This is a genomic window from Acinetobacter sp. ANC_7655, from assembly GCF_056784015.1.
Map to the genome: position 1 here is coordinate 115,344 of NZ_JBWYJB010000005.1, position 53,493 is coordinate 168,836.

The following is a 53,493-nucleotide window of genomic DNA, read 5'->3' on the forward strand; positions in this document are numbered from 1 at the left end:
GACTATCATTATTTAAGAATTGGCTTGCATCTTCAGATGACCAACTGATGCTCGCCTGCCCCGGTGCAGAATTAGCATGATTAATTAATTCTGCAAAGCTCAATGAGCTCATAGAGAGTAGTACTGATGTAGTCAGCACATGCATTAGCGTTAATTTCTGTTTTTTCACGATAACTTACTCATCTTACGGAGGCATTTTGCATCATTGCTAATCACCTCAAATATGACTTACATTTAGGTACAAACGTGATTAATATTAAACCACGTGATTATGCACAGTATTTTAGTAAAGATTAGGAATAGCATTGCTATTTTTGTTAGTCCAATGCAAGCAATTTTTGCATCATGTAACAAAAAAGTAAGAATAGATTTCAGAGGAGGTGTTTGTGATCACGGTATTAGTGGTAGATGACCATGAGTTAGTTCGTACAGGTATTTGTCGTATGCTTGAAGATCAAGCAGATATTCAAGTCATTGGTCAAGCAGAGTCCGGTGAAGAAGCCATTAGTCTTGTTCGTCAATACCACCCTAATGTCGTCTTGCTCGATGTGAACATGCCTGGTATCGGTGGCGTAGAAACCACTCGCCGTTTATTACAAACAGCGCCTGACACCAAAGTTCTCGCCGTCAGTGGTCTAGCGGAAGAACCCTATCCATCACTACTGTTAAAAGCCGGGGCTCGTGGTTATATCACGAAGGGAGCTCCGATCACAGAAATGGTGCGTGCAATTAATAAAGTCATGCAAGGTGGTAAATACTTCAGTGCAGATATTGCTGAACAGCTTGCGAGTTCTTATTTATCTGATACACAAACCTCTCCTTTTGATGCACTTTCTGAACGTGAAATGCAAGTCGCGATGATGGTTGTGAATTGTATTAGTGCCCAAGAAATTTCAGACAAACTTTTTGTTAGCGTAAAAACAGTGAATACTTATCGCTATCGTATATTTGAAAAATTAGGAATCGATAGTGATGTCAAACTGACGCATTTGGCAATTCGTTATGGTTTGATTAAGCCTTAATTTGATCTGAGTATTCCAATGACGTCTGCTGCTTCAATTTCTATTTATCAAACGATCTACCGTCTTGGAACACTATATTCAAGTTATCGTGTCATTATCGCCTTAAGCTTAACACTCATATTCCTACTGACGATTGATTCTGAACGTTATTTTTATCAATATGAATCAATCTATTTTTACGCTTTACTCCTTTATGTTGCAAGTAGCATCGTACAAACGATCGTTTTAAAATACTTACCACAAGCTATTTCTAAACAAATTATCACCTTATTTGCAGTTGACCTGCTCTTTCTAAATACCCTTACTTTTGCACTCGGTGGTCCCAATATCGCAATTGGGTTATTGTTTGTCATTTCCGTCTTTGCAGCAAACTTTTTACTCAGTAAAAACCAAGCCTTATTCATCACATTAGTCGCGGTGATTGGGGTCGTATATCAGCAGTTTTTTGGCAGTTTATTCTCCATTGAAAGTCTAAATAATATTGGTGACAGTGCCTTTCTTGCTTTTTTATTTTTTGTGGTTCATGGCATTGGTCAAGTATCGATACAACGGTTTCAAGTACTCGAATCCGTCAATACACATCAAGCCAATGAACTCTTTAAACTACAAAATATTAATCGCTATATTCTTGAGCAAATCGAAGTCGGTTATCTGGTCTTAGATGATCACTGTAAAATTATCGTCTGCAATCCTGCTGCATATTCCTTACTTGGTATTTCGCCCCTGTACGCTCATGAACAATATAATCTTGCCAACTTCCAACCAGATCTCTATGAAATTCTAAAAAACACATTGGTTGCTCATGGAGAGCGCTTTCAGTTTGAATCTCATCAATCATCCTATACAGTTGATATTCGTGTTCAAAAACTGGTTACGCCTCAACAAGCGCTCACGCTATTAATTTTGGAAGATGCGCAAAAACTTAATCAGAAAGTTCAACAAATGAAATTAGCTTCTCTTGGTCAATTATCAGCCAGTATTGCACATGAAATACGTAATCCTTTAGCAGCAATCGTACAAGCCAATGAACTTAATGATGATTCGGATGAAGAACAAAAACGTATGCTCAATCAAATGATTGCTAAGCAAGCAAAACGTATTGATAAAATCATCAAAGACACATTGGATATGGCAAAGAATAAAAAAACTGCCGGTGTACTGATTCATTTTGAGCAGTTTATGCATGATCTTATTCAACAAGATTTAGCAGATATCAGTTCTCATATCCAATTACAGCTTGAAGCCAATATTGAAGTTTATTTTGATGAAATCCAACTGCGACAAGTTCTGATTAATTTAATTCGCAATGCTATTCGTCATAATGATCCGACCGCAGAGTACATTTTTGTCAGAAGCAGTTGTTCAGAAAATCAAATTTTTATTGATGTTATCGATTTTGGCAAAGGCATCCAACAACATGATTTATCTCAATTATTTCAACCATTTTTTAGTACTGAAACCAATGGAACTGGTTTAGGATTATATTTATCACAAAGTATTTGTGAAGCTAACCAAGCAAAATTGAGTTATATCGAACAAGAACAGCAAGGTGCATGTTTTCGTATTACATGCCATAAGACAGACGTTTAGATGGATAAGATCAGGTTATGGTAAAGCAACAACCTTTAGTACTTTTAGTCGATGATGAACCTGATTTATGTATGTTGATGCAAATGACCCTTTCTCGGATGGGCATTAAAACGCATATGGCACATCATTTGAAACAAGCGCTACATTTTCTAAGCGAATATAAATACGATGCGTGTATCACCGATTTCAATTTACCAGATGGCAATGGCATCGATTTAGTTAAATACGTCACCCAGCACTATCCGAAGACGCCCATCGCGGTACTGACCGCCTATGCCAATATGGAGTTGGCAATCTCCGCTTTAAAAGCAGGCGCTTTCGATTTCGTCAGTAAGCCCATTAATCAACAACATTTGCATCAATTGCTTAAGAAAGCATTACATACCCCTGCAGTGGATGATGATCTCAATCAGCTTCCACTTGAGGAACAACTGCTGATTGGTGTCTCAGAACAAACTCAACAGCTTCGTACAGCAATCAAAAAAATAGCTCGATCACAAGCACCTGTCTTTATTACAGGTGAATCAGGGACTGGTAAAGAAATCGTTGCAAATCTTATTCATCAACTCAGTAATCGTCATGATCATGCCTTTGTCGCGATCAATTGTGGTGCGATGAATGAAGACCTGATGGAAAGTGAATTATTTGGTCATATCAAAGGCAGTTTTGTGGGTGCTGACCAAGACAAACAAGGGTTAATTCAAACTGCTGATGGTGGAACATTATTTTTAGATGAAATTGCAGAGCTTTCACTCGCCATGCAAGCTAAATTGCTACGAGCAGTTCAAGAAAAGAAAATACGTCCGATTGGCAGTGATAAAGAGCTTGATGTTGATTTTAGAATTGTCAGTGCAAGCCATCAAAATCTTGAGCAATTGGTTCAGCAAGGCAAATTTAGACAAGATCTATTTTTTAGAATTCATGTGATGGATTTACGTCTTACCCCACTCCGCGATAGACCCAAAGATATTCCCGTTCTAGCTCAACATTTTATTGATAAAATCAGTAGTGAATGGCGTATTGAAGCCCCTCAACTATCTCAAGACGCGATACAATTCCTTAAACAACAACCATTTACGGGGAATGTACGCGAACTTAAAAATATCATCGAGCGTGCACTTACACTTTGCGATGATAAGCTCATAGCCGTCGAGCATGTTAAAAGCCCTTCATTAGGCTTAACATCCCAACCTTTAGCACAACAACCAAATAGTCAAATTGAAGCAACTACTGATTTAACGTCTCAAATACCCAAAGGTTTGCCCGAAGAGGGATTAGAACAATACCTTGAGAAAGTAGAAAAAGAAGTTTTAATTAATGCGTTAAACTCAACGCATTGGAACAGAACCCTAGCCGCCAAAAAATTAGGAATGACATTCCGCTCATTACGATATCGTTTAAAAAAATTTGGTTTAGATACTGAAGATGAATAACTTAGCATCACCCCGATATTGATGATATTTAACGGCTTCTTAACAACAAATCGGCTGCGTGTTGGAGGTAAACCTCCTCCTTCATATCCTGCGGCCAAGGATATTCGATATTAGGGGCTATGCCTTGCCCATCAATCTCGACACCATTCGGTGTTAAGTAATGAGATACTGTCATTTGTAGTGCCGCACCATTTTCAAGTGGAAAGAGTTTTTGCACAACACCTTTACCATAACTCTTTTCACCAATGATTACGGCGCGTTGATGATCTTTCATTGCTGCCGTAAATACTTCTGCTGCAGAAGCCGAACGTTGATTAATCAATACTCCGACTTTAAGCCCTGTAAATTCATGTCCAGGTAAAGCTTGGAATTGTTGATCACCTTCTGAACGGCTACGTGTAGATACAATCAAACCCTGATTTAAAAATAAATCTGCCGTTTCCACAGCAGAAGATAATAATCCACCCGGATTATTTCTTAGATCTATTAAAACAGCTTTGAGTTGTTGGCTATGATGCTCATCGATATAACGTTTTATTTCATTCGCAGTATCTTGCTGAAAAACTTTCACCTTTAATAGTAAAACTTGATTACTCAGCATATGTGCTTGTATATCGGCAACATCTAGTTTTTGATTTCTCACTAAAATAATTGGAGATGAGTTCGGTGATCTTTGTAAACTGATGGTTGATCCAATCGAGCCACTGAGCAAGTCTTTGACTTGATCTTGGTTTAACAATCTAAGCTCTTGTCCATCAATTTTGTAAAGTGTAACGCCGTTGGCCAATCCTAATTTTGCCGAGTCACTATCGGGATCTAAATTTTCGATCTGCCATAAACCTCGTGAGGTATCAAAGCTAAGATCAAAATCGATACTCGCTAAATCCTCCTCGGTATATTTGAGGAGTTGGCGATAATCTTCTGGAGATAAATAGCGAGAGTAACGATCTAGCCCACTCACCAAACCTTGGATCGCTTGTAAAAATAACTGATCGTCAGTGACTTCAGTGACATAGTTTTCTTTTACTGTACCGTAAATCTGAACAAACTGCTGTATAGATTCAATCGGAACTTCTGAACTGTTTGATGACCAGTCTTCTTCTAATGGATCAACTGCTGGACCCTTAGATCCAGCAGCGAAAGCATGAACCCCATTCAAACTTAAAGCTAGACCTAACATGAGTTTGAATAACAATGGATTCATACTGAATTCCTTCTTATTTTTTAAACTAAAGTCACTAAATTGCGACCTTTCATTTCAGCAGGAACAGGCAACTGCATTAAATTCAATAATGTCGGTGCAACGTCTGCAAGCACCCCACCCTCTGCAATTTTTGCTTGAGTTGGACCTACATAAATAAATGGCACATGCTCAGTTGTATGTTGAGTATGGACTTGACCACTTTCATAGTCCTGCATTTGTTCAACATTACCGTGATCCGCAGTGATCAACATATGGCCTTTCTTCGCCATCACTGCATCATAGACACGACCTAAGCTGACATCCACTGCTTCTACTGCTTTAACGGCAGCATCGAATACCCCTGTATGTCCAACCATATCGCCGTTTGCATAGTTCACAACGAGTAAGTCAAATTCACCTGAATTAATTGCATTCACTAACTCATCAGTGACTTCATAAGCACTCATTTCTGGTTTTAAATCATAGGTTGCAACATTTGGTGATGGAATCAAAATACGTTTTTCACCTGGATACTCATCTTCACGACCACCACTGAAGAAGAAAGTCACATGGGCATATTTCTCAGTTTCCGCGATACGTAATTGAGTTTTACCTAAATTAGACAGGTATTCACCAATTGAATTGACCAACGGTTCTGGCATATATGCCACCGGCGCATCAATTGTCGCTTGATAGCGCGTTAACATGACAAATTTCGCAAGCTGAGGCACAACTTTACGCTCGAAACCATCGAAGCCTTGTTCAACAAATGCTTTTGTCAATTCGCGAGCACGATCTGCACGGAAATTCATAAAAACAACAGCATCACCATCTTGTACTGCGGCTACATCCCCAATACGTGTTGCTTTCACAAACTCATCTGACTCTTCAGCAGCATACGCTTGTTCGAGACCTTCCACAGCAGACTCAACTACGCGAACAGCCTCACCTTCTGTTAATAAACGATATGCTTGTTCGACACGATCCCAACGATTGTCACGATCCATTGCGAAATAACGACCGATCATCGTTGCAATTCGACCCTGACCTGGATATTGGGCAAATAATGCATCTAATTTTTCTAAAGATGGTTGTGCACTTTTTGGGGGAGTATCACGACCATCTAAGAAAGCATGTAAATAGACTTGAGCACCTCTTTTTAGTGCCAACTCTGCCATAGCAACAATATGGTCTTCATGAGAGTGAACACCACCTTCAGACAACAATCCAAAAATATGTACTGCTTTTTGATTTTCTTTTGCTTTTTCTACAGCATCAACCAATACTTCATGTTTATAGAAATCACCAGTACGGATATCTTTGGTAATACGAGTGAAATCTTGATACAACACGCGTCCAGCACCAAGATTCATATGACCAACTTCTGAATTCCCCATTTGGCCATCTGGAAGACCAACATCTTCACCTGAACCTGAAATCAGACCATGTGGATGATTCTGTTTCATTGCAGTTAAATTAGGTGTTTTCGCTGCAAGAAAAGCATTATCTTCGACCGCTTCACGATGACCCACACCATCCATAATGACTAAAACGTGAGGGATTTTGCCAGCAGTTGCATCCGTCATGATATACACTCTTTTCTGTTTACAAATTAATCAACGTATCTTAACGAATTTTTCATTAAGACTCTATCTGAACACGATGGCTTTGATTGATCTAGACCATCTATTTTTTAATTTAAAAATTCTCTAGCGCGCTCGATATAGCAAATAGCTACCTACCGCAAAGATAAGCACAATTGGCAGAAAAACAAACCAAGCTGGAGATGGTGAATACACCAAACTCGCGTACCCTAAGAAGTCTTGTAGGTAGTAAAAACCAAGCCCTACAAATAACGCAATCACTAAACGAAAACCCATAGACTGTTGCCGTAAAGGGCCAAAAATAAAAGAGCAAGCAATCAGTACGAGTGCCAACAATGCAAATGGCGAAGCCACTTTTTGCCAGAATGCAAGTAAATACGTTTTAGGAACTTGACTATATTCATCCATATAGCGCATAAAACTGATCAATTGGCTTGGAGCTAAATCTTCAGGATCAATCGTCACCATATGAACATATTTAGGTTGAAGCGCTAAAGCAACATCCTGCTGAGGAGTTTGAATCAGTCTCGAATAGCCTTCAGGAAAAATATCCATCTGACTGGCTTCAATTAAAGACCATTGTCCATTTTGTACAAATTGACCTTGATTCGCAGTCAAGACTGACTTCAGACGATAATCTTGATCAAAGTCCATCATCTCAACTTGACGTAACTGCCCTTGCGCATTTGCATAGTCAATATAAATAAATCGTTGACCTTCTCTAGTCCAATACCCTTTGACTTCGCCAAGCTCAGCAACAGAACGACGGTCTTTAATACTTTCCGCCCGCTCATTGGTGTAAGGAATAACATATTCACTGAGTAAAAATGAAAGCAATACCAAGAGCATTGCTGAGCGCATGACCCAACCCACAATACGCCACAGGCTAATCCCTGAAGCGCGCATGACAGTCAGCTCACTATTTGAAGCCATTGAACCCAAACCGAGCACTGCACCAATCAATGCTGAAATAGGTAAAATTTCATATAAATATTGCGGTGAAGCCCATAGAACATGAATAAGCGCTTGCCAAGCTCCATATCCTTCTTTCAGGCTGCCTAATTCACCCATATAGGTAAAAAGAATTTGAAGGGCTGATAAAATCGCTGTAGCACCCAACATCGCCAGCGCTGTGGTTTTCGTCACATGTTTTGCGACAATTCGACGTGCCAACATTATGATTTCACCTGCTCAATTCGTTTTTTTAACTTAGGTGCTAGTTTTTGTTTACGCGAGAAAATCGCTGCACCCACTGCATAAACAATCAAGATAGCGGGATAAGCCCAAATACCAATCTCATCTTTACTAATTCTGGTTTTAATCGCCATTAATGCCACAATCAAACTGGCAAAAATTAAGAGTGCAGGAAATAATTTTAAATATCGTCCTTGGCGTGGAGTAACCTCAGACAATGCCGTTGCTAACATCAATGCCACAATCAATGTAAATGGCACAAATATTCTCCAGCCCAATTCACTGGCTACTACAGGATCTTCACGAGTTTCAATTAACTTCGAAATTGGTAACGCTTCTACATCACCACTTTCAAATTTCGCCTCTTTATCACTTTCAAGACGCAAACGATATGAAGCAAATTCAGTATGACTATATTTCGGACTATCTTGATAAATTTCGTAACGGCGACCTTGGGTTAAATCAACAACACTCGCTGTTTCACCGACCATTTCAACACGTGTCGCTTCTTTCGCTAAAATCATGATGTCAGGTTTTTCAGGCTTATCTGCTCGCTGATAGAAGAAAATTTCTTTTAAGTTTTTACGATCTTCTGAAAGTGCACCAGCATAAATGGTATAAGGACCTGAGGAAATAAACTCTTTTGGACGTACCAAATCAAAGCCTGATCGAACCGCTTGGGTCGTCGTAAGCTTTTCAAATTCACGTATACCCCATGGAGACATCCATACCATTAATACTGTTTGAATGGCCAAATAAATGGCTGTGAGAGGTAACAATAAACGAGCCAATTGATTACGACTAACACCACTGCCATTGAGAACCGCCATTTCATGATCTACATACAGTCGGCCAAACACCAACATGAGACCAATGAAAAAACCTAAAGGTAAGATCAATGTCAAAAATTCTGGAAGACGGTAGCCAATGATGCTAAATAAAATACTCGCATCCATTCGACCCTGAGCTGCCACGCCAAAATACTTGATCAAACGCCCACCCAACATGATGAGTGTAAGCAATGAAATCACCACCACAGAGGTAGATACCACTTGTTTGACGAGGTAACGTCTTATAATCAAAGTAATCTTCCAAAATTAGGTTAAATCGGCTAGCGCTAGTTTACCCGAATGTTAAAAATATAAAACCTCATTGAAATTCTATCATTGGTAGTGTTTCAATGGTTTAATGATTTAAACGGTCTCAATAGGCACACAACAAGCATATGAAACTTTCAATTAATACATCATTGGCACAAATTTCAGAAAGCCAACATTTGGTTATTTTAGTCGACTCTGAAAACACCCATGCAGTTAAAAGCAACTATCAAATCAACAATTTAGACAGCCTAACTGAAGCAGCTCAATTCAAAGCAGGTTTCAATGAGTCTTTATCGTTATTGGGTCAAATTGATAATCAACCGAATAGCATTCTACTTGGCTTAGGTAATGCACAAGAAGTTAAAGCTGCAAAATTAGCAAAAATTGCACAAACTATTATCAAAGCTTCACAAAAAAAATTCAAACAAATCAGTGTTGATATTTCAGCTTTGCCGAATGAATTACACTACTTATTTGCACTTAAACTCACTCAATCTGCTTATGCTTTTGACGAGTTTAAGTCGAAAAAAAATGACTTTATACTCGAACAAGTTCATCTAATTGCATCAAACTCTACGCTAACGTCAAATCAACTCAACTTAATTCAAGCAATTGAAAGCGGTCAAAACGTTGCACGTGATTTAGCAAATCGTCCAGGAAATATTTGTTTTCCTGAATATTTAGCGGATCATGCAATTGCATTGGCAGCAGAATTCCCAGATTTATTGAAAGTAACCGTGCTAGATGAACAGCAAATTGCTGATCTTGGCATGAATGCATTTCTTGCAGTCAGCAAAGGTTCAGATCGCCCTGGACGTATCATTACTCTTGAATATCAAGGTCAACTTGAACAAGCTCCTATCGTCCTCGTGGGTAAAGGAATCACTTTCGATACGGGTGGTATTTCATTAAAACCAGGTTTAGGCATGGATGAAATGAAATACGATATGGGTGGTGCAGCTTCAGTTTTAGGAACCATGCGCTCACTCTGTGAAGCTCGCCTTCCGATTCATGTTGTAGGTGCAATTGCGGCGGCTGAGAACATGCCATCAGGTCATGCAACTCGACCAGGTGATATCGTCACCACGATGAGTGGTCAAACTGTTGAAATTCTAAATACAGATGCCGAAGGTCGCTTAGTCCTCTGTGACACGCTGACCTATGTCAAACGCTTTAACCCAGAACTTGTGATTGATATCGCAACATTAACAGGCGCTTGTGTTGTTGCTTTAGGCTCTGTTTTAACAGGTATGTTCACACCAGATGATGAACTGGCACATGAACTTTCTCAAGCTGGTGAACAATCCTTTGACCGTGTATGGCGTATGCCTGTCTATGATGACTACCAAGAACAGCTTGACTCTCCATTTGCTGATATTGCCAATATTGGTGGTCCAAAAGCTGGTGCTGTTACAGCTGCTTGTTTCTTGCAACGCTTCACACGTGAATATCGTTGGGCACATTTAGATGTTGCTGGTACAGCTTGGACATCTGGCGCAGCAAAAGGTGCAACTGGTCGCCCAGTTCCATTATTGGTTCAATTTCTCGCAAATCGCGTAAATTAATGTCTAGAATCAGCTTCTACTTATTTGAAAAGAGTCCAGAACGACAGGTCCAAAGTGCCTGTCGTTTATGTCGAAAAATTCTGCGTCACCCTGCAAAAATATGGATTCATTGTCCAGAATTGAGCATTCAAAACGAACTCGATGATTTACTTTGGAGTTTCGATCCGCAGAGTTTTTTGACACATGGCATTGATGATCAATCAGCAGCTATTTGTATTTCGTCTAAGCTCCCTGAAACTCAGGAATGGATCGTGTTTAATTTTCACATTCATGCACTTGAAGATCCTTCACGTTTCAGTCACATTATCGAAATTATTGAAAACAACGAAGCTGCCAAAGAAATTGGACGAGAGAAATATAAAACCTATCGAAAATTAGGTATCTCACCTCAAACACATAAACTTTAGCGCGTTGTCATTGGAAAAAGGAGAATCACGGTGGCCATTAATGTCGGTCAAGATTTTAAAAAACGTTGGTTGAAAGCGCCAGAAGCGGTTCGCCAAGCTTTTATCGACGACCTTAATCGCATCAGTGATTTACTCGAACCTCAAACTCAACCAGAGCAATGGCTAGACCATGATAATCGTGCCCAGCAAGTGGCTCAATTAAAGGTTGAACAGGCTTATGCGGATGAAAAAGCACGATTAATTGAAGAAGCTCGTATTCGTAAGCAATTGGCTTTAGAAAAATCATTAGCAGAAAAACGTGCACTGCAAGAGGCTTATAATCAAAAGCTTCTACAAGATGAATATCTTAAATTTCAACAACAAACCGATTCGCTCGTACAGTTACGACAAGTGATTGATGCAGAAATTGATGAATATACTGAAAAATACCAAAAAGTGACTACACCCCATCGGGACTTTTCAGGAAACTCTCCTGCGCATTTATCAATTCATCAAGATTTAGATACGATTCGTTTACGTCTCGAGCTTGAAGCTGAAACCATGATTGAAGATGCCGTACAAATCTTTAAATCAAAACTTCAAGCAGCAGCAAAAGAAGAGATCGAACTTATTTTAAAAAATACATCTCTACCTTCTTAGAGGCTCGAACGGTGGATGCTTAGTGTCATCAAAATGAAACATATTTGTCACACCATGAATGTAATTTAAATGCTCTCTGCGATTTGACAGACATGAGGAAAGTATCACCATGGATCTTTTAAACAACATCTCTGAACGAATCACTCATTTGAAATCTGGCGAACATGTCACGATCAGTGCTCAAGAACTATTGATTAGTCGAGCAGATTTTCAATCGGTTTTAGTGTATTTAAAACATGAGTCGAAAAGAGGCGACTTTTTAATTCAAGATGAAGAGTTGGTAGAGAATTGGTTTGATCGCACATCACTCACCATTAATAAAATTTAAAAGAGCCCACTGAGGGCTTTTTTTATCAGGTTTGAAGTATCAATTTAAGCAAAAAAATCTAAAACGGCTGAGAATATATTTCCCATGCCATACCCCATACCTAGTAAAAGTGCGATCCAAATCCAAGCACCAATAATATTGTAAAACATGAAACTGCTATAGCTCATATATCCAGAGCCAGCAGCGAATGGAGCAAAAGAACGTACAAAAGGGATAAAGCGCGCAATTAAAATGGTCTTACCACCATGTTTTTCGAAATAAGCATTCGTTTTGGCAATATACTCAGGTTTTAACCAACGTGAGTGGTCGCTAAAATATTTAATACCAAGCCATCGCCCTGTATAGAAATTGAGAATATAACCAAGGACTGAGGCGATAAATAATAACAATCCCATATAGTGCAAATGAATCAACTCAGTGGTCGAACATAAAGCACCGATGGCGATGAGCAAACTGTCCCCAGGTAAAAAAAACATGAAAACGGAACCATTTTCCGCAAATATCACTAAAAATAAAATTGCGTAAATCCATACGCCATATTGCTCTAATAAACTAGGTAAAAGCTGCTCTAAATGCAGTAAAAAATCAATCATTCTGAAGTTCTCTGAGCATGTTGCTTTCTCCTTTAGATAGATTGTATACCTAATTTATTTAAACAAAAAAACAGCCTAAAAATTTAGGCTGTTTTCTATTTTAATCATTTTTTAACGTAAAAAGCCATTCTGTGCTAAAAATTCCATGCTTAATTTAGACTCAGGTTTATGTTCAGCAGCCTTATCCCCAAGCAATAAACGTTCAATATATCGTGCAAGTACATCGACTTCTAAGTTTACTTTAGTCCCGACTTTCCACGTACTAATATTGGTCCGCTCTGCAGTATGAGGAATAAGATTTAAACTCAACACATTGCCACGTAGATGATTGATTGTAAGACTAATTCCATCAACTGTGATGGAACCTTTCTCCGCTAAATATTTTGCAATTTCAGGCGGGGCCGTTACCTCAAAATAGAGTGAACGTGCATCTTGACGTTGCACCGTAATTTCACCAACTACATCTACATGTCCACTAACAATATGACCACCAAAGCGAGTTGTTGGTAACATCGCTTTTTCTACATTGACGGTTTGCCCAACCTTCCAACTCGATAAAGTTGTACGATGAATACTTTCAAGTGACACATCTGCTTCGTACCATTGATTGCCCCATGCAATAACAGTTAAGCAGATGCCATTAGTCGCAATAGAATCACCCAAGTGAACATCAGACATATCAAGATCAGTCTGTATACGCAAGCGGATATCACCACCTACATTTTGTAAACTTTCGACTTTTCCTAAACTTTCTACAATGCCTGTAAACATAATGGGTACTCTTAAATTTGTTCTATTTTTACCATAAATCCAATTGTTCAGCGACGCCTGTAGTATCAACTCCACCCAATTCAGCATAGTGGTGTAACTGACCAAGTAACTGTCGAATTGGCGGTCCTGATTTTGCGTGCGTGTCGGTAATGACGATAAACTCAAGAACGCGCGCACGCTCAGACTGACGCTGCTTACTCACACGATATCTTGGAACATCTTGAGTCAAAATTGTGACTCGTCCACGCTCTAAATTCGCTTTAAGTAAATCGCCAGCCTCAATATTTCCATCCGTTGAATAGCTGGTCAAAATATAGCGTGCATTAATGGTTTGCAAAAGCTTTTCATACGCTTCTTTGGCATGTTTAGAAGAATTGTATGGGCTTGGTCGTTCTTTACGCCAAGCACGGTCGATTCCACTCTTGAAACCCTTAGTATCTGGACTTGGTAAATCTACCTGATCCCATAAAGTCAAAGCATTCAATACATGATAGTTGCTACTATACGCATGCTGATTATAGGGTGGATCCAAATATGCCACATCGACTTCGAAACCACTCATTTGGTTTGCTAAGTGTTGAGCATCCACACACCACATTTCAGCTGCTGGGCCTGTCAGATTTGAATTTTCACAAAAACGACTTGGGGTCAGCCATAGTAATGATTCAATTCGCTCTAAAGCCGTCTGAGTTTTACCGCCCCAGCCGTGATGGAAACTCTTAAATACGCCTGACGTATTACTCACAAAACTTGCTGAATACAATAAAGGTGCAAGTAAAGCGCTCATTTCCACATCATCAATTGCACCTTGAGCTTGCCAGGTTGCAATTTGTTGACGAATTGCATCAATGCGCATGCCATTTCGACGTTTGAAGAATAAACGGTCTCGTGAAGGATCATAGATCTCATCATTACGAGGACAAAGATTGTGTGTTACCCATCCTTTGACCTCAGGCAAGCGATTAAGATAATCAATTGCTTTCTGATATCCGCCTAATTCTTTAAAAGCAGGAGCTTCAGTACATGATAATATGGCATGATTGAGTGCGTGGCTGTAAGGCTCCCAATCATTAGCTATTACTCGGTAGCCATTTTGACGAGCCAAACGAGAAACCACACCACTCCCAGCAAAAAAGTCCGCAAAGATAGGCGCTCGACCTGAACTCGTATTCAAAGTTCCAGTGCTTTCTAATGCCTCAAGAATCAAATGTAATAAACGACGCTTGTTGCCTAAATAAGGCACAAGTTGATTAAACAAATACTCATCTGTCGTACGTGCTGCATGGCGACGTTTATGATAAACCGTTGACTCTGTACTCATAGCGACTCTTGATCAGGGATTAATTTTAAACGGATGTCATCACCTAACTGAGTTACATCTTGAAGTTTAAAACGGAGTTGTTCTGTCATTTGTTTAAATTCAGCATTAAACATTGGACGAGCTGATTGACCTAATAGTGTAGGCGCAATATAACTAATCAATTCGTCTACCAAATTTTCCTGCAAAAATGCAGTAGATAGGGTTGCACCAGCTTCCACCATCACATCATAGATTTGAAAATCTTTTAAGACTTTTAGCAACTCAACTAAGGGCTGAACTTCGAATTGAATCACGCCAAGTTGTGCAAGCTCTGCTCGAAATGGCCCCATGACCATGACAGTATCAGGATTCTCTAACACTTTAGCATCTAAAGGTAAGCGACCTTGACGATCTAAAATCACACGTTTAGGCTGCACAACTCGTTCTAATTGAATATTCGGTAGAGCTCTAACATTCAACTGACAATCATCAGCCAACACTGTTTCAATACCCGTGATCACTGCACCAGAAATTGCACGCCAATGTTGAACATCCTGACGTGCCAATTCACCTGTAATCCACTTCGACTCCCCTGAAGCCATTGCTGTACGACCATCGAGACTCGACGCGACCTTTAAACGTACATAAGGTAATCCCTTAGACATAGCTTTAAAGAAGCCTAAGTTCAAAGGACGCGCTTCCAACTCACAGATCCCGACTTCAACGTCTATACCTGCTTGTTGTAGGATAGCCACACCTTTACCAGCAACCAATGGATTAGGGTCTGAACAAGCCACTATCACTTTTGCAATGCCCGCTTCGACCAAACCTTTAGCACAAGGAGGAGTACGACCATAATGCGCACAAGGTTCTAATGTGACATACGCGGTTGCACCCTGTGCTTGCTCCCCTGCTTGACGAAGTGCAAACACTTCGGCATGTGGTTGCCCAGCTTGGGGGTGAAAGCCTTCACCAATAATCTGTCCGTCTTTGACAATGACACAACCTACATTAGGATTTGGTTTTGTCGAATATTGACCTTTCTTCGCCAATGCTATTGCACGACGCATCCACATTTGATCTTGATCGATCTTTTGTTGCGAGAACTCAGACATTCATAACCTTGAAGTTGAATTTGGGGCGAGATTAATGTTCTTGATCTCGGTGTTGCATTTGTTCGATTTGACGGCGGAACGCTTCTACATCTTGGAAATCTTGATATACAGATGCAAAACGTACGTATGCGACATGATCGAGTGCAAATAAAGCCTTCATTACAATTTCGCCTATAGTACGCGAACGCACATCACGTTCACCTAGTCGACGAATTTGAAGTTGAATATCACTGACCACCGCTTCAATTTGTTCTTGTGTCACAGGACGTTTTTGTAAAGCATGCATGAGTGAACGACGAAGTTTCGCTTCATCATAAGGTTCGTTTTTACCATCGGACTTGGTGACACGAGGCATCACCACTTCAAAACTTTCAAAAGTAGTAAAACGCTCATTACAACTAATACATTCACGACGACGACGAATTTGGCAGCCTTCAGCAGCTAAACGTGAATCAATCACCTTACTATCAGCGGCGTTGCAAAATGGACAATGCATAGCAGTTTAATTGAACAAATTCTATTTGCACCAAGTGTATCAAAAAATTCTGCTCATGTTGAGCTTTCATCAATATATAGAAAAAAAACAGCCCCAAAGGGCTGTTTCACACTATATATTGATTGTTGAGTTTAATCGTTATTCAACACGCTCACCATGTTGACTTAAATCCAGACCCATACGCTCATCGTCTGATTCAACACGAATACCGATGATTAAATCAATGACTTTTAAGATGATGAATGTCAGGATTGCTGAATAAGCGATTGTTGCAAGAACACCTTCAACTTGTACCCATAATTGGCTTAATACGTTTGTAGGTGCTGCATCGCCCATGATGAACTCACTTGCAAAGAATGCGGTTAGAATTGCGCCAACGATACCACCAACACCGTGAAGTCCAAAGGCATCTAATGAGTCATCCGCTTTCAATGCACGTTTTAATGCTGTAATACCCCAGAAGCATACGACACCACCAATTAAGCCCATCGCTAAAGCACCACCTACTGTCACGAATCCAGCAGCTGGCGTAATCACAACCAGGCCAGCTACCGCACCTGATGCGGCACCCAACACAGAAGCTTTGCCACGAACCACTTTTTCAGTGATTAACCATGAAATGGCAGCAGCGGCAGCAGCAACTTGAGTTACTACCAATGCATAACCTGCTGAACCATTTGCACCTAATGCAGAACCACCATTGAAGCCAAACCAGCCGACCCAAATTAAACTCGCACCAATGACAGTCAATGTAAGGTTATGTGGTGCCATTGATTCTTTGCCTAGCCCCATACGCTTACCAAGCATATACGCCGCAACTAAACCAGCAACACCTGAGTTAATATGAACAACAGTACCACCTGCAAAATCAAGTGCACCATCGTTACCTAACCAACCACCACCCCATACCCAATGTGTAATAGGAGCATAGACAACCACCACCCAAATTGCGATAAACGCAACAAAAGCACTGAATTTCATACGCTCAGCAATAGAACCACTGATAATGGCAACGGTAATGATTGCAAATGTCATCTGGAAGATGACAAATAAAATTTCTGGAATTGTTCCACTCAATGCTTCTGTAGTGATACCAGACAACATAAATTTATCTAGACTTCCAATAAAGGCATTACCTTCACCAAAAGCAAGTGTGTAGCCAACCACTACCCAAGCGATACTGACCACCGCAGCAGCGACAAAGCTGTGTGCCATGGTACTTAAGACATTTTTTTTACGTACCATACCGCCGTAGAACAGCGCTAAACCAGGAATGGTCATGAGTAAAACGAGTGCAGTTGAAACTAAAATCCAGGCAGTGTCACCCGTATCAAGAACTGCCGCTTCTTCAGCAGGAGCTTCTTCTGGAGCTGCTGGTAATGTTTCAACCAAATTAGAATCTGTAGATGAAGCCTCAGTTTCAACAACTGCAACTTCAGTAGAAGTTGGTTCTGACACTGCTTCTTCAGCCCATGCGACAGAACCACCTAAGAGTGCGCCAGACAAGCTCAGCGCCATTAGCATTTTTTTCATTCGTATCCCCCAACCTAGTTTTTGTGAGTTATTCGCTACTCAGCAAACTTCATGCCAAATTAAACTGCATCAGCACCAGTCTCACCAGTACGGATACGGATAACTTGTTCTAGATTCGTCACGAAAATTTTTCCGTCACCAATTTTGCCAGTACTAGCTACGCGTGTAATTGATTCAATCACTGAATCAACCATTTCGTCACTGATTGCGATTTCAATTTTTACTTTAGGTAAAAAATCAACCACATATTCAGCGCCACGATAAAGTTCAGTATGACCTTTTTGACGACCAAAACCTTTTACTTCAGTTACGGTGATCCCTTGAACGCCAATTTCAGAGAGTGCTTCACGCACGTCATCTAATTTGAATGGTTTTACAATTGCTGTTACGAGTTTCATGTTGTTTTCCTTCGGCTTTTTTCACCAGTAAGGTTTTATGTTCAAATTTCATGCCAAACTTCATAATGGTTGGGGATATTAATCAGCTAGCATGAACTTATTTATAACCTATTTTATACGCCTACACGGTCTTATGTTCTAAAAATATTGGGAATTTTGATGGATTTTTTTTATGTTGTTATTGGTTTAACCTATGAAATGTAGTTAACACTAGGGTCAATCCAAAACGAATGTTAAACTTCAATGTTGATGACTTATTATTCGGAAGAACTATGATTGAAACTTTATTACAGGCAATCTTAGAACAGGTTGACCAACCCAAAAAAGATTTAGAAAAAAATGTGAGAGCGTTGTTAAACGAAGCGATTAGTAAAATGGATTTGGTTTCTAAAGAAGAAATCGAGCGTCAGAAAACTGCACTAAACAATGCCAATTTGCGTTTAACAGAACTTCAAACGCAATTAAAATCATTAGAAAGCTTAATTTCCGATCAAAAATAAGCAACATTGCACTAATACAGTGCTTAAACACAAAGTTAGCGATTAAAAATAAAGCAATTCTAAAAATAATATAATAATGGTTCAGTTTTATGTCATTTGCCAAAATTTATACCCGAGGTCTTCTTGGTTTACATGCACCACTGATTGAAGTCGAGGTTCATGTCAGCCAAGGATTACCTTCACTCACCATTGTAGGTCTTCCAGAAGCTGCTGTTCGAGAAAGTAAGGATCGTGTCCGTTCTGCAATCATTAATAGCGGTTTTCAATTTCCAACCAAACGGCTGACGATCAATCTAGCCCCAGCTGATTTACCCAAAGATAGTTCAAGGCTTGATTTACCTATTGCTTTGGGGATTTTAATCGCTTCTGGGCAACTAGATGATCAAAATATTGACCGTTTTGAATTTATAGGTGAATTGGCACTCGATGGTCTGTTAAGACCTGTAACTGGAACTTTGACTATCGCAATGGCATGTCAAACCGCAGGTCATGAGTTAATGATTCCTGTGAGTAATTTGGATGATGCAGCCCTTCTTCCCAATTTTGAGGTGTATACAGCCAAGTCATTAAAAGATGTTTGCCAACACTTTGATCAATCGAGTCCAATTCAACCCATATTAGCGAATAAAACGATCCAACCTCAAATAAATCGATTTGATCTCGCTGATGTCAAAGGTCAATTACGTCCAAGACGCGCCTTAGAAATTGCAGCAGCTGGTGGACATTCGATTTTATTTAAAGGCCCACCAGGCACTGGTAAAACACTGCTTGCCTCAAGATTGTCTGGCATCTTGCCCCCATTAACCAATCAAGAACACTTAGAGGTCGCGAGTATTTACTCCATAGCAAATGCACCTTATCAATTTGGTCATCGCCCCTTTAGAGCACCACATCATACAGCATCCGCTGTGGCCTTGGTTGGTGGTGGATCACACCCTCGACCAGGTGAGATCACCTTAGCCCATTTAGGTGTACTTTTTCTCGATGAATTACCTGAGTTTGACCGAAAAGTCTTAGAAGTATTGAGGCAGCCTCTTGAGTCGAAAGAAATCATAATTTCAAGAGCATCAAGACAAATTACTTTTCCCGCTAATTTTCAATTTGTCGCTGCAATGAATCCATGTCCATGTGGATACGCCTTCAATCAAGATAGTCGTTGTCAATGTTCACCTGAATCAATTAAGCGCTATCAAAATCGAATTTCTGGCCCTCTACTAGATCGGATTGACTTACATATTGATGTGCCACCTTTACCTCCCCAAGACATGCAAAGCACTACACCGATGGAGAATTCTGAAACCGTCAGAAAACGGGTGATTCAGGCCTATGAGCTGCAAATTCAACGACAAGGTGTGACAAATCAAAATCTAAGCTCTCAACAGCTTGATCAAGTGGCTCAACTAGATGATTCTGCAAAAAAGATTATCGCTATGGCCCAACAACGTTTGAATTTATCAGCACGTTCTTACCACCGAATCTTACGTGTCGCTCGTACAATTGCTGACTTAGCGTGTTCTGAACACATACAAACAGCTCACTTAACTGAAGCACTCTCTTATCGTAAACAGGAATAAAAAAAAGCGACTCAATTGAGTCGCTTTTTTTTATTCAGTTGAGTTTAAAAGCTATAACCTAATGCTAGTACCATTTTATTCTTTAAATTGTTTCCATAACGATCATCACCGCCAATAATATAATTCATGCTTGCTGTGACACCTGTTTCCCCTAAAGCTTTACTTAGACCAATATCAAAGTGACGGAAATTAAAACTTTCTGACTCTGGTGTTTCTGCAACATACTTACCGTCTTTTTCATAAACATATAAACCCAAAGCTGTGTCCAAGCTAAAATCGTTTGGTAGAGGATAACTATATGTAGCTTTTAAATATGTGTCTCCAGCGTTCCCCCAACCTGTATCCTCCAACAAAGTTTGAGCAGTTACTCCGACATCTTTGTAATTCAGACCGAGTAATAATTCAAAGCCATCATAAACTGAGGTTTCAACGTCATAATAATAGTAATAAGTTGTACCTACAGTAAAACCAGTGTTTTCATTGATTGAACCGTTGTAACCCACATAAAAATTATTTTCCATTGGATTGTTAGTACCGTAAGCATCTGTACCTAACGTAGATGTCCACCACCCTGCGTACAATCCAGAACTATGGCTATAGTCTAATCCACCTTGTAATGTAGCTTCAGTATTTTCAGGAGCTGCCGTATTACCACGCAATATATAACTTGATAAAACACTGATATTACCTGATACAGAATGCGGTGAAGTTGGTACCTCAGCAAAACTAAATGTTGATGCAGATGCTACAACTGCTAGACCCAATGCTTGAATTGCTAATTTCATATTTATGTTCCCCCACATCATGATTAGATGCTTTTTCGGTTTATTTGTTGAACTCATATGTGAATTAGCAATAGCTATGCCAAAGTTAAAGGTGTTTAGATAAAAAAGGAATTTAAACAACGAGATAAAATAATTTAAATTAATGATTTTATTATTATATTTATTTAAATTTCTTATTTTCAAAAATATTCAAAGAAATTTTTTTTGACGATCCACTTGAGTTAAAGGCATATCTTTTTAGATTACACATTCATTTACAAGATGCATCATTTTAAGGCTATTTTTTAAACAAATTTAAAATTGGAGTATCAATTTAGTGCGGCATGAAAAGCCAATGATGTCTGAACCACATTAAAATTAAATGAAAATGAACTGAATAAATATCATTCTTATTTAAAATCCTTTATTCATCCTTATTTACTTCTGATGTTACAAAAAAAAACGTGCTAGATTGACTAAATTAAATAAAAAAAAGAATATCAGGTTAAAAATAAATATATGTTATTAATAGTTAAATTTAATTTTATAATACTTTTAATCTTTAATAATTCACAACTTAGTTCAATTTATATACTTTTTGCTTATGACTTTAGGTGCGAAATTGTGAATAATAGAGCCAATTTTGTTATACATTACGTATACAAATACTAAACATTAACCATAATCATTTTGTATGAGGCTCTCTCCCAATGCAAAAATTCCAAAAACTAAGCTTAGCAGTTCTTATTCAAACTGCTTTAATTTCTACTGCATTTGCGAGTGAGCAAAGTGAATCAAAGGGATTCGTAGAAGATGCTGAAGGATCAGTATTATTCCGTACAGGTTTCTTGCATCGTGATAAAAAGAACGGTGTCGAAGATACCAGCTCAGCAGCTCAAACAGCCATGGTTAAAATTGAGTCTGGTTTCACGAAAGGTATCGTTGGTTTCGGTGTTGGTGTTATTGGTGATGGGTCTTTCAAATTAGGTGATAATGCCCATTCCGGTAATGACATGATTCCAGTCGATAATAATGGTCATGCTTATGATCATTGGGCAAGAGGTGGTGCTTTCATCAAAGCTCGTATGTCGAACACCACAGCTACTTATGGGACTCAGATTTTAGATTTACCTGTTCTTGCAAGTAATACAGCTCGTTTGGTACCTGAATATTACACTGGCTTGTTAATCCAAAGTAATGAAATCGATAATTTGACTTTGGTTGCTGGTAAATTTACTGAAAACCAACGTTCTAGTCAAATCAATACCGATGGAAATGAATTAGATCGCGCGGTTGTTTGGGGCGCTAAATATAACTTTGGTGATGCTCTCAATGCGTCTTATTATGGTACAGACATTAAAGATCGTTTAGAACGTCACTATGTGAATGCCAACTATAGTTATGCCGTGGCTAAAGGTAAGTTGACTCACGATTTCAGTGCATATCGTACTGAATGGGATGCTGCACCAAATAATACGGCATATACTTATTCTCATACTTCAAATGATTTCAACAACTTAAGCAATAATATTTGGGCAATTTCAACAACTTACAATACTGGTCCACACAATGTAATGCTTGCTTACCAACAAAATACAGGTAATACAGGTTATGACTATGGTTTGGGCAAAGGTGTTGGTGATGGCCATCAAACGATTTATATGCCTAACTCGTATTTATCTGATTTTATTGGTAATGATGAAAAATCCCTACAGCTACAATATACCTATGATTTTGGTGCATTAAATGTTCCTGGCCTGTCATGGACTTCGGCATTTGTTTATGGATGGGATATTGATGTATCTGCAGGGGGTACTGACCGCTCAGTATTGCTAACAAATGATGCACAGGAACGTGAATTCTTTAATCAAGTGAAATATACAGTCCAATCTGGTTTTGCTAAAGATGCAAGCTTACGTGTTCGTCACTCTTACTACCGTGCAAGTGATGAATATCAAAGTGCTTATATCGGCGACACCAACGAATGGCGTATTTGGTTAGACATTCCCGTGAAATTATTCTAATTTTCAACTAAAAAGATCAATAAAAAAAACCTGCAAAAAGTGCAGGTTTTTTATAAAAGCTACAAGATCAAAGTTTGTAGCTTTATTTATACATCCGGCAAATTATTTGTTTGCTTCAGCATAAGCAGCAATTGAGCTTAACACTTCTTGTTTAGCAACATCTGCACCTTCCCAACCACTTAACTTGACCCACTTACCTGGCTCTAAGTCTTTGTAGTGTTGGAAGAAATGTTCAATTTGACTAATCAATAAAGGAGGAAGGTCAGTATATTCTTGAACATCTTTATAGATTGGCGTTAATTTATCGTGTGGTACAGCGACAAGTTTCGCATCAACACCACCATCATCTTCCATATTTAATTTACCCACTGGACGGCAACGGATAACCGAACCTGGTTCTACAGGATGTGGAGTAACAACTAATACGTCTAATGGATCGCCATCAAGAGATAATGTATTTGGTACATAACCGTAGTTTGCTGGGTAGAACATTGCAGTACCCATGAAACGATCTACGAAAAGTGCATCTGAATCTTTATCAATTTCATATTTAATTGGTGCTGCATTTGCAGGGATTTCGATAATTACATAGATATCGTTTGGTGCATCTTTACCTGCAGGGATATTACTGTAGCTCATAGCAAACTCTTTACTGTCAGTGTTCATTAAAATAGGGTTGATTATAACGCTTTATTCAGCAATCATCATTCGATTATACAAGCTGAAGATGTATTTTAGGTATGGTGTTAGTCTGTTTTTCTTAGAGCAATCGAATAATTAATAAAAGCAATAAGATCGGACAAAGCATTGATAAGAACCAAACAATTGATCTAAGGGTCGCCCAATTACATAAATAACAAATCCCATAGATGATTCGTAAGACGATATACGCCGAACCTAATAAAATCACCAATTGTTGTTGAACAACCATATACTCAGCCATCAAAACTGCCGCAATAAATAATGGCAAACTTTCAAAGCTATTTTGCTGAGCAGCATTCGCTCGAGCCGCTAAGCCTGTGGTTTTAGACATGAATTCACGCGGATTTTGATTATCCTGCCCTTTGAAACCACCTGCAATTTTAGCAATGACTGTAAATAAATAAGGGAGTAAACAAGCAATTAAAATAAGGTAAATAACACCTTCAATACCGTGCATGGATTTCAGTCCAATGATTTAAGCTGGTTTTATCTTAGCATGATGTTTGTGCGATAATTTTAGTTAAATTATTTTGTTTATTAAAATTCTGAGTAATGGCATGACCAATTCTGACCAAAAAAAGTTATTTGATGTTCTCGAGTTACAAAAGCAACATCAAAAACGTGTCGATCGTGTGCTTTATATCGTTCTTCCGATTATGGCTTTCTTGATCAGCGTAATTTGTGCCAATATGAATTGGCAATCGACTCTCGGCACATTGCTGGTTCTCATCATCGCCTTTATCGCGGTAGGGATTAAACGAGCAAATAAATGGATCTGGCTGAGCATTATTTCAGTATATAGCTTAGTTGATATTTACTTCAGTTATTCAGGACAGTTACCGAGTTCTGCTGTAGGACGTCATTTAGGTACAATGCTGACATTCACATTTATTATTGCAACAGCGCGACCTTATATCGACCGTTGGCTAATGAAAGAATAAAATAAAAAAAAGCGCCTTACGGCGCTTTTTTTATTTGAATTATTTGCGTAAATCTTTACGAAGGATTTTACCGACATTCGATTTTGGCAATTCATCCATGAATTCAACATAACGAGGACGCTTATATCCTGTTAAGTTTTCTTTCGCAAAAGCTAACACTTCTTCTGTTGTTAGTGATGGATCTTTCTTCACAACAAACAACTTAGGCACTTCACCTGATTTTTCATCAGCCACACCAATCGCTGCAACCTCGAGTACTTTAGGATGTGTTGCAATTACTTCCTCGATTTCAGATGGGTATACGTTAAAGCCTGATACCAAGATCATATCTTTCTTACGATCAACAATCTTGAAGTAACCACGAGCATCCATGATACCGATATCACCAGTACGGAAGAAACCATCTGCGGTCATCACCTTAGCTGTTTCATCTGGTCGGTTCCAATAGCCTTTCATGACTTGAGGACCACGAATTGAAATCTCACCTTGCTCACCTTGTGGAACTTCATTGCCATCGTCATCCAATACAGCGACATCCGTTAAAGGTAATGGGATACCAATCGTACCGCTAAACTCTTCAGATGCCGGTGGGTTTGCCGTTGCAATAGGTGAAGTTTCAGAAAGACCATAGCCTTCAATAATATTTGTACCTGTGATTTTTTTCCAAGCTGCAGCAGTTGAAGGTAATACAGCCATACCACCTCCCATCGCCATTTTTAATTTGCTATGGTCAAGTTGTTTGAATTCTTCATTATGAACGAGTGCGTTGAATAAAGTATTCACAGCTGGGAAGAAACCAGGCTGATATTTGCGTAGCTCTTTAATGACTGCAGGGAGATCACGAGGGTTAGGAATCAATACGTTTGCTTGACCCTTGTACATACCATAAAGTGCACAAACCATGAATGCAAAGATATGATAGAGCGGTAATGCACAGAAAATGCGATCGTCGCTCGCACCATCTTGAGCACCAAATTTAGATTGGAAAATACCATCTGCTTGCATTAAGTTTGCTACAAGGTTGCGATGTGTTAATTCCGCACCTTTTGATACGCCTGTTGTACCACCTGTATATTGCAATACAGCAGTGTCGCTCAACGTTGTTGCTGGACGCTTATAATGTGCAGAACTGCCTTTAGACATCGCAGTCGTAAATTTAACATGTCCTGGGATACTCCAAGCTGGAATTTGCTTACGCACTTTACGTAAAACAAAATTCACGAGTGTACCTTTTAAGGTACCTAACATATCACCTACTGTCGCCACGATCACATGCTTAACTGGCGTTTTACCAAGAATTGATTGATAAACAGAAGCGAAGTTTTCAATAATCACAAGCGCTTCAGTGCCTGAGTCATTCAATTGATGCTCAAGTTCACGAGCTGTGTAAAGTGGGTTCACGTTGACAAGAACTAAGCCCGCACGGAATACACCAAGTGCTACCACTGGATATTGCAGTACGTTTGGCATCATGACCGCTACGCGAGAACCTTTTGCTAAACCAAGGCTTTGAAGATAGGCTGCAAATTGACGGCTCGCCGTATCAAGTTCATTGAACGTTAATGTTTTATCCATAAAGATAAAAGCATCACGCGAACCAAATTTCTGGAAGTTTCTCTCAAAAATATCAACAAGAGAGGTATTTTCTGGTGGTAATTCTACTGTTTGTGGAATTCCAGTTTTTTGGTATTCAGCGAACCAAATCTTTTCCATAATGCCATATTCTCCAATTAGTAATACTTGGTTTTAAACTCTTATTTTCGATAATGTATTGAGCATCTTATTTAATTTATTGCTCAATAAAGCATCCATAGCCATAAATACATTTCATATATAACGTATTTTGTCGACTAGATGCTAGCTTTATCTTTGAATGAAGAGTTTATTTGCTTTTTGATAACCTCGTGGTAATACCTGCCCTTTTGAAGCACGTTTACCGATGTATTTCAGCAGATCATCACCTTTTAATTTCAATTGTTGTTGTCCAGCAACGACCTGAAGCACATCATCCAAGTTAAGTGTTGTCATAGACACAATGCGTTCCTTTGCATCCAACTGCATCAATTTATTACCTTTTCCTTTATTGAGCATTGGTAATTCTGTCAGCTCTGTCAGTAATAATCGTCCAGAACTGCTGAGTACAGCGATATGTGTACCATCAATTTGTTGCAATGGCATTGCGCTTGCATCATCTGCAAGCGTTAAAAACGCTTTACCCGCTTTAGCATTGGTGTCCAATTGTTTCGCTTGTGTTTTAAAACCATATCCTTTGGAGCTGATCGCTAATATTTCCACCTCATCTTCAGCAATCAGAATTTGTTGGAAATTTACTCCATTTGCTGGCGATAATTTCGAGCTTAATGGTTCACCTAAGCCGCGCGCTGAAGGTAATCCTGTAATTGGTAATGCGTAACTTCGACCAGATTGATCTAATACATACACTTTTTGATTGGATTTACCTTGTGCATGACTTAAATATTGATCTCCTGCACGGAAATTGACTTTATCTAGATCGATCTCATGTCCTTTCGCACAACGAATCCAACCCGCTTCCGATAAAATGACAGTGACAGGATCAGCTGGCATCAAATCTTGTTCACTAATCGCGGTCGCTTCTTCACGCTGAACAATTGGAGATCGGCGATCATCACCAAACTTTTTCGCATCTTCTTTTAATTCTGAAATGATCAGATTTTTTAAAGATTCAGGATTCGCCAATTGCTCTCGAATCACGGCTGCTCGACCTTCAAGCTCTTCTTGTTCACGGCGAATTTCCATTTCTTCGAGACGCGCCAAATGACGTAATTTAAGCTCTAGAATGGCTTCGGCTTGAATTTCATCAATACCGAAATGTGACATTAACACTTCTTTCGGATGATCTTCCTCACGAATAATGCGAATTACCGTATCAATATCTAAATACGCAATTAAAAGTCCCGCCAGAATATGTAGACGTTTTTCAATTTTATTCAAATGGTATTGCAAACGTCTCGTCACAGTCGTTTTACGAATTTCAATCCATTCCAACAAAATACGACGGATAGATTTTACTTGTGGACGACCATCAGCACCAATCATATTCATATTGACGCGGTAGCTCGACTCGAGATCGGTCGTAGCAAATAAATGGCTCATGACCGCATCTGCATCGATACGATTTGAACGCAAGACAATTACCAAACGTGTTGGACATTGATGATCTGATTCATCTCGTACATCACTTACCAACGGTAATTTTTTTGCCTGCATTTGATCAGCAATTTGGCTGATAATTTTAGAGCCAGAAACCTGATATGGTAATTCACTGATGACAATTTCATTTTTTTCAACCGAATATACCGCACGCATGCGATAACTGCCGCGCCCAGTGCTTTGTAATTTCAGTAATTCATCAGCAGGTGTAATAATTTCTGCTTGAGTCGGTAAGTCTGGACCAGGAATATATTCAGCAACTTTTTCATCAGACAAATTCGGGTTACGAATCAGTGCAATTGTACCCTTAACAACTTCCCGTAAATTGTGTGGTGGAATATCTGTTGCCATTCCCACCGCAATTCCCGTCGTACCATTTAAAAGAATATTCGGTACGCGTGCTGGTAAATTTACAGGCTCTTTTAATGAACCATCAAAGTTATCTTGCCAGTCTACAGTTCCTTGACCTAACTCAGAGAGCAGGACTTCACTATATTGTGATAGTTTGGCCTCGGTATATCGCATTGCAGCAAACGACTTTGGATCATCTGGTGATCCCCAGTTGCCCTGCCCTTCAATAAATGGATAACGATAACTAAATGGCTGTGCCATTAAGACCATTGCTTCATAACAAGCAGAATCACCATGCGGATGATATTTACCTAAAACATCACCAACTGTACGTGCTGATTTTTTGGGTTTACCACTATGCTTTAGACCAAGCTCGCTCATCGCATATACGATACGGCGTTGTACAGGTTTTAATCCGTCACTAATATGAGGCAATGCACGATCCATAATCACGTACATCGCATAGTTTAGGTAAGCTTGTTCTGTAAATTCTGCTACAGAACGATTCTCTGTCGCTTGGTGCGCAAGGCTTGTCATTGAATCGTGAAATCCTAATGAATGAATAGTTTAAGGGTGTATGCTAGTCTCCCAAACTGCGAAGAACAAGCAAGGTTGGACACTTTGTAAAGATAAAATAACAAAAAAAAGGCCAGTTGGTTTTATTTCATTTTAAATTGGACTTTTTTCTTGTATCCAATTAATTTTATTGAATATACAATAATCAAAACACAACTTTATAACAAATGATTTTACATACGCTCATCGTATGAACGGAACAAACATGCATAATTACATTCCTTATGATCTTCGCTCAAAATTATTTCAAATTGACCCTAATCTAGATGTTCATTGGCAAACGCGTTTAAAAAATATTTTTAATAGTGTTCCCGCACCAATACAAGGTCTGATACAGGAACAATTCCTGACTGCGAAGAATATTTACTGGGATCAACATCGACAATCATTCTCTTTTAAGGGCATTGTTAGTCTTCAGGATTTAAGCAGTCATTTAATCTCACCGAAAATGCGAACTTTGGCTGAAAAGATCGCAGCCACTTTAGAAACGCTTAAATCATATCAAGACGTAATTAAAATCGCCGATTACTTAGAAACTGTACAAAATCAAATTGATCGTATTGAAACAGAAGAAGATCAAAGTTTTCTTAGAGACAAACAACTCCTACGAAAAACTTTTTTATATGATGCTGCAAATATCATCAAAACACTCGACTTAAATGTTCCTGATAATTGCCGACATTTAACAGCTGAAGAAATTCGTACTTTTATTCTTGAAGTTCATATTAAACATCAAATTTTAGGCTATTGGTTCAAAACCATCCTCCCGAGACAACTGAAGCAAATTAGCCATCCATTATTCCAAGACTTTATTATTCAAGAACAAAAAATTCGTGATTTTGATGTCATTGAAAGCAGTCAGTATTTATATCTGGTCGCGACCATTCATGACTTTAGACAGAACCCATATTCTATCCGCCGCTTTTTAATGGAAGAAAAGCTAGGTCTTGAAGATCGAGTTTACCTAAATGGCGTGGTGTTAGATAAGAAACGCTTAAATGATCCAAGCTATTTAGAACAATTTAAATGGCAAGTCAGTCGAATTATTACGATCCAACGACAGATCACGACTCCTATTTTGGATCTGATGGAAAAATTTCATAACGTCAATTTTGATCTGTTATTACCATTACTCAAAAAACCGCTCGATGCTTCTGGATTTTCAGTTGAACAAGTCATTAACGAGCGACTTTTAGATTTCGAAAAAGCTTTAACCCTTGAGATCTTGCAACCTTTTCAATATGCACTGCGTCATTCAATTCGTCACCCTGATGAATTTGATTATTGTTTTATCAGTATGCATCGTCTGTTCTCTGATATTGCGAGTTTTTATAAAGACTTTTCAAGTGAACCCATTATCGCCTTCAATACTCAAGCTCAAATTTTCGAATATAAAATTTTATCCTATTTAAAATTGATGGAAAAAAGACGACATACTATTTTCGTGAGTTTAGATGCAGAGTCTTATGCGGCAAGTCATAGCAAATCTCAAGCAGCGATTGAGCAAGTCAAAACTATTATTGCCGATGCTCTAGACCAACATAAAGTCAATCAAATTGCTTTTAATCAGAAAAAAAGAGAACTCGAAAGCCAATCAAACAAAGGATTCTTTCAAAAAATGTTTGATAAAACTGAAAAGTTAAAATCGGAGCTTGAAGCGCTTAAATTGGCTGGAATTAATAATCGACGAATTGCATATTTAGATCTCGTGAAAGTGCCCAAAAAACATGATGAAACGACGGTGTACCTTGAGTTTGAAAGTTTGATTTCAATTAATCAGACTGAGCGTCACTATGCTTTTGTCAATGGCGACAATGGGGTATCAGCTTTGCCTATTTTAATTCAACTCCCTGAAGATAAAGAAAAATTCAATCTTCAGCAAGTGTCGAACACATTACATTTTGACTTAACTAAAGCACGTCAAAAATGGGTCTAAAAAAGAGGAGCTTAGCTCCTCTTTTTTCACAGATTTACATCCCCATAGACTCAAGTGTCTTACCTTTGGTTTCCTCACCGAGCACCAAGATCACGGCTGCAACTGCCAATAATACAGCGGTAAACATCATAAATACTTGGCTAAATCCATTTGAAGCCACCATCATATGGGTAACCACTAAAGGTGCAACAATCCCACCAATACGCCCAATTGCTGCTGCCCATCCTGATCCGAAAGCACGAATATTTGCAGGATATTGTTCAGGCGTGTAGGTATATAAAACGCCCCATGCACCAAGATTAAAGAATGACATCAAGCATCCCCAGAACATGATCATCGCTACGGTATCAGCCTGCCCAAAGAAATATGCTGATACTGCACACATTGCAATAAAGCCTGAAAGCGTCGCTTTACGCCCTAACTTTTCGACGAGCCATGCCGCGACAATATAACCTGGCAATTGTGCTAAAATCATCCCGAGAACATATTCAAAAGACTGCACAATGGTATATCCCTCTTTGACTAAAAGACTTGGTAACCACGTGAAAATACCGTAATACGAATAAACAATCCCAAACCAAATTAACCACAGCATTAAACTGCGCTTAGCGAAACCGCTTGACCATAACTGACCAAAACTGACATTTGAATGTGTTGAAACTGGTTTCACTTCAATTTTTTCGATGACTTTGACACCACACTGTCGCTCGATTTTTTGCACAATCGCGTGCGCTTCATTAATACGACCTCGATTGATCAAGTAAGGAACAGATTCCGGAACTTTTTTTAGAATGACGAAGACATAAAGTGCAGGCAAACCACCCAATAAAAATGCAACATGCCAGTCAAATTTAGGGATGACAAAATAAGAAACCAGTGCAGCACATAACCAGCCTAGCCCCCAGAAGCTTTCAAGTAACACAATAAAGCGACCACGAACATGGGCTGGAATGTATTCACTCACTAAAGTCACGGCAACTGGTAACTGTCCGCCTAAGCCTAAACCTACAATAAATCTAAAGATTAATAACCATGTTAAATTTGGTGCGAAAGCACAAAGAGCTGTTGCTATACTATAGATGACCAATGTTGTAGCAAATACTGCTTTACGTCCGATTCGATCCGCCAGTCCACCAGAGAATACTGCACCTATCGCCATTCCCACAAAGCCGATGGATACAACCCAACCTTTTTCAGCAGGCGTCATTTGCCAGTCTTCAGCCATCTTCGCCAAGATAAAGGAAATTAGTCCAGTATCCATTGCATCAAACATCCAGCCTAATCCAATCACCCACAACAAGGTGTAGTGAAATTTACCAATAGGTAAACGCTGTATTCGTGAGATTAAATCCATAGCATGCTCTCTGTGAGGAGTGATTTAAATACAACCAATGACAATCGCTGTTTTCTCAACACTGCTTTTTTTTATTTTCTAAAGAACCATATAAAAATGACCGATCACATTATCGGCCATTTTGAAAGATGAGTGTAAAAAGTTTAATTTACATCTTTTGATGACGCCGACTGTTCATCATCATCTTTATAAATAAATTTTGGCATTTCAAGGCCAAAGTAAATTGCGATACAACGCAATGTGAAACCAAAAACAAGAGTAGAAATAATGGTGATATCTTGTGAAAAACCGACTTCGATACAGCCCCAATAGAAAATGACCGCAACAAAAGAAATACTGGCATAAAGTTCGCGACGGAAGACTAAAGGCACATCGTTACATAAGATATCTCGTAAAATACCCCCTGAAACGCCTGTCAATACACCTGCCACTGCACAAACCACGAAACCCTGTTCCATTTGAATCGCAATTTGACAACCAATAATGGTAAAACCTATCAGACCTAAGGCATCTAGAAGTAAGAATACCGAACGTAAATGTCGCATCCATTTTGCGATAAAAATCGTAAATAATGCTGCACAACATGTAAGTACTAGATATTCAGGATGTTTCACCCAAGTTAAAGGATAGTGCCCTAGCAAAACATCACGAACTGATCCTCCGCCCAAAGCAGTCACACAGGCAATAATAATGACACCAAACCAATCCATACTTCGTCGACCTGCAGACAAGGCGCCTGTCATCGCTTCCGCAGTAATCGCAATAATATAAATAACGGTGAGTAACATTGCCCTACTTCCAAATGAGGGTTTTTAATGCGCAATATTCTAAGTTAATTAAAAATTAATTCTAGAGAAATCGCGCGCAACATTGCTTAATTTTTTTTCCTGATCCACAAATACAAGGCTGCTTCATCGTCACAGTTTGATCTGTCGTTGGGTCTAAAAAATACCACTGTCTATTGGTGAATACGAAATTTGAGGTTTCATGATGGACATGTACCTGATCGACATGTTGGTAATGTGCTTTGAATTCAACTTGAGCATGGGTTTTATCCAGACGAGGTAAATGCTGAATAACCTCTAATTTTAACCACTGATTGCTCATCGCCCAATCCCGAATGGCAGCAATGTCTAAATGACTTTGCTGACCTGATGCTGTGGTACTCACAATATAGTCGATTTCATGTTTAGCGAATGCACTATAGCGAGAACGCATGAGCTGTTCAGCACTTTCTGCAACACGCTGACCACGATGTAAAGGTTCACAACAGTGTGTATAAATTCCATGCCCGCAAGGACAATTGAGTTCGGACATCAATATTCCAAAAAAAATAGCACCTAATGAGATGCTATTTTAACTGAGTTTAAATCATTCTGATGGGTCTTGTTTTACGATGGGTACAATATGTACTTTTTCGATTTTATGACCATCCATTGTAACCACCTCAAATAGATATCCTTCTGCTTCAAAGGTTTCTCCATTTTCAGGTAAATGTCCTAAATGGAATAAGATATAACCAGACAGCGTAGAATACTGTTCTGACTCATCAACTAAATCACGATCAAGCAATAATGAAATATGACGAATATCAGTTGAACCCTCGAGCATGAGTGAACCATCCTCTAAGCTTTCAACTGCAGTTTCTATTTCATTTTCGTTCGGGAATTCACCCGCAATCGCTTCTAAAATATCAATCGGTGTTGCAATACCCTCAATGGAACCATATTCATTGAGCACAATCGCCATTTGTAAGGGTGCCTGACGCAATTGATCCATCACCATTAAGACTTGAGCGCTTTCATGGACTATGACAGGCTCTCGAATGTGTTTTTCGAAATTAAAATCGCCTGATTCAATATAGTCATTCAAAACGTTATGCGTGAGCACCACCCCAGCAATATTGTCTAGCTCGCCATGTGCAACGATCAAACGTGAATGTTTCATAGAAAGCACTTGATGTTTAATACTTTCAGGATCGTCATCTAAATCGATCCATTCGAGTTCTGGACGTGGGGTCATTAATGATTTGACTGGTCGCTCAGATAAACCTAATACTCCTTGCAACATCACGCTTTGGTATACAGCATTCTCATCCGAGAACATTTCCTCTACCAACGCTTGGGTAGCCAAAACATCATCCGTATTTGCCGATTGAGCATCTGCCGTTTTTGACTTACCACCAAGCATACGAATGACGGCAGATGCTGTTTTGAAACGTAAATCAGTCGTTGTTACCGTTTTTTCTTGGTTACGGCGCATCAATTGATTTAAAAACTCAATCAGGACAGAGAAACCAATTGCAGCGTATAGATAACCCTTCGGAATGTGGAAGCCTAGGCCTTCGACAACCAATGAGAAACCGATCATCATCAAGAAACATAGACACAGAATCACCACAGTTGGATGCTTATTCACAAAGTCCATGAGGGCTTTAGAGGCCCATAGCATGATTCCTATCGCAATAATTACGGCGATCATCATGACCGAAAGATCTTTGACCATACCGACTGCTGTAATCACACTGTCGAGTGAGAACACTGCATCCAATACCACGATCTGTACAATGACCATCCAAAATGCAGCATGAACAGGATTTTCTTCTTTAACATGAACTTTACTTTCTAGACGTTCATGTAGTTCTAAAGTTCCCTTCATTAACAAGAAAATACCGCCAAAAATCAAAATAAGATCTCGGGCTGAAAACGGATGATCAAAGATATGGAATAATGGATTCGTTAACGTGATAATCCAAGCGATTGACGCCAAAAGGATTAGGCGCATGCCAAGCGCGAGCGTTAAGCCTAAAATTCTGGCTTTATTGCGTTGCTCAGGCGGCAGTTTTTCCGCCAAAATCGCGATAAAGACGAGATTATCAATCCCGAGAACAATTTCTAAAATAATTAAAGTTAAGAGTCCCACCCATGCGGAAGGATCAGACATCCATTCAAAAATCATGAGTTACACTCCCACGTTTCAGGAAGATGGGATTCATTTAAACCAAAGTGATGAGGCAAAGTTATAAATGCAGTATTTAAATTTAGAAAATAAATAATATTTTGTTCTATTGAGCGATGTCGATCACTACTCATATTGATGTATTGGTTGCCGAACAGATTTTCAGTATAGAAAAGATTTTATTGCAATTCACTATTTTTTCGGTGAATCAAGATTGGCTTTATCAATCATTTTAGAATGAAACTACAAAATATTTCAAAAAATTCTTATTTATCTATACAGTTGTCACCTTTCTTGCTTAGATTAAACTGCATGATAAAGTTCATTTAAAAAAGGTGAGTAAATAAATATGAATACAAGCGTTCTTAATAACACCTTAGAGACCAATACATCAGTTAAATCAAAAGCAACTCAATGCCTTATTGCACTTTATTGTGGTTCTCGTTTTGGCAATAATCCTATTTACCAAGAAAAAGCCATTGCTTTGGCTGAAAAAATTGCAAGGCAAGGATTTGGCATCGTATATGGTGCTGCAAGTATCGGATTAATGGGACAAGTCGCAGATACAGTCATTGAAAACCATGGTGATGTTGTTGGTGTTATTCCTGAATTTATGCTGGATTACGAGGTTGCCCATAATCAGTTAACAGAACTTCACGTGGTGAGAACAATGCATGAACGCAAAGCCATGATGGCTGAACGGGCTAGTGCTTTTGTTGCGCTCCCGGGAGGTTTAGGTACATTTGAAGAAATCTTAGAAATCGCAACTTGGGGACAGTTAAATCAACACCAAAAACCAATGATTATTTATAACGTCAATGGATTCTATAATGCCTTGATTGCACAACTCGATCACGCAGTAGAAGAAGGTTTTCTACCTGCTCAACATCGTGCAAAAATCATCGTATGCGAGCATTCACATCAAATCATCAATGCCATCGCAAACTTGAAATGCCCTGAACAATTCGTGGTCTAAATTCAACAAGACTTTAAAGCATTACGCATGACGAGTAAAAAATAAAAGAGCCATATGGCTCTTTTATCATACATCTACACGATCAGGCTCTATTTCAACGTGATCTGATACGTTGCTGTAGTACCACTGACTTCATTCCCTACAATCAGTAAAGGCATACCCGTTGGAGATTCTTTTGCTGAAACAAAGGTTAATCCTTCAGGACCTAAGTCTCCTGCCTGACCTGCCTCGATATCGGCAGTGGTTGCATCAAGTTTTCGTGAATGAATATATTGCACAAATTGGGGTTGGGCAGGATTGGAGATGTCATATACCATCACGCCTCCAACTCGTTCTAAACCAATAAATGCATAAGTTTTCTGACCGATTTGACCTATCACCACGCCTTCTGGCTCTGGGCCTTTATTGTCACTACGATTATCGATCCCTGCTTCTTCATGGTTTGCATTAAAGATCTCAGGATGGTGCTGAGCAATATATTGTTCAAAATCATCACCCGAATCCCAAACCAGCTCTAATCCTGTTTGAGCATCATTTTCTGTCCAAATACTGACAGATCGTGCCCCGAAGCTATATAAATAATCATAAACTAAATTGCCTCGAGCATTGAGTTTAGGTGTGCCATCAGTATTCTTTTGATAACCTTCAGTCCAAGTGATATTCAAACGGCCAAGCATCTTGTCTTCACGGCATCCTTTAGCATCTCCATCGATCGCTTCACAATATGCAAAATGCAGAGGATTCAATTCAGCACCTTTCGCCAGTGCTCGTAACTGTGGTGGCAGATCTTCCCCTTGCCGTCTATCGAAACCATCTTTATGGACTAGATGCTTCACACGCCATTCTTCAACAAAACCCTTTTTAATATTACCTTGAGCACTCGGATTATCCTTTAATTTTTCTCCCCAATATTCAGGATCATCTTCACCCCAAGCACGAGCATCCCCTTCATTGACAGTGACAATATAGGTTTTACCATTGACTTCGTAACTTGAGATCGCATCTGGCATATATAAGCCACGAACATGCTGCCAAGTTTGAATATTGATCTTCGCAAGACCATTTTCACCATCGGCATCACTGACATCTAAACCATGACCTTGTAAGCCATGATCTTTAAAACCGAGCGGATAAACAGCCATGACTTTGGCATTTAAAACATCCACCTTAGCTAAGGCATTATTTTCCTGTAATGCGACCCATGCAATTTTGCCATCTGCGCTGAGTGTGATGTATTCAGGTTCAAAATCTTGCGCTACTGTTGCATTTGGACCATAAATTCGCACACCTTGATTACGTAATAGCTGTGCTTGACTGTTAAAGGCTTTGAAGTCAGCTGTTTTTGCAACTGGTTTGTTCAAATTTGAGAGATCAATGATTGAAATCGAACCTTCGGGATCAATCGCATAATCATGAGATGGCTCTCCTTCATTCGCCACCAATAAGGTTTTACCATCTGCACTAAAGGTCAGCATATCGGGTAGAGAACCCACTGGAACTTGGGCAATAAAGCTCGAATCATTGGCATTAAAAAGTGCCACGATTCCTGGATCTGTTTTATCTTTGGCTTGTACAGCCAAGGCAACAATTCCATTTTTTACAGCAACACTATTTACTTCTGAGTCTGTTAAATATGATTTAGCATCTAAAGAGCCAATCCATTTAGGTTGCTGAGGTTGGCGATAATCAAAAATATCAACCACGCCTTCTTTTGCGTTTACAACAAACAATCTTTGGCTTTGTGCATCATAGGCAGGTATCTCTGCTGCGCTGACCGCAAAACCACGACTTTCTGTACGACTGAGATAGTTGAGTTCAATCGATTCAGGCGTAATATTTGGTACTGATGTGATATTGTTAGTGTCATCATTACATGCCCCTAGCCCCAATGCACACATTGCGATCACAAGTGCGTTAGACTTTAGCTTCATTTTTTTAATCTTCTTATGATGTTGTTGGCAACAACTCTATGACCATGCGATGACAATGCTGTGACCATCAGATTGCAATTTTGTTGCAAATCCTTCGTAAATAAACCACAAGTGATACTGAGAAACTGTTTTAAAATATTAACTTACTAATATGATCCTACAAGATGAGCAGCACAGCACACCAACCCTTACAGCCTGAGTTTAGATTATTGGTGTTTTTGGTCTCGATCGGCTTTTTTATGCAAGGTCTAGACACAACTATCATCAATACTGCGATTCCTGCAATCGCTCATCACCTCAATGAAGATCCTCTACACATGCATAGTGTCGTGGTGGCTTATGTATTGTCAGTCGCAGCCTGTATTCCACTCAGTGGTTGGCTGGCTGACCGATTTGGTGTCCGAAATGTTTATTTTTCTGCAATTATCATTTTCACTTTGGCATCGCTCGGATGTGCATTTTCTTCTAATTTAAATGAGCTTTTATTTTTCCGAGTGATTCAAGGGATTGGAGGTGCTTTACTGCTTCCAGTTGGGCGTCTTGCAATGTTGAAAATCATTCCTAGAACGCAATTCCTTGCAGCCATGTCTCTGATGAGTCTTGCAGGTCTGATTGGCCCCTTAATCGGTCCTACTCTTGGCGGATGGCTGGTGGAGTACGTGACTTGGGAGTGGATTTTCTTAATTAATATTCCTATTGGACTCATTGGAGTTTTTCTCACATTTAAAGCCATGCCAAATGTGACCGAGACCCATGTTGCTAAATTTGATTTTTTTGGCTTCTTGTTATTAGTCATCGCGATGGTTGGCTTAAGTTTAGGGATTGAAAATTTTGCTAGCCCCTATCTTCCACTATGGTGGAGTATTGTTCTTATTATGTTTGGTTTATCTGCAAGTGCTTGGTACATGGTGCATGCCCATACCCACCAAAATGCTCTATTTCGTGGGAAACTATTCAAAAATCAAATTTTCGCGATTGGTATTGTAGGCAACTTTTTTGCCCGCTTAGGCGGCAATGCGATGCCTTTTCTTATCCCCTTAATGCTACAAGTTGCTTTTGGTTTTGAACCATTTATTACCGGTTTACTTATGATTCCAACGGTATTGGGTTCACTGGCATCAAAACCGATCATTCGCCAAATTATTCAACGATTTGGGTATCGTCGGGTGTTATTAGTCAATACCTGCCTTATTGGCTTATGTATTGCAAGTTTTGCCCTCACCTCAGCCGAAACACCTTTATGGCTAAGAACATTACATTTCTTCATTTTTGGTATGTTGAACTCACTGCAATTTGTTTCTATGAATACGCTAACCTTAAAGGATTTGCCTCAACAAGATGCTAGTAGTGGTAACAGTTTTCTCTCGATGATTATGATGGTATCCATGAGTATTGGTGTAGCGCTTGCAGGTACACTGGTTAATGTGTTCACCGCTTATCTTGGTACTGCACAAATGCAACAGGCCTTCCAATGGACCTTAATTTTAATGGGCTCAATTAATATTATTACCATGTTTATTTTTTGGAAAATTCCGAAAGAAATGGATGATGACTAATGGATATGGATTCTAGATACTGTCACTACCATTTACGTTTATTCGCGTTATGATATTAATTATATTTTGCACCAAACTTTAAGTGCTCATGAATTCAAAAAATAAGCAGCATATCTATTCGCAGAAGATTATCTTGTGGACTTCCCTTTTAGGTGCAGCCCTGATCGCACTCATGGTCGGATTATTGAGCTTTTTCTTTTTGCCGTTTCAACCAGCAACAGCTCAAGAATATCCAATCAAAGGATTTGATGTCTCACATCATCAAAAAGAAATTCGCTGGTCACAAATTCCCAAAAAGGAATATCAATTTGTCTACCTCAAAGCGACAGAAGGTGGCGACTTTAAAGATCGAAAATTTCAGGATCATTGGCTCAAAGCACGCGAGCATGGTTTTAAAGTCGGAGCGTATCATTTCTATCGACTTTGCCGTGATGGTAAAGTTCAGGCATTAAATTTCATTGATTCTGTGCCACGTAAAGAAGATGCCCTTCCTCCAGTCATTGATTTGGAATACGACAGCAATTGCATCAATACCTATAGCAAAGAACAACTGTTATATGAAATCGATGTTATGCACGATTTGCTGCATCAACATTATGGCAAACAACCTATCTTTTATGTTTCTAAAGCCTTCTATAACATCGTACTTGCGGGTGCTTTTACGAATACTCCACTCTGGGTACGTGAATACAACTCTCAACCTGAATTAAAAGACAATCCAGATTGGATCTTTTGGCAATACACTAATAAAGGTAAAATTAAGGGTATTTCTACACCAGTGGATTTGAATGTATTTAATGGCGATCAAAACGACTGGATAAAATTTCTAAAATTAAATCAAATTGAGCCATAAATTTTAAGGAGTCAGTACGTTACAACTAAAGAGATCTAACAAAAAAATAGAGTGCAACTGGGCTCAAGCAAGCGAGTTACGCTTTATAAGGATGACATGATGTCGCTTAAAAAAGGGATTTTAACAGTGGTTGGTCTTTTGGCTGTCACGCTCATGGCTGCGTTTTTTTATTTATGGCAACCATCAGGAAAGCTCTCCGAATTTAATCAATGGAAGGCTAAAATAGACCAACCCGTCAGTGAACAAAAATTAAATGTTCGCTTTTTTGGCGTTTCCACATTGCTATTTGATGATGGTAATTCACAAATTCTAATTGATGGTTTTTTTAGTCGACCATCTCTCATGAACATTGCTTTACAACGCCTCTCCAGTGATCAAGCACTGCTTCACAATATGATTCAGGACCATGAGCTTAAACGCCTCAAAGCCATATTGGTGACCCACAGTCACTATGATCATGCTTTGGATATCTCAGTGCTCGGAAGTTCACTCCCAAAAACTCACATCATTGGTTCGTTGAGTACACTAAATATAGCACGAGGCGGCAAAGTGCCTGAGCATCAATTGAAACTGGCACTGCCTTTTCAAGCACTACAATTGGGTGCATTTCGTATTACGCCTATTCCCTCACAACATACGCCACCTACAGCAGTGAACAATGATTTAGGTGAAGAGATTCTGCATCCACTGCCTCAGCCAGCACGTTTTTATGAGTTTAAAGAAGGCGGTAGCTTTGACTACTTGATTGAGCACAATAATCACAAAATTTTAGTTAAAGCCAGCACAGGTGCGCTTCCTAATCAATTTCAAAAGTTAAATGTAGATGTCTTGTTTTTAGGAATTGCTCAGCTTTCAAAACAATCACCCGAGTTTCAACAACAGTATCTCGCTGAAACCATTGATCAGTTACAACCGAAAGAAGTCATTCCAATTCATTGGGACAATTTCTTTAAACCACTTTCACAGCCTTTAGAGTTTCTACCACGAATAGCAGATCATTCTCCGAAAAGCCTACAACTCGTGATTGATCATGCACAGCATCAAGGTCGAAAGGTGACTTTACTGACGGAGCCTTACGCATACCCAATAATCAGCTCAACGACGCCTTAATTATGGGTTAAAATTAAGGCATCTCATGATTGATTGAACATTTTGCGAAAGATAATTCATATCGATATGGATGCTTTTTACGCTTCTGTGGAGCTTAGAGAGCGTCCAGAATTACAACACTTACCAGTGGTCATTGCATCTCATCACCCACGGGCCGTCGTTGCAGCAGCATCATACCCAGCTCGTGAGTATGGCTTACGTTCGGCCATGTCGATGACACAAGCCAAAAAACTTTGCCCACAAGTGATCGTCATTGAGCCAAATTTTTCTAAATACCAACATGCTTCAGCTCAAATTCATGAGATATTTCAAAAATATACCAGCATCATCGAACCCTTATCGCTGGATGAAGCATATTTAGATGTGACTGAAAATTTACAGCAGATCCCAAGTGCCACTGAAGTTGCAATGTATATTCGTGATGAAATATTTCAGCTTACTGGATTGACCGCCTCAGCAGGCGTTGCACCAAATAAGTTTTTAGCCAAAATTGCATCTGATTGGAATAAACCGAATGGCATTTGTGTGATCAAACCCAATCAGGTGCAACAGTTTATCTATGATCTTCCACTCAAAAAAATCCCTGGTGTAGGAAAGGTCACACAGGAAAAATTAAAAGCTTTGCAACTCGAAAAACTTGGGGATTTACAGCAAGTCGAAGAAAACTTTCTCACTCATCATTTCGGAAAATATGGCAAACAATTATTTCTCTATGCTCAAGGGATCGATGAGCGACCTGTTCAAAGCGAACGCCAAAGACAGCAAATTTCTAAAGAAACCACGTTTGATGAAGATCTTTTTTTAAACCAATGTGATCAATTTTGGACTTCACTGCTTTCTCGTGTTTGGCAAAATCTTCAAAACAAGGAAATGATCGCTAGAGGTATCAGCGTCAAACTCAAACTTAAAAATTTTCAAGTTTTACAACACTCTAAAAGCTTTAAACAACCTTTCAATCACATAGAGGATTTGCAACTGGCACTCAAATTATTGTTAATGGAAATGAATATTCCTGATGAATATCAGTTTAGACTCATTGGTGTTGGGGTGTATCAACTTTCAGAAAAACAACAAGACACGCAACTCAATTTATTCGGATTGTAAATTTCGTCTAGTTTTCATGCAAAAGAACAAAATTAAGTCAATTTTTTTCGCCTTTTTTTCCTTTTTAGAGTAATCTAATCGCGCAATACATTTACCCATGTGTCTGCTGAGATGTTGTTAGAAGACCTATATCTAACACATTTGTCCTGTGATTGGCGTGACAATCCATCCGAATATTACAGGGCACTCTAATCTGAATGGGTACAATGTCTTTTTCCTCCAAATATTTCTGATCTCCTCCCATAAAAATAAACTTTCAGAGATACAGCAATTAAACCGAATTCATAGTTCCAATTCCCCTATACTTTCTGAATCCTATACTGCGTTTCATAATCTATATATCTATAAGGGATGAGTTTTATGTCTGTTCAACGTTTACACGTTCAAAAACGTTTTTCTGAGGTCGCTATTTTTGGTCACTTCGTTCATCTGGCAGGTCAGTTAGCAGAAGACACGTCGCTCGACATTCGTGGACAGTCACAACAAACCTTTGACATTATTGACCGTTTATTGGCTGAAGCAGGTACAGATAAAAGCCATATCATGTCTGTGACAATTTATCTAAAAGATATTAAAAAAGATTATGCAGCATTCAATGAAGTTTGGGATGCATGGGTTTCTGATATTCAAGCTCTACCGCGTACATGCGTAGAGGCTAAACTGTATCATCCCGATGTTCTTGTTGAGCTAACGGTAATTGCCGCGAAACCTTGATAAAAAAAAGCATGCCTGAGCATGCTTTTTTATTTCAAAAATGATTAGCTAAATGCGCGAATATCTGCCAATCGCCCAGCGCTATACTTTTCTAATTTATGCTCAATCACGGATTCATCTCCCCATTCAATTGGCATATCCTCAGTGTATTCATCCAAAAAATCACGTCTTAACTGCACATATTCTGGGACAGCATGGTAAGAGATCACTTTGTATCCCGCGGTTTCAAGTAATGCATTTTGAAACTGTAACGTATGTCCACGTTTGAATGAAAATTTATCTTCTAAACTGACAATGGCAAGAACTTTACAATCCTTATTCATCACCACAAAATCAGCAAACATTGACTCATATTTACGGCGTGTACGCGGTAACTTTGTGGTCAGTAAGGCGTCAAAAGAGACATGTGCCAAAATATGCGCATTTGGCATGATTTCTTTAAGACGATTGAAAGTTACTTGCTGATAGGGGCTAAACACTGCTCTTTGACGGAGCATGCTATCAGAGGGTTGTTGATGCTTTAATCCTTTATAAGCAATGAACAACACCACAGCGAGTATGATCACACTCGCGATGATCATGATATCCATGACTAGTATCCTTATTTGAATTCTTATCGTTAATTTCTTTTTTAAACTACTTCAAAAAACACAACTTTTATTATTGTTTCATTATGCTGATGTTATACATCGCATAGTCCAAGTGAAAAGCGCTTCAGACCAAGCTTATATTAAACATGTTCTGCACTTATTGGCTATAGTTTAAAACATGAACCACATCACACTATTACATAATTGTTGGACAATGATGAAAATTTCATTTGAAGATAATACAATATCATCTGAAATGAAAAACTCAAAACCTCACTAAACTACTAATTTAAATGATTATTTTAAAATAAAAAAGAGACTTACCCAAATCAAGCCCAATATTCCGATAAAATGAGCATCATCGAAAATATTGTATAGAAAATGTTCAAAAAAGGACGCCGCAGCGTCCTTTTAAAAGAAATTATCATTTATGCACGAGACTTGGGTTTGGATTTACCCTTAGGTTTCCCCTCGCCAAAAGGTTTTTTGCGATCTCCAGTCTCACGTGGTGGCAAACCAGTGTGCTGTGTCAAGATTTGGCCTTTCTTCGGACGATTATTTTGTCCTTGTGATTGACCACGATTAGCGGTTTGACCCGTACGTTTTTGTGAATCACCTGCAACAGTTGAATTTTTCTTACGTGCAGATTGATATTGACCATCCGTGCCCTGAGGCTGATACGTCGGAATCAAATGTTGCTTAGAATTACCAATTAAGTCCTGACGACCCATTTCTTTCAAAGCTTCACGCAGTAAAGGCCAGTTATTAGGATCATGGTAACGTAAGAAAGCTTTATGTAAACGGCGGCGTTTTTCACCTTTTACAATGTCGACATCTTCAGTATAACGTGCCACTTTCGCAAGCGGATTTTTACCGGTGTAGTACATGGTGGTCGCAGTTGCCATTGGTGATGGATAGAAGGTTTGTACTTGGTCAGCACGGAAACCATTCTTTTTCAACCAAATCGCAAGGTTCATCATGTCGTAATCGGTTGTACCTGGATGCGCTGCAATAAAGTAAGGAATAAGATATTGTTCCTTACCTGCTTCTTTACTGAAACGATCAAACATTTGCTTAAAGCGATCATACGTCCCGATACCTGGCTTCATCATTTTATTGAGCGGGCCTTTTTCGGTATGTTCAGGTGCAATCTTTAAGTAGCCACCAACATGATGCGTAACTAATTCTTTGACATATTCAGGGTTCAAAACTGCAAGGTCATAACGTAGACCCGAACCGATCAAAATCTTTTTAATACCTGGTAAAGCACGAGCTTTACGATATAACTGCGTAAGAGGTGCGTGATCAGTATGCAAGTTTTGACAAACACCTGGGAACACGCACGATGGCTTACGACAGTTCTTTTCAATTTCTGGATCTTTACATGCCAAACGATACATATTGGCTGTCGGACCACCTAAGTCCGAAATAATGCCTGTAAAGCCCGGCGCCGTATCACGAATCTTTTCAACTTCACGTAAGATCGATTCTTCAGAACGGTTTTGAATAATTCGACCTTCATGCTCCGTAATCGAACAGAAGGTACAACCACCGAAACAACCACGCATGATGTTCACAGAGAACTTGATCATGTCAAACGCTGGGAAACGCGCATCGCCATAAGATGGATGTGGTAGACGTGCATAAGGTAAGTCGAACACATAATCCATTTCTTCTGTGGTTAATGGAATTGGCGGTGGATTAATCCAGACATCACGCTCACCATGCTTCTGCACGAGTGCGCGCGCATTCCCTGGATTGGTTTCTAGATGCAAAATACGGTTTGCATGGGCATAAAGCACTGGATCATTGGCAACTTCTTCAAAAGAAGGTAGACGAATCACAGCCAATTCACGTGGTGGCAATTTATGTTTAATCGCCTTAGATGATGGCTGTAACTGCACAATTTGCGTATCTGCATCCAAATTGTCGCCTTCACGAACAATCGGATTGCTGACCACTTCTTTTTGGAAATTCTGATACTGCGTTAAGCTGTTGCCTTTGTCTTTCTCAATTTCACAGCCATCAATATCTTCGGTCATCACATATGGATTGATGATTGGATCAACACGGCCTATGGTATCGACATCATTTGATGCGATCTCAACAAATTTAGCTTTCGCTGCACGGTTATGCTTATTAATAATAAATGCAGTACCACGAACATCAGTAATGTCTGTAATTTTTTCGCCTTTGGCTAGACGGTGCATCACTTCAATGATTGAGCGCTCACCATTACCATACATTAATAGATCTGCTTTTGAATCCATTAAAATAGAACGACGAACTTTGTCAGACCAATAGTCATAATGCGCAATACGACGTAATGAGCCTTCGATACCGCCTAGCAGAACAGGAACATCAGGGAACGCTTCACGACAACGTTGACAATAGACTGTTGCTGCACGGTCAGGACGTTTATTCGGTTGATTATCTGGAGAATAAGCATCATCTGAACGGATCTTACGGTCAGCCGTATAACGGTTGATCATAGAGTCCATGTTACCTGCCGATACGCCCCAAGCAATATTTGGTTTACCAAGTACACGGAATGCTTCAACATTCGTCCAGTCTGGTTGGGCAATAATACCAACACGGAAACCTTGCGCTTCAAGCACACGGCCAATGATACCGGTTACAAATGATGGATGATCGATATAAGCATCACCACAAACAAAAATAAAGTCACAACTATCCCAACCGAGTTGGTCCATTTCCTCGCGTGACATCGGCAAAAAAGGCGCGGGTTCAAAACAAGACGCCCAATATTTGTCGTAATCAAACAACGCTTTTGGCGCAGTCTGAGCGGTATAAGCAGTAGACATGGCTAGCAATTCTCGGCTGGCAGATGGAAGATCAAAAAATAGATCAAAGATGAAAGCCGATCATTTTACCATGAATTCAACTCAACTTGCTTGATTAAAAAACAATCAAATACAACTGCTTAAATTTTCTATTCATCACTGATGACCTAAGACCTAGTTGTGTACACTTAACATACAACAAAATCTAAACAAAAAATAATATGCATTTAATTTCAGTAACTTGAGCTTAGCAATTGACTCGATTCCTTTACGACTGATGATTTGGGTAATAAACAAAGTTGCTTTTCATTTTTATAGTGTTTGAAAAAAACGAAAGGCGTTTAATCGTGCTCAAAATAATACTCACAACCGTTGCCACCATGATGGCTTTATTAATTTCCAATTTGGCTTGGACTCAAACTAAAATTCCACAGTCTTACCAGCAACAAGCAGCTTGGCAACAATTACAACAAAGACTCCCTTCGAAGTTTCGTATCAATGACCAAAACAAACCACATGAGTACTACTGGAGTTGGAATGATTACCGTGTACATGTCGATGCTTATCCCAATACTAAAGCGCCAGCCAAAGTCATTTTATTACATGGCGTAGGTACAAATGGTCGTCAGATGAGTTTAATTCTTGGGCGTCCACTTGCCCAAAAAGGGTATGAAACCTTCGCATTGGATTTACCCGGTTATGGTCTGACACAATATCCTTCAAAAAAAGAAATTCGTTATGATCATTGGGTGAAATTGGTCAATGATTTTGTGAACGAACAAGCGCAAAAAGATGATCGTCCTATTTTCCTTTATGGACTCTCAGCAGGTGGAATGCTCACGCTACATGTGGCCATGCAGAATCAACATGTCGATGGCATCATCGGAATGACGTTTCTCGATCAAGAATTTAAAGACGTTCAAAAAGGAACTATGCGTTTTAGTGCTCTAAGCCCTATTCTTTTGCCAAGTATGAAAGCAGTAGCGCATACCCCTTTGAAGCAAATCACCTTACCTATGTCCTTGGTTTCAAAGATGTCAAAACTCACCAATGACCCTGAAGCCTTACGCATCATGTTGGCAGACAAAACATCTGCAGGTAATAGCATGAGCGTTGAATTTTTAAACAGCTATATGCATTACCAAAAACCATATCCTTTGACTCAGTTTAATCAAGCACCTGTGTTACTGACTCAACCTGAACAGGATCAATGGACTCCTTTAAAATTGAGCCAACCTGTTTTGAAACAGTTGAAAGTACCTTATCGTGTGATGAGTTTACAAAATGGCGGGCACTACCCTGTTGAGCAACCTGCATTAGATCAGCTGGTAAAATACAGTGATCAATTCATTCGTGAAAATTTACAACGCTAAATTGATCTATTGAACGATAAATGAATCACTTAGATTGTTTTGTAAGCATTTTCCTACAATCATCTCTTCCATTGTCGGCTATGCATATCAACGACACTGCACTATTCTTAAACCATCAGGAAACAGGAAGTTTCCCAAACAAAAAACAACAATAATAAGTTTGAGCATCAGGACGTGAGGTACGACAGGAGTTATACCTAAAAGCAGCCGATACGAAGAAAAGCCCATCAGGAAGATGGGCTTTTCTTTTTCTTAGACGTAGAATTTTTTAAGCACACTACACGTTGTCACGCTTGTAAAACAATTATTCATCATGCTTTTTCGCTTTCACAACACTTTCATGCATTCCATTTGTTAGTTTTAAAGTGTGTCACGCAACAACTCTGACTGTAATTTCCAAAGTGCAAGCAACTTATGCTGTTCCTACAATACGGAATAGCCTAGTGCAAACGGCTTGCATACAAAATTTTAAAGATTGAGGATGTGAACATGGCAAAAGCTTTATTTATTACTGCAAATTTTGGTGTTGAAAAAGATGAATTAATCAAACCCTTAGCATTTTTAAAATCAAAAGGGATTGAAACCTATCATGCTGCTGAAGAAAAGAAATCTGTTCAGACTGTGGTTGGGGATCAAGAGCCTTCTGATCAAGTTCAACCTGATTTAAGCTTCGATGAAGTCATCGCAAATGACTATGACATCCTGATTATTCCTGGGGGAACGGTGAATGCGGATAACTTGCGAATTCATCCACAGGTTCAAAAATTGATTCAAATTTTTGCTGACCATCAAAAACCAATCGCAGCTATTTGTCATGCGCCTTGGACATTAATTGATGCGCAACGTATCAAAGATAAAAATCTGACGTCTTATAAGTCAGTAAAAATTGATTTAGAAAATGCAGGCGGTAAATGGGTCGATGAAGAGGTGCATCGTTGTAATACTGGCGGTTGGCCGCTCATTACTTCACGTTGTCCTGATGATATTCCTGCATTTAATGAAGCCATTTATAAAGAATTGACGCAGTCTTAAAAGATTAAAACCCCTTTTTAGGGGTTTTATTTTGTATGTTTTACAGACTTTTTAAGTAATCTACGATTTCTTGCTCGCCTGCCATTTCAGCGAGTTCTAATGCAGTAAATTGACCTTTGTAAGCAACATTTGCACCTTTTGCGACTAGCAGTTGTACTACATCTAAGTACCCATTCTCTGCGGCTGCTTGAAGTGCGCTATAACCGTCATCATCAATTTGGTTTACATCAGCTCCGTTGTTTAAAGCTGTTTCAACTTCTGTGATTTCGCCTAATGAAGCCCAATAGATGAGTTCAGGAAGATGAAGTTCCCTATCATCGTCAGGGATTGGGGAGAATGAGTTAAGTTTCATGTCTTGTTCCATAATGAAAAATTCGTTTTTTCATTTAGTTTGAGTAGATAAATATAAGTCTTTCATTTCTGCTGAATCAGACATAAACCATTCTATCATTTCCCAATTATCTAATTCAGTCGAAGCATTACCCATGCTTTTTCTAATTGCCAATAACATTTCAGATAACTAAGAAATCCAGACTGATGTTTGGACTAACACATGCTCAGGGGAATTATCTTTCATCTTGTTATAAGAATAAGCATGCTGCATCAAGGCATTGTAAGCATGAATTACCGAATCATCAGCAACTAATGAAAGCTTAAAAGCAATTTTACGATAGTCTACACTCAGCATTCTTCCGATACTTAATTGATCCTTAGTCTTTCCCTTATATTTTGGATCTGAATTAAAGATAGCATCACTTGTGAACATAATGATGAACGGCTCTAATAATAAATTATATGTTTCAATTCTATCTACATGTAATTTATCTTCTAACTCTTTAATGCGTTCTAAATTTTTTAATTCTAAATCTGTATTTTTTTCGACATTATTTTTTATATGCCATCCAACGCCAGTTAATGCTAAAACTAGCAAAGGTGTTAATGTATTACTTAAAGCCACAACATAATCTATCCAATCTTTTTCCATATCAATGATAATAATTTTAAATATTATCATTATATTAGCTCCTGCTACTTTAATAAAAAAGCCCCCTTACGGAGGCTTTTAAATCATTCAATTATTTAAGCTTTGGCAATACTTGGCTGACTTGAACCAATCTTTTCAGATTCACTTTCATTCATAATCAGAGCCACTGCAATTGCGGTAATCAACACAGGTAAACCTACTGCCATAAAGTTAAAATGCGCTGGTAAGTTCATCCCTAATAAGCCACCAATCAAGATTGGACCAACAATTGCTCCCATACGACCAATCGCAGATGACCAGCCAATCCCTGTTGAACGAACTGCCAATGGATAGTACTGAGCTACGTAGCTGTATAACAACATCTGTGAACCAATCGATGCAGCACCTGCCAAGAACACCAAGATGTAAAGTAACAGCATATTCGACTGGAAGCCCATTAAGCTCATCACAATCGCACCCATTAAACCCAAGAACATCAATACAGGTTTTAAATGGTAACGGTCTGCCAAGATACCACCGCCAACGATCCCCACTACCGCTCCAACATTCATGACCATCATGAACATTAAGCTATTATCCATTGAGTAGCCCGCAGCCATCATCAATTTCGGTAACCAGCTGCTGAGTGCGTACATGGTTAATAAGCATGTAAAGAATGCAACCCAGAACAACAATGTATTTACAGCGCGACCGCGACGGAACAAGCTGACAACAGTTGCCGATTCAGGCTCATCTACTTGATCAAGCTCGAAAGTTGTATCTTTCTCAACTTTTACTTTAGGTTCAATCTTCGCCACAATTTGACGAGCTTCTTCCTGACGATTTTCTTTTACGATGAAAGTTAAAGACTCAGGTAAGAATTTCCAAATAATTGGAAGTAAAAGTAATGGAATACCTGCGATAAAGAACATGATTTCCCAACCAAAACTTGGTGTAAACCATGAACCTAATAATGCAGCCATCACACCACCTACCGCATAACCACTAAACATAGTAGTTACCAAGGTGCTACGCATTTTTTGAGGTGCATATTCTGAGGTCAAAGCCACAAGGTTTGGCATAACACCACCAATCCCTAAACCTGCCAAGAAACGCAAAATACCGAACTCAGTTGGATTGGATGCAAAACCACCCGCAAAGGTTAATCCACTGAATAAAATAATACAGATCATAATGACTTTTTTACGGCCAATCTTATCTGCTAAAGAACCAAAAATCATTGCGCCAAACATCATCCCTGCAAGTGCAGTACTTGCGAGCATGCCTGCTTGAACAGCACTTAAACCCCATTCATCCATCAATAATGGTAAAACTACGCCATTAATTGCTAAGTCATAACCATCAAACAGGATAATGAGTAAACACCAAGCGACAACATTGAAGTGAAATGGTGTGAATTTAGCATGGTCAATAATTTTATTGACGTTCATTGCTTGCTGTGACATTCCTCACCTCCTGTGAGAGATCGTATTTCAATAATCTTTAAGCACGATCCAACCAACTTTGAATTTAATTGTTGTGAGCGACGCATCAAAATCGTGTGCTTAAAGTCTGTGAGGTAAATTTCACATAATTCTGTGTTAATAAAAATTGAACGTTAGTCTAAAATCCAATCAAAATTAGGCTTTTTATCTAAATATCGCATTAGACCAAAGTTAGTTTGACTTATAAAAATCAGTGTTTCCATCATTTTATTGGTGAGTAATGATGATATCTCGGTCAAATACGAATTTATTAAAGTACTTATTTAATTATGATATTTTTCACTTAATTTAATAAAAAACCTCATAGATCAAAATCTATGAGGCCTTGAACAATTAATATAACTTTTTGTCTAATTTAATCTGAATAATTTCATTATCATCTGCAAGTTTTGCATTACGTCCACTTGAACCTGGAAAATTATTGTCATTCAACACTGTGATTAAATCAGGTCCTTCGATCACAATATCTTCAATGGTAAAGAATGGAAAACCGAAACGCTCACCCGTCATAATATCGCCTTCACGTGGCGTACCATATAATAAATTTGGATTCGCAATATCCATTAAATTGACCAAGTCCATCTTATTAACCAACTGCTTCGGTTCATTCAGTTGTATTCGAACTAATTTCTTAAAACCACCAATATTATTTTCAGTATCATCACGCTCAATTACAATACCTTCATTTTGACTAAATAACTGGAAATCACCAATTGCTGTTGCTTTAGGGTCGAGCTCAAAATAGTAATTGTCATTTGTATATGCTTTTTTAGCAATATCAAATTTTGAAATTAATAAATGTCTTTGCGCATTCTTGCTTAATGGTTTTTCCAGCATTGGATATAAATATTGACCATCTGGAGAAATAGCCATGCCTTCAAATCCACCACTTCTTTGCACGAGCGCATTTTCTATTTCAGCCGCACTTTGATGAAGTTGATTTTGTGGAGATCTAAGCTCTTCTCCTTCTTTTTCAGGATGAGGCAATGCAATCGGAGCACTCTTTAAGACACCATCAGCACTAAAATGCAGTAAAAATGGACCGAATTCATCTCCGATCCAAATATCGCCATTTTTATCACGCTGTATAGATTCCGGATCAAAATCAGCACCTGTTAAAAGGCGTTCTGGCGTACTCTCATTGACAATTTTGAACGGTACTAACTTATTCGGATCACGAAGCTGTATATGAGACAGTATTTTAACGTTATTTGAGTTGGTCTTAGCAGTTCTAAAATCTACTGAAATATTATAAAGACGTAATAGATAGTCTGCTGAGTTATCTTGTGCCCCAAATCCATTATCAGACATTACAAGATACGTTCCATCAGCATTTTTTAATGCCCCAGAAAATCCTTGAACTGGCTGACCTTTAAATGGCGGATAAATACCATTTGCACCTTTAACATAAAGTCCTGAATCTGGTCCATCGGCATAGGTAGCTACATCAAGCTTTGCAAATGAAACAAGTGTAGGTTCATTTATTTGATTTTTTGGATCTGAGGTGATCTTATCATCAGAATCATTACAACCGCTAAGGGCTAAAAATGACAATAGTATTGTGCTTAAAAGTGTCTTGTTCATAAATCCATATGTATCACTTAATTTAGGACTCATGATTAAACGGCATGATGGTGTCATTCCTCTGACAGATCAATGAAGATTTGATGAAGGCTTTTATTATTAGTTCCTCACTATATAAAAATCTTTATCAGTGAGTTCTAAGATACATTTCCCTTTATATTTAATTCTTTATTTCAATTTATATATATAAAAAAACACCCCCTTCGAATGAAGGGGGTGTTTAGAATAATGAGCTGGCGATGACTTACTCTCAC

The 53,493-nt window shown here is 38.9% G+C and carries 47 protein-coding genes and 2 pseudogenes (1 of these 49 cut by a window edge); 21 read left to right on the plus strand and 28 right to left on the minus strand.

Going from position 1 to position 53,493, the window contains the following annotated elements; all coding sequences use genetic code 11:
- Positions 1 to 169, minus strand: the start of a protein-coding gene (locus AC1M9N_RS07665; protein ID WP_143047408.1) for a serine hydrolase. It extends 893 nt beyond the left edge of the window; 169 of the gene's 1,062 nt are visible here — the first part of the coding sequence; it begins with the start codon at positions 167 to 169; the stop codon falls past the left edge of the window.
- A 217-nt stretch (positions 170 to 386) separates the two neighbouring features.
- Between AC1M9N_RS07665 and gacA the strand changes: the two genes are divergently transcribed.
- From gacA to AC1M9N_RS07685, 4 genes and pseudogenes are all read left to right on the plus strand, one after another.
- Positions 387 to 1,022, plus strand: a complete 636-nt coding sequence (gene gacA, locus AC1M9N_RS07670; protein ID WP_481954541.1) for a response regulator transcription factor GacA — start codon at positions 387 to 389, stop codon at positions 1,020 to 1,022.
- 18 nt (positions 1,023 to 1,040) lie between these two features.
- Entirely contained in the window at positions 1,041 to 2,612 is a 1,572-nt protein-coding gene (locus AC1M9N_RS07675) for a sensor histidine kinase (RefSeq protein ID WP_481589176.1), read from the plus strand.
- Between the two features lie 17 nt (positions 2,613 to 2,629).
- Positions 2,630 to 3,758 (plus strand): annotated as a pseudogene (locus AC1M9N_RS07680) (sigma-54-dependent transcriptional regulator); the annotation flags it as partial.
- Between the two features lie 107 nt (positions 3,759 to 3,865).
- A pseudogene (locus AC1M9N_RS07685) lies at positions 3,866 to 4,045 on the plus strand (helix-turn-helix domain-containing protein); the annotation flags it as partial.
- Between the two features lie 28 nt (positions 4,046 to 4,073).
- Here the strand turns inward: AC1M9N_RS07685 and AC1M9N_RS07690 are convergent.
- The 4 genes from AC1M9N_RS07690 to lptF form a co-directional block, all read right to left on the minus strand.
- Positions 4,074 to 5,249: a S41 family peptidase gene (locus AC1M9N_RS07690; protein WP_228143113.1), complete on the minus strand. Its 1,176-nt coding sequence runs from the start codon at positions 5,247 to 5,249 to the stop codon at positions 4,074 to 4,076.
- Between the two features lie 20 nt (positions 5,250 to 5,269).
- Positions 5,270 to 6,814: a 2,3-bisphosphoglycerate-independent phosphoglycerate mutase gene (gpmI, locus tag AC1M9N_RS07695; RefSeq protein WP_481613086.1), complete on the minus strand. Its 1,545-nt coding sequence runs from the start codon at positions 6,812 to 6,814 to the stop codon at positions 5,270 to 5,272.
- Between the two features lie 123 nt (positions 6,815 to 6,937).
- A complete protein-coding gene (gene lptG, locus AC1M9N_RS07700) occupies positions 6,938 to 8,008 on the minus strand; it encodes an LPS export ABC transporter permease LptG (RefSeq protein ID WP_481591492.1) in 1,071 nt (356 codons plus the stop codon).
- Positions 8,008 to 9,108, minus strand: a complete 1,101-nt coding sequence (gene lptF / locus AC1M9N_RS07705) for an LPS export ABC transporter permease LptF (RefSeq protein WP_035263893.1) — start codon at positions 9,106 to 9,108, stop codon at positions 8,008 to 8,010. Before lptF ends, lptG begins: the two co-directional genes overlap by 1 nt.
- 143 nt (positions 9,109 to 9,251) lie before the next feature.
- On the opposite strand from lptF, the gene AC1M9N_RS07710 reads away from it, so the two are divergent.
- From AC1M9N_RS07710 to AC1M9N_RS07725, 4 genes are all read left to right on the plus strand, one after another.
- A complete protein-coding gene (locus AC1M9N_RS07710; RefSeq protein WP_481591494.1) occupies positions 9,252 to 10,691 on the plus strand; it encodes a leucyl aminopeptidase in 1,440 nt (479 codons plus the stop codon).
- The gene (locus AC1M9N_RS07715) at positions 10,691 to 11,098 is read left to right on the plus strand and encodes a DNA polymerase III subunit chi (RefSeq protein ID WP_481586716.1); all 408 of its coding nucleotides are present in this window, start codon (positions 10,691 to 10,693) and stop codon (positions 11,096 to 11,098) included. The genes AC1M9N_RS07710 and AC1M9N_RS07715 overlap by 1 nt, the downstream gene beginning before the upstream one ends.
- 30 nt (positions 11,099 to 11,128) lie before the next feature.
- Positions 11,129 to 11,737, plus strand: a complete 609-nt coding sequence (gene blhA / locus AC1M9N_RS07720; protein ID WP_481591495.1) for a cell division protein BlhA — start codon at positions 11,129 to 11,131, stop codon at positions 11,735 to 11,737.
- 109 nt (positions 11,738 to 11,846) lie between these two features.
- Positions 11,847 to 12,065: a hypothetical protein gene (locus AC1M9N_RS07725; protein WP_481954542.1), complete on the plus strand. Its 219-nt coding sequence runs from the start codon at positions 11,847 to 11,849 to the stop codon at positions 12,063 to 12,065.
- Between the two features lie 44 nt (positions 12,066 to 12,109).
- Here AC1M9N_RS07725 and AC1M9N_RS07730 read toward each other — a convergent pair whose 3' ends face one another.
- From AC1M9N_RS07730 to glnK, 7 genes are all read right to left on the minus strand, one after another.
- Positions 12,110 to 12,658, minus strand: a complete 549-nt coding sequence (locus tag AC1M9N_RS07730; RefSeq protein ID WP_180028159.1) for a VTT domain-containing protein — start codon at positions 12,656 to 12,658, stop codon at positions 12,110 to 12,112.
- 111 nt (positions 12,659 to 12,769) lie between these two features.
- Positions 12,770 to 13,429, minus strand: coding sequence for a riboflavin synthase (locus AC1M9N_RS07735; protein ID WP_092767353.1), 660 nt, complete (start codon positions 13,427 to 13,429; stop codon positions 12,770 to 12,772).
- Between the two features lie 28 nt (positions 13,430 to 13,457).
- The gene (locus tag AC1M9N_RS07740; RefSeq protein WP_180028158.1) at positions 13,458 to 14,750 is read right to left on the minus strand and encodes a DNA adenine methylase; all 1,293 of its coding nucleotides are present in this window, start codon (positions 14,748 to 14,750) and stop codon (positions 13,458 to 13,460) included.
- Entirely contained in the window at positions 14,747 to 15,844 is a 1,098-nt protein-coding gene (gene ribD / locus AC1M9N_RS07745; protein ID WP_481591497.1) for a bifunctional diaminohydroxyphosphoribosylaminopyrimidine deaminase/5-amino-6-(5-phosphoribosylamino)uracil reductase RibD, read from the minus strand. The genes AC1M9N_RS07740 and ribD overlap by 4 nt, the downstream gene beginning before the upstream one ends.
- 31 nt (positions 15,845 to 15,875) lie before the next feature.
- Positions 15,876 to 16,340 carry a transcriptional regulator NrdR gene (nrdR, locus tag AC1M9N_RS07750; protein ID WP_092767359.1) on the minus strand — a complete coding sequence of 155 codons (465 nt, stop codon included), beginning with the start codon at positions 16,338 to 16,340 and terminating at the stop codon, positions 15,876 to 15,878.
- Between the two features lie 138 nt (positions 16,341 to 16,478).
- Entirely contained in the window at positions 16,479 to 17,873 is a 1,395-nt protein-coding gene (locus AC1M9N_RS07755) for an ammonium transporter (protein WP_035263878.1), read from the minus strand.
- 59 nt (positions 17,874 to 17,932) lie between these two features.
- Entirely contained in the window at positions 17,933 to 18,271 is a 339-nt protein-coding gene (glnK, locus tag AC1M9N_RS07760; RefSeq protein ID WP_004650081.1) for a P-II family nitrogen regulator, read from the minus strand.
- Positions 18,272 to 18,543: 272 nt separating this feature from the next.
- Between glnK and AC1M9N_RS07765 the strand changes: the two genes are divergently transcribed.
- Both AC1M9N_RS07765 and AC1M9N_RS07770 read left to right on the plus strand, forming a co-directional pair.
- Entirely contained in the window at positions 18,544 to 18,771 is a 228-nt protein-coding gene (locus tag AC1M9N_RS07765) for an accessory factor UbiK family protein (protein ID WP_092767430.1), read from the plus strand.
- A gap of 89 nt (positions 18,772 to 18,860) precedes the next feature.
- A complete protein-coding gene (locus tag AC1M9N_RS07770) occupies positions 18,861 to 20,345 on the plus strand; it encodes a YifB family Mg chelatase-like AAA ATPase (protein WP_481954543.1) in 1,485 nt (494 codons plus the stop codon).
- 44 nt (positions 20,346 to 20,389) lie between these two features.
- Here the strand turns inward: AC1M9N_RS07770 and AC1M9N_RS07775 are convergent, their stop codons facing one another.
- The gene (locus AC1M9N_RS07775; protein WP_481954544.1) at positions 20,390 to 21,130 is read right to left on the minus strand and encodes a TorF family putative porin; all 741 of its coding nucleotides are present in this window, start codon (positions 21,128 to 21,130) and stop codon (positions 20,390 to 20,392) included.
- Positions 21,131 to 21,819: 689 nt separating this feature from the next.
- Here AC1M9N_RS07775 and AC1M9N_RS07780 point away from each other — a divergent pair.
- Complete coding sequence (locus tag AC1M9N_RS07780) at positions 21,820 to 23,133, plus strand: OprD family outer membrane porin (protein ID WP_481954545.1); 1,314 nt, start codon at positions 21,820 to 21,822, stop codon at positions 23,131 to 23,133.
- A 102-nt stretch (positions 23,134 to 23,235) separates the two neighbouring features.
- Here the strand turns inward: AC1M9N_RS07780 and ppa are convergent, their stop codons facing one another.
- Together ppa and AC1M9N_RS07790 are read right to left on the minus strand one after the other, a co-directional pair.
- Positions 23,236 to 23,772: an inorganic diphosphatase gene (gene ppa / locus AC1M9N_RS07785; protein WP_005233448.1), complete on the minus strand. Its 537-nt coding sequence runs from the start codon at positions 23,770 to 23,772 to the stop codon at positions 23,236 to 23,238.
- A gap of 121 nt (positions 23,773 to 23,893) precedes the next feature.
- Entirely contained in the window at positions 23,894 to 24,292 is a 399-nt protein-coding gene (locus AC1M9N_RS07790) for an MAPEG family protein (protein WP_035268067.1), read from the minus strand.
- 100 nt (positions 24,293 to 24,392) lie between these two features.
- Here AC1M9N_RS07790 and AC1M9N_RS07795 point away from each other — a divergent pair, with 100 nt between their 5' ends.
- Complete coding sequence (locus AC1M9N_RS07795) at positions 24,393 to 24,776, plus strand: hypothetical protein (RefSeq protein WP_035268065.1); 384 nt, start codon at positions 24,393 to 24,395, stop codon at positions 24,774 to 24,776.
- A gap of 39 nt (positions 24,777 to 24,815) precedes the next feature.
- On the opposite strand, the gene AC1M9N_RS07800 is transcribed toward AC1M9N_RS07795, so the two are convergent.
- Positions 24,816 to 26,489 carry a long-chain-fatty-acid--CoA ligase gene (locus tag AC1M9N_RS07800; protein ID WP_035268112.1) on the minus strand — a complete coding sequence of 558 codons (1,674 nt, stop codon included), beginning with the start codon at positions 26,487 to 26,489 and terminating at the stop codon, positions 24,816 to 24,818.
- Between the two features lie 150 nt (positions 26,490 to 26,639).
- Complete coding sequence (parC, locus tag AC1M9N_RS07805) at positions 26,640 to 28,856, minus strand: DNA topoisomerase IV subunit A (protein WP_092767371.1); 2,217 nt, start codon at positions 28,854 to 28,856, stop codon at positions 26,640 to 26,642.
- Between the two features lie 244 nt (positions 28,857 to 29,100).
- On the opposite strand from parC, the gene AC1M9N_RS07810 reads away from it, so the two are divergent.
- Entirely contained in the window at positions 29,101 to 30,831 is a 1,731-nt protein-coding gene (locus tag AC1M9N_RS07810; protein WP_481954546.1) for a hypothetical protein, read from the plus strand.
- Positions 30,832 to 30,865: 34 nt separating this feature from the next.
- Here the strand turns inward: AC1M9N_RS07810 and niaP are convergent, their stop codons facing one another.
- From niaP to AC1M9N_RS07830, 4 genes are all read right to left on the minus strand, one after another.
- Positions 30,866 to 32,185, minus strand: a complete 1,320-nt coding sequence (gene niaP / locus AC1M9N_RS07815; protein WP_481954547.1) for a niacin transporter NiaP — start codon at positions 32,183 to 32,185, stop codon at positions 30,866 to 30,868.
- A 143-nt stretch (positions 32,186 to 32,328) separates the two neighbouring features.
- Positions 32,329 to 32,973 (minus strand): trimeric intracellular cation channel family protein, encoded by a 645-nt coding sequence (locus AC1M9N_RS07820; RefSeq protein WP_035268119.1) that lies wholly within the window; start codon positions 32,971 to 32,973, stop codon positions 32,329 to 32,331.
- A 61-nt stretch (positions 32,974 to 33,034) separates the two neighbouring features.
- Positions 33,035 to 33,502: a YchJ family protein gene (locus tag AC1M9N_RS07825; protein WP_481954548.1), complete on the minus strand. Its 468-nt coding sequence runs from the start codon at positions 33,500 to 33,502 to the stop codon at positions 33,035 to 33,037.
- Positions 33,503 to 33,556: 54 nt separating this feature from the next.
- The gene (locus AC1M9N_RS07830) at positions 33,557 to 35,143 is read right to left on the minus strand and encodes a TerC family protein (RefSeq protein ID WP_035268121.1); all 1,587 of its coding nucleotides are present in this window, start codon (positions 35,141 to 35,143) and stop codon (positions 33,557 to 33,559) included.
- Positions 35,144 to 35,492: 349 nt separating this feature from the next.
- Between AC1M9N_RS07830 and AC1M9N_RS07835 the strand changes: the two genes are divergently transcribed.
- On the plus strand, positions 35,493 to 36,119 hold the full coding sequence (locus AC1M9N_RS07835; RefSeq protein WP_481954549.1) for an LOG family protein: 627 nt from the start codon (positions 35,493 to 35,495) through the stop codon (positions 36,117 to 36,119).
- An 89-nt stretch (positions 36,120 to 36,208) separates the two neighbouring features.
- Here the strand turns inward: AC1M9N_RS07835 and AC1M9N_RS07840 are convergent, their stop codons facing one another.
- A complete protein-coding gene (locus AC1M9N_RS07840; protein ID WP_481954550.1) occupies positions 36,209 to 38,050 on the minus strand; it encodes a choice-of-anchor I family protein in 1,842 nt (613 codons plus the stop codon).
- A 164-nt stretch (positions 38,051 to 38,214) separates the two neighbouring features.
- Between AC1M9N_RS07840 and mdtD the strand changes: the two genes are divergently transcribed.
- The 5 genes from mdtD to AC1M9N_RS07865 all read left to right on the plus strand — a co-directional run bounded on the left by mdtD (position 38,215) and on the right by AC1M9N_RS07865 (position 43,387).
- Positions 38,215 to 39,606 carry a multidrug transporter subunit MdtD gene (mdtD, locus tag AC1M9N_RS07845; RefSeq protein WP_481954551.1) on the plus strand — a complete coding sequence of 464 codons (1,392 nt, stop codon included), beginning with the start codon at positions 38,215 to 38,217 and terminating at the stop codon, positions 39,604 to 39,606.
- An 88-nt stretch (positions 39,607 to 39,694) separates the two neighbouring features.
- Positions 39,695 to 40,459, plus strand: a complete 765-nt coding sequence (locus tag AC1M9N_RS07850) for a glycoside hydrolase family 25 protein (RefSeq protein ID WP_481607889.1) — start codon at positions 39,695 to 39,697, stop codon at positions 40,457 to 40,459.
- Between the two features lie 99 nt (positions 40,460 to 40,558).
- Positions 40,559 to 41,569 carry an MBL fold metallo-hydrolase gene (locus AC1M9N_RS07855; RefSeq protein WP_481607890.1) on the plus strand — a complete coding sequence of 337 codons (1,011 nt, stop codon included), beginning with the start codon at positions 40,559 to 40,561 and terminating at the stop codon, positions 41,567 to 41,569.
- Positions 41,570 to 41,611: 42 nt separating this feature from the next.
- Entirely contained in the window at positions 41,612 to 42,673 is a 1,062-nt protein-coding gene (gene dinB, locus AC1M9N_RS07860) for a DNA polymerase IV (RefSeq protein ID WP_481607891.1), read from the plus strand.
- A gap of 360 nt (positions 42,674 to 43,033) precedes the next feature.
- A complete protein-coding gene (locus tag AC1M9N_RS07865) occupies positions 43,034 to 43,387 on the plus strand; it encodes a RidA family protein (RefSeq protein WP_481954552.1) in 354 nt (117 codons plus the stop codon).
- A 44-nt stretch (positions 43,388 to 43,431) separates the two neighbouring features.
- Here AC1M9N_RS07865 and AC1M9N_RS07870 read toward each other — a convergent pair whose 3' ends face one another.
- The gene (locus tag AC1M9N_RS07870; protein ID WP_092767397.1) at positions 43,432 to 43,977 is read right to left on the minus strand and encodes a DUF2726 domain-containing protein; all 546 of its coding nucleotides are present in this window, start codon (positions 43,975 to 43,977) and stop codon (positions 43,432 to 43,434) included.
- 428 nt (positions 43,978 to 44,405) lie between these two features.
- Positions 44,406 to 46,802 (minus strand): YgiQ family radical SAM protein, encoded by a 2,397-nt coding sequence (locus AC1M9N_RS07875; RefSeq protein ID WP_035268131.1) that lies wholly within the window; start codon positions 46,800 to 46,802, stop codon positions 44,406 to 44,408.
- A 326-nt stretch (positions 46,803 to 47,128) separates the two neighbouring features.
- Here AC1M9N_RS07875 and AC1M9N_RS07880 point away from each other — a divergent pair, with 326 nt between their 5' ends.
- The gene (locus AC1M9N_RS07880) at positions 47,129 to 48,154 is read left to right on the plus strand and encodes an alpha/beta hydrolase (RefSeq protein ID WP_481613078.1); all 1,026 of its coding nucleotides are present in this window, start codon (positions 47,129 to 47,131) and stop codon (positions 48,152 to 48,154) included.
- 489 nt (positions 48,155 to 48,643) lie between these two features.
- Complete coding sequence (locus AC1M9N_RS07885; protein ID WP_481597428.1) at positions 48,644 to 49,186, plus strand: type 1 glutamine amidotransferase domain-containing protein; 543 nt, start codon at positions 48,644 to 48,646, stop codon at positions 49,184 to 49,186.
- Between the two features lie 40 nt (positions 49,187 to 49,226).
- Here the strand turns inward: AC1M9N_RS07885 and AC1M9N_RS07890 are convergent, their stop codons facing one another.
- The 4 genes from AC1M9N_RS07890 to AC1M9N_RS07905 all read right to left on the minus strand — a co-directional run bounded on the left by AC1M9N_RS07890 (position 49,227) and on the right by AC1M9N_RS07905 (position 53,239).
- Positions 49,227 to 49,538 carry an ankyrin repeat domain-containing protein gene (locus AC1M9N_RS07890; protein WP_481954553.1) on the minus strand — a complete coding sequence of 104 codons (312 nt, stop codon included), beginning with the start codon at positions 49,536 to 49,538 and terminating at the stop codon, positions 49,227 to 49,229.
- Between the two features lie 168 nt (positions 49,539 to 49,706).
- Positions 49,707 to 50,201: a hypothetical protein gene (locus tag AC1M9N_RS07895; RefSeq protein ID WP_481954554.1), complete on the minus strand. Its 495-nt coding sequence runs from the start codon at positions 50,199 to 50,201 to the stop codon at positions 49,707 to 49,709.
- 65 nt (positions 50,202 to 50,266) lie between these two features.
- Complete coding sequence (locus tag AC1M9N_RS07900; protein WP_092767403.1) at positions 50,267 to 51,616, minus strand: aromatic acid/H+ symport family MFS transporter; 1,350 nt, start codon at positions 51,614 to 51,616, stop codon at positions 50,267 to 50,269.
- A 372-nt stretch (positions 51,617 to 51,988) separates the two neighbouring features.
- A complete protein-coding gene (locus AC1M9N_RS07905; RefSeq protein WP_481954556.1) occupies positions 51,989 to 53,239 on the minus strand; it encodes an esterase-like activity of phytase family protein in 1,251 nt (416 codons plus the stop codon).
- Positions 53,240 to 53,493: the final 254 nt, after the last annotated feature.

What these genes read in the sequence shown, in the direction of transcription:
- ribD (WP_481591497.1), bottom strand. Translation starts at nt 15,844, where the DNA reads ATGTCTGAGTTCTCGCAACAAAAGATCGATCAAGATCAAATGTGGATG.
- AC1M9N_RS07855 (WP_481607890.1), top strand. Translation starts at nt 40,559, where the DNA reads ATGTCGCTTAAAAAAGGGATTTTAACAGTGGTTGGTCTTTTGGCTGTC.
- AC1M9N_RS07710 (WP_481591494.1), top strand. Translation starts at nt 9,252, where the DNA reads ATGAAACTTTCAATTAATACATCATTGGCACAAATTTCAGAAAGCCAA.
- ppa (WP_005233448.1), bottom strand. Translation starts at nt 23,772, where the DNA reads ATGAGCTACAGTAATATCCCTGCAGGTAAAGATGCACCAAACGATATC.
- AC1M9N_RS07800 (WP_035268112.1), bottom strand. Translation starts at nt 26,489, where the DNA reads ATGGAAAAGATTTGGTTCGCTGAATACCAAAAAACTGGAATTCCACAA.
- AC1M9N_RS07835 (WP_481954549.1), top strand. Translation starts at nt 35,493, where the DNA reads ATGAATACAAGCGTTCTTAATAACACCTTAGAGACCAATACATCAGTT.
- AC1M9N_RS07790 (WP_035268067.1), bottom strand. Translation starts at nt 24,292, where the DNA reads ATGCACGGTATTGAAGGTGTTATTTACCTTATTTTAATTGCTTGTTTA.
- AC1M9N_RS07850 (WP_481607889.1), top strand. Translation starts at nt 39,695, where the DNA reads ATGAATTCAAAAAATAAGCAGCATATCTATTCGCAGAAGATTATCTTG.
- AC1M9N_RS07795 (WP_035268065.1), top strand. Translation starts at nt 24,393, where the DNA reads ATGACCAATTCTGACCAAAAAAAGTTATTTGATGTTCTCGAGTTACAA.
- AC1M9N_RS07735 (WP_092767353.1), bottom strand. Translation starts at nt 13,429, where the DNA reads ATGTTTACAGGCATTGTAGAAAGTTTAGGAAAAGTCGAAAGTTTACAA.
- AC1M9N_RS07865 (WP_481954552.1), top strand. Translation starts at nt 43,034, where the DNA reads ATGTCTGTTCAACGTTTACACGTTCAAAAACGTTTTTCTGAGGTCGCT.
- AC1M9N_RS07825 (WP_481954548.1), bottom strand. Translation starts at nt 33,502, where the DNA reads ATGTCCGAACTCAATTGTCCTTGCGGGCATGGAATTTATACACACTGT.
- AC1M9N_RS07870 (WP_092767397.1), bottom strand. Translation starts at nt 43,977, where the DNA reads ATGGATATCATGATCATCGCGAGTGTGATCATACTCGCTGTGGTGTTG.
- nrdR (WP_092767359.1), bottom strand. Translation starts at nt 16,340, where the DNA reads ATGCATTGTCCATTTTGCAACGCCGCTGATAGTAAGGTGATTGATTCA.
- AC1M9N_RS07690 (WP_228143113.1), bottom strand. Translation starts at nt 5,249, where the DNA reads ATGAATCCATTGTTATTCAAACTCATGTTAGGTCTAGCTTTAAGTTTG.
- lptG (WP_481591492.1), bottom strand. Translation starts at nt 8,008, where the DNA reads ATGTTGGCACGTCGAATTGTCGCAAAACATGTGACGAAAACCACAGCG.
- AC1M9N_RS07895 (WP_481954554.1), bottom strand. Translation starts at nt 50,201, where the DNA reads ATGATAATATTTAAAATTATTATCATTGATATGGAAAAAGATTGGATA.
- AC1M9N_RS07840 (WP_481954550.1), bottom strand. Translation starts at nt 38,050, where the DNA reads ATGAAGCTAAAGTCTAACGCACTTGTGATCGCAATGTGTGCATTGGGG.
- AC1M9N_RS07900 (WP_092767403.1), bottom strand. Translation starts at nt 51,616, where the DNA reads ATGTCACAGCAAGCAATGAACGTCAATAAAATTATTGACCATGCTAAA.
- AC1M9N_RS07675 (WP_481589176.1), top strand. Translation starts at nt 1,041, where the DNA reads ATGACGTCTGCTGCTTCAATTTCTATTTATCAAACGATCTACCGTCTT.
- AC1M9N_RS07905 (WP_481954556.1), bottom strand. Translation starts at nt 53,239, where the DNA reads ATGAACAAGACACTTTTAAGCACAATACTATTGTCATTTTTAGCCCTT.
- gpmI (WP_481613086.1), bottom strand. Translation starts at nt 6,814, where the DNA reads ATGACGGATGCAACTGCTGGCAAAATCCCTCACGTTTTAGTCATTATG.
- AC1M9N_RS07775 (WP_481954544.1), bottom strand. Translation starts at nt 21,130, where the DNA reads ATGAAATTAGCAATTCAAGCATTGGGTCTAGCAGTTGTAGCATCTGCA.
- AC1M9N_RS07730 (WP_180028159.1), bottom strand. Translation starts at nt 12,658, where the DNA reads ATGATTGATTTTTTACTGCATTTAGAGCAGCTTTTACCTAGTTTATTA.
- AC1M9N_RS07740 (WP_180028158.1), bottom strand. Translation starts at nt 14,750, where the DNA reads ATGAGTACAGAGTCAACGGTTTATCATAAACGTCGCCATGCAGCACGT.
- AC1M9N_RS07770 (WP_481954543.1), top strand. Translation starts at nt 18,861, where the DNA reads ATGTCATTTGCCAAAATTTATACCCGAGGTCTTCTTGGTTTACATGCA.
- AC1M9N_RS07885 (WP_481597428.1), top strand. Translation starts at nt 48,644, where the DNA reads ATGGCAAAAGCTTTATTTATTACTGCAAATTTTGGTGTTGAAAAAGAT.
- mdtD (WP_481954551.1), top strand. Translation starts at nt 38,215, where the DNA reads ATGAGCAGCACAGCACACCAACCCTTACAGCCTGAGTTTAGATTATTG.
- glnK (WP_004650081.1), bottom strand. Translation starts at nt 18,271, where the DNA reads ATGAAACTCGTAACAGCAATTGTAAAACCATTCAAATTAGATGACGTG.
- AC1M9N_RS07830 (WP_035268121.1), bottom strand. Translation starts at nt 35,143, where the DNA reads ATGATTTTTGAATGGATGTCTGATCCTTCCGCATGGGTGGGACTCTTA.
- AC1M9N_RS07780 (WP_481954545.1), top strand. Translation starts at nt 21,820, where the DNA reads ATGCAAAAATTCCAAAAACTAAGCTTAGCAGTTCTTATTCAAACTGCT.
- niaP (WP_481954547.1), bottom strand. Translation starts at nt 32,185, where the DNA reads ATGGATTTAATCTCACGAATACAGCGTTTACCTATTGGTAAATTTCAC.
- AC1M9N_RS07715 (WP_481586716.1), top strand. Translation starts at nt 10,691, where the DNA reads ATGTCTAGAATCAGCTTCTACTTATTTGAAAAGAGTCCAGAACGACAG.
- AC1M9N_RS07725 (WP_481954542.1), top strand. Translation starts at nt 11,847, where the DNA reads ATGGATCTTTTAAACAACATCTCTGAACGAATCACTCATTTGAAATCT.
- parC (WP_092767371.1), bottom strand. Translation starts at nt 28,856, where the DNA reads ATGACAAGCCTTGCGCACCAAGCGACAGAGAATCGTTCTGTAGCAGAA.
- AC1M9N_RS07765 (WP_092767430.1), top strand. Translation starts at nt 18,544, where the DNA reads ATGATTGAAACTTTATTACAGGCAATCTTAGAACAGGTTGACCAACCC.
- AC1M9N_RS07890 (WP_481954553.1), bottom strand. Translation starts at nt 49,538, where the DNA reads ATGAAACTTAACTCATTCTCCCCAATCCCTGACGATGATAGGGAACTT.
- AC1M9N_RS07810 (WP_481954546.1), top strand. Translation starts at nt 29,101, where the DNA reads ATGCATAATTACATTCCTTATGATCTTCGCTCAAAATTATTTCAAATT.
- AC1M9N_RS07820 (WP_035268119.1), bottom strand. Translation starts at nt 32,973, where the DNA reads ATGTTACTCACCGTTATTTATATTATTGCGATTACTGCGGAAGCGATG.
- AC1M9N_RS07875 (WP_035268131.1), bottom strand. Translation starts at nt 46,802, where the DNA reads ATGTCTACTGCTTATACCGCTCAGACTGCGCCAAAAGCGTTGTTTGAT.
- AC1M9N_RS07755 (WP_035263878.1), bottom strand. Translation starts at nt 17,873, where the DNA reads ATGAAAAAAATGCTAATGGCGCTGAGCTTGTCTGGCGCACTCTTAGGT.